The organism is Rhodococcus sp. IEGM 1305, assembly GCF_030058635.1.
In the GTDB taxonomy this organism is placed as follows: Bacteria; Actinomycetota; Actinomycetes; order Mycobacteriales; family Mycobacteriaceae; genus Rhodococcus_F; species Rhodococcus_F opacus_D.
In genome coordinates this window covers 57,416-114,019 of the sequence record NZ_JASHKX010000016.1, presented here as the reverse complement: position 1 = coordinate 114,019, position 56,604 = coordinate 57,416, and the positions used below count along the sequence as shown (strand labels likewise).

Annotated in this window: 58 protein-coding genes and 2 riboswitches (2 of these 60 only partly in view); of the genes, 20 read left to right on the top strand and 38 right to left on the bottom strand. The window is 68.8% G+C overall.

Annotation, left to right across the window (positions count from 1 at the left end):
• The 3 genes in view from QM693_RS21905 to QM693_RS21895 are tightly spaced (at most 12 nt apart) and all read right to left on the bottom strand, a layout consistent with a single transcriptional unit that may run on beyond the window.
• On the bottom strand, window positions 1–193 hold the 5' end (the start) of the coding sequence (locus QM693_RS21905; RefSeq protein WP_283353416.1) for a M20 family metallopeptidase. It extends 959 nt beyond the left edge of the window; the window shows 193 of its 1,152 coding nt (coding positions 1–193); it begins with the start codon at window positions 191–193; the stop codon falls past the left edge of the window.
• On the bottom strand, window positions 190–1,350 hold the full coding sequence (locus QM693_RS21900; protein WP_011598215.1) for a M20 family metallopeptidase: 1,161 nt from the start codon (window positions 1,348–1,350) through the stop codon (window positions 190–192). The genes QM693_RS21905 and QM693_RS21900 overlap by 4 nt, the downstream gene beginning before the upstream one ends.
• A 12-nt stretch (window positions 1,351–1,362) precedes the next feature.
• Complete coding sequence (locus tag QM693_RS21895) at window positions 1,363–2,061, bottom strand: enoyl-CoA hydratase/isomerase family protein (protein WP_280782707.1); 699 nt, start codon at window positions 2,059–2,061, stop codon at window positions 1,363–1,365.
• Window positions 2,062–2,081: 20 nt separating this feature from the next.
• Between QM693_RS21895 and QM693_RS21890 the strand changes: the two genes are divergently transcribed.
• Window positions 2,082–2,864, top strand: a complete 783-nt coding sequence (locus tag QM693_RS21890) for a purine-nucleoside phosphorylase (protein ID WP_283333039.1) — start codon at window positions 2,082–2,084, stop codon at window positions 2,862–2,864.
• Entirely contained in the window at window positions 2,861–4,450 is a 1,590-nt protein-coding gene (locus QM693_RS21885; protein ID WP_283353415.1) for a phospho-sugar mutase, read from the top strand. Before QM693_RS21890 ends, QM693_RS21885 begins: the two co-directional genes overlap by 4 nt.
• 8 nt (window positions 4,451–4,458) lie before the next feature.
• On the opposite strand, the gene upp is transcribed toward QM693_RS21885, so the two are convergent.
• The gene (upp, locus tag QM693_RS21880; protein WP_283333037.1) at window positions 4,459–5,082 is read right to left on the bottom strand and encodes a uracil phosphoribosyltransferase; all 624 of its coding nucleotides are present in this window, start codon (window positions 5,080–5,082) and stop codon (window positions 4,459–4,461) included.
• Between the two features lie 132 nt (window positions 5,083–5,214).
• On the opposite strand from upp, the gene QM693_RS21875 reads away from it, so the two are divergent.
• From QM693_RS21875 to QM693_RS21855, 5 genes are all read left to right on the top strand, one after another.
• Window positions 5,215–5,538 (top strand): type VII secretion target, encoded by a 324-nt coding sequence (locus QM693_RS21875; protein WP_283333036.1) that lies wholly within the window; start codon window positions 5,215–5,217, stop codon window positions 5,536–5,538.
• 2 nt (window positions 5,539–5,540) lie between these two features.
• Window positions 5,541–6,731, top strand: a complete 1,191-nt coding sequence (locus QM693_RS21870; RefSeq protein WP_283353414.1) for a C40 family peptidase — start codon at window positions 5,541–5,543, stop codon at window positions 6,729–6,731.
• Between the two features lie 8 nt (window positions 6,732–6,739).
• A complete protein-coding gene (locus QM693_RS21865; RefSeq protein ID WP_283353413.1) occupies window positions 6,740–7,084 on the top strand; it encodes a hypothetical protein in 345 nt (114 codons plus the stop codon).
• Window positions 7,081–7,386, top strand: a complete 306-nt coding sequence (locus QM693_RS21860) for a YbaB/EbfC family nucleoid-associated protein (RefSeq protein WP_105420508.1) — start codon at window positions 7,081–7,083, stop codon at window positions 7,384–7,386. Before QM693_RS21865 ends, QM693_RS21860 begins: the two co-directional genes overlap by 4 nt.
• A gap of 204 nt (window positions 7,387–7,590) precedes the next feature.
• On the top strand, window positions 7,591–8,835 hold the full coding sequence (locus tag QM693_RS21855; RefSeq protein WP_283333033.1) for a SatS C-terminal domain-containing protein: 1,245 nt from the start codon (window positions 7,591–7,593) through the stop codon (window positions 8,833–8,835).
• 19 nt (window positions 8,836–8,854) lie between these two features.
• Here QM693_RS21855 and QM693_RS21850 read toward each other — a convergent pair whose 3' ends face one another.
• Genes QM693_RS21850 through QM693_RS21840 form a run of 3 tightly spaced genes read right to left on the bottom strand, consistent with a single transcriptional unit; the run spans window position 8,855 to window position 11,642 of the window.
• Complete coding sequence (locus QM693_RS21850; RefSeq protein WP_280782702.1) at window positions 8,855–9,940, bottom strand: adenosine deaminase; 1,086 nt, start codon at window positions 9,938–9,940, stop codon at window positions 8,855–8,857.
• 9 nt (window positions 9,941–9,949) lie between these two features.
• The gene (locus tag QM693_RS21845) at window positions 9,950–11,245 is read right to left on the bottom strand and encodes a thymidine phosphorylase (protein WP_283333031.1); all 1,296 of its coding nucleotides are present in this window, start codon (window positions 11,243–11,245) and stop codon (window positions 9,950–9,952) included.
• The gene (locus tag QM693_RS21840) at window positions 11,238–11,642 is read right to left on the bottom strand and encodes a cytidine deaminase (protein ID WP_280782700.1); all 405 of its coding nucleotides are present in this window, start codon (window positions 11,640–11,642) and stop codon (window positions 11,238–11,240) included. The genes QM693_RS21845 and QM693_RS21840 overlap by 8 nt, the downstream gene beginning before the upstream one ends.
• A gap of 255 nt (window positions 11,643–11,897) precedes the next feature.
• Here QM693_RS21840 and sdhC point away from each other — a divergent pair, with 255 nt between their 5' ends.
• From sdhC to QM693_RS21810, 6 genes are all read left to right on the top strand, one after another.
• Entirely contained in the window at window positions 11,898–12,302 is a 405-nt protein-coding gene (gene sdhC, locus QM693_RS21835; protein WP_005239889.1) for a succinate dehydrogenase, cytochrome b556 subunit, read from the top strand.
• 1 nt (window position 12,303) lies between these two features.
• Window positions 12,304–12,747 carry a succinate dehydrogenase hydrophobic membrane anchor subunit gene (locus QM693_RS21830; protein ID WP_005239887.1) on the top strand — a complete coding sequence of 148 codons (444 nt, stop codon included), beginning with the start codon at window positions 12,304–12,306 and terminating at the stop codon, window positions 12,745–12,747.
• Window positions 12,748–12,762: 15 nt separating this feature from the next.
• Window positions 12,763–14,514 (top strand): succinate dehydrogenase flavoprotein subunit, encoded by a 1,752-nt coding sequence (gene sdhA / locus QM693_RS21825; protein ID WP_005256984.1) that lies wholly within the window; start codon window positions 12,763–12,765, stop codon window positions 14,512–14,514.
• Window positions 14,514–15,293, top strand: a complete 780-nt coding sequence (locus tag QM693_RS21820; RefSeq protein ID WP_141475391.1) for a succinate dehydrogenase iron-sulfur subunit — start codon at window positions 14,514–14,516, stop codon at window positions 15,291–15,293. The genes sdhA and QM693_RS21820 overlap by 1 nt, the downstream gene beginning before the upstream one ends.
• A gap of 155 nt (window positions 15,294–15,448) precedes the next feature.
• Complete coding sequence (locus tag QM693_RS21815; protein WP_283353412.1) at window positions 15,449–16,444, top strand: malate dehydrogenase; 996 nt, start codon at window positions 15,449–15,451, stop codon at window positions 16,442–16,444.
• A 118-nt stretch (window positions 16,445–16,562) separates the two neighbouring features.
• Window positions 16,563–17,843, top strand: coding sequence for a D-alanyl-D-alanine carboxypeptidase family protein (locus tag QM693_RS21810; RefSeq protein ID WP_283353411.1), 1,281 nt, complete (start codon window positions 16,563–16,565; stop codon window positions 17,841–17,843).
• Window positions 17,844–17,861: 18 nt separating this feature from the next.
• Here QM693_RS21810 and yhjD read toward each other — a convergent pair whose 3' ends face one another.
• From yhjD to QM693_RS21785, 5 genes are all read right to left on the bottom strand, one after another.
• The gene (gene yhjD / locus QM693_RS21805) at window positions 17,862–18,884 is read right to left on the bottom strand and encodes an inner membrane protein YhjD (RefSeq protein ID WP_283333060.1); all 1,023 of its coding nucleotides are present in this window, start codon (window positions 18,882–18,884) and stop codon (window positions 17,862–17,864) included.
• A 5-nt stretch (window positions 18,885–18,889) separates the two neighbouring features.
• On the bottom strand, window positions 18,890–19,924 hold the full coding sequence (gene trpS / locus QM693_RS21800) for a tryptophan--tRNA ligase (protein ID WP_011598206.1): 1,035 nt from the start codon (window positions 19,922–19,924) through the stop codon (window positions 18,890–18,892).
• Between the two features lie 52 nt (window positions 19,925–19,976).
• Window positions 19,977–20,783: an exodeoxyribonuclease III gene (locus QM693_RS21795; RefSeq protein WP_164062378.1), complete on the bottom strand. Its 807-nt coding sequence runs from the start codon at window positions 20,781–20,783 to the stop codon at window positions 19,977–19,979.
• A gap of 35 nt (window positions 20,784–20,818) precedes the next feature.
• The gene (locus QM693_RS21790) at window positions 20,819–22,042 is read right to left on the bottom strand and encodes an MFS transporter (RefSeq protein ID WP_280782696.1); all 1,224 of its coding nucleotides are present in this window, start codon (window positions 22,040–22,042) and stop codon (window positions 20,819–20,821) included.
• Between the two features lie 198 nt (window positions 22,043–22,240).
• Window positions 22,241–23,464, bottom strand: coding sequence for an NADP-dependent isocitrate dehydrogenase (locus QM693_RS21785; protein WP_280782695.1), 1,224 nt, complete (start codon window positions 23,462–23,464; stop codon window positions 22,241–22,243).
• A 273-nt stretch (window positions 23,465–23,737) separates the two neighbouring features.
• Window positions 23,738–23,858, top strand: a riboswitch (SAM riboswitch).
• A gap of 118 nt (window positions 23,859–23,976) precedes the next feature.
• Here QM693_RS21785 and QM693_RS21780 point away from each other — a divergent pair.
• Entirely contained in the window at window positions 23,977–25,260 is a 1,284-nt protein-coding gene (locus QM693_RS21780) for a bifunctional o-acetylhomoserine/o-acetylserine sulfhydrylase (protein WP_105420521.1), read from the top strand.
• Entirely contained in the window at window positions 25,257–26,381 is a 1,125-nt protein-coding gene (gene metX / locus QM693_RS21775) for a homoserine O-acetyltransferase MetX (protein WP_280782693.1), read from the top strand. Before QM693_RS21780 ends, metX begins: the two co-directional genes overlap by 4 nt.
• Before the next feature lie 31 nt (window positions 26,382–26,412).
• On the opposite strand, the gene QM693_RS21770 is transcribed toward metX, so the two are convergent.
• The 3 genes from QM693_RS21770 to QM693_RS21760 are packed head-to-tail and all read right to left on the bottom strand — an operon-like array spanning window position 26,413 to window position 28,198.
• Window positions 26,413–26,697 (bottom strand): DUF3017 domain-containing protein, encoded by a 285-nt coding sequence (locus QM693_RS21770; protein WP_005239865.1) that lies wholly within the window; start codon window positions 26,695–26,697, stop codon window positions 26,413–26,415.
• A gap of 1 nt (window position 26,698) precedes the next feature.
• A complete protein-coding gene (locus tag QM693_RS21765; protein WP_283353410.1) occupies window positions 26,699–27,559 on the bottom strand; it encodes a bifunctional methylenetetrahydrofolate dehydrogenase/methenyltetrahydrofolate cyclohydrolase in 861 nt (286 codons plus the stop codon).
• Window positions 27,560–27,592: 33 nt separating this feature from the next.
• Window positions 27,593–28,198 carry a pentapeptide repeat-containing protein gene (locus QM693_RS21760; protein ID WP_280782692.1) on the bottom strand — a complete coding sequence of 202 codons (606 nt, stop codon included), beginning with the start codon at window positions 28,196–28,198 and terminating at the stop codon, window positions 27,593–27,595.
• Between the two features lie 43 nt (window positions 28,199–28,241).
• On the opposite strand from QM693_RS21760, the gene QM693_RS21755 reads away from it, so the two are divergent.
• Window positions 28,242–28,709 (top strand): tRNA (cytidine(34)-2'-O)-methyltransferase, encoded by a 468-nt coding sequence (locus QM693_RS21755; protein WP_025432262.1) that lies wholly within the window; start codon window positions 28,242–28,244, stop codon window positions 28,707–28,709.
• Here the strand turns inward: QM693_RS21755 and QM693_RS21750 are convergent.
• A complete protein-coding gene (locus QM693_RS21750; RefSeq protein ID WP_283353409.1) occupies window positions 28,690–29,634 on the bottom strand; it encodes a LysR family transcriptional regulator in 945 nt (314 codons plus the stop codon). The two genes, QM693_RS21755 and QM693_RS21750, sit on opposite strands and share 20 nt — an antisense overlap.
• An 89-nt stretch (window positions 29,635–29,723) precedes the next feature.
• Between QM693_RS21750 and QM693_RS21745 the strand changes: the two genes are divergently transcribed.
• Window positions 29,724–30,773: a TDT family transporter gene (locus QM693_RS21745; RefSeq protein ID WP_283353408.1), complete on the top strand. Its 1,050-nt coding sequence runs from the start codon at window positions 29,724–29,726 to the stop codon at window positions 30,771–30,773.
• Window positions 30,774–30,794: 21 nt separating this feature from the next.
• Here QM693_RS21745 and QM693_RS21740 read toward each other — a convergent pair whose 3' ends face one another.
• The 7 genes from QM693_RS21740 to QM693_RS21710 all read right to left on the bottom strand — a co-directional run bounded on the left by QM693_RS21740 (window position 30,795) and on the right by QM693_RS21710 (window position 39,003).
• On the bottom strand, window positions 30,795–31,103 hold the full coding sequence (locus tag QM693_RS21740) for a rhodanese-like domain-containing protein (RefSeq protein ID WP_005257071.1): 309 nt from the start codon (window positions 31,101–31,103) through the stop codon (window positions 30,795–30,797).
• Window positions 31,100–31,993: a DUF4349 domain-containing protein gene (locus QM693_RS21735; RefSeq protein ID WP_280782689.1), complete on the bottom strand. Its 894-nt coding sequence runs from the start codon at window positions 31,991–31,993 to the stop codon at window positions 31,100–31,102. The genes QM693_RS21740 and QM693_RS21735 overlap by 4 nt, the downstream gene beginning before the upstream one ends.
• Before the next feature lie 23 nt (window positions 31,994–32,016).
• Window positions 32,017–35,271 (bottom strand): error-prone DNA polymerase, encoded by a 3,255-nt coding sequence (locus QM693_RS21730; protein WP_283353407.1) that lies wholly within the window; start codon window positions 35,269–35,271, stop codon window positions 32,017–32,019.
• 142 nt (window positions 35,272–35,413) lie between these two features.
• A complete protein-coding gene (locus QM693_RS21725) occupies window positions 35,414–36,157 on the bottom strand; it encodes a (2Fe-2S)-binding protein (RefSeq protein WP_283353406.1) in 744 nt (247 codons plus the stop codon).
• Complete coding sequence (locus QM693_RS21720) at window positions 36,150–36,926, bottom strand: ABC transporter ATP-binding protein (RefSeq protein WP_283333023.1); 777 nt, start codon at window positions 36,924–36,926, stop codon at window positions 36,150–36,152. The genes QM693_RS21725 and QM693_RS21720 overlap by 8 nt, the downstream gene beginning before the upstream one ends.
• Complete coding sequence (locus tag QM693_RS21715; RefSeq protein ID WP_105420542.1) at window positions 36,923–38,011, bottom strand: FecCD family ABC transporter permease; 1,089 nt, start codon at window positions 38,009–38,011, stop codon at window positions 36,923–36,925. The genes QM693_RS21720 and QM693_RS21715 overlap by 4 nt, the downstream gene beginning before the upstream one ends.
• Complete coding sequence (locus QM693_RS21710; RefSeq protein ID WP_283353405.1) at window positions 38,008–39,003, bottom strand: ABC transporter substrate-binding protein; 996 nt, start codon at window positions 39,001–39,003, stop codon at window positions 38,008–38,010. Before QM693_RS21710 ends, QM693_RS21715 begins: the two co-directional genes overlap by 4 nt.
• 95 nt (window positions 39,004–39,098) lie before the next feature.
• Window positions 39,099–39,230: riboswitch (cobalamin riboswitch) on the bottom strand.
• 102 nt (window positions 39,231–39,332) lie between these two features.
• Here QM693_RS21710 and QM693_RS21705 point away from each other — a divergent pair.
• Both QM693_RS21705 and QM693_RS21700 read left to right on the top strand, forming a co-directional pair.
• Window positions 39,333–41,453 (top strand): MMPL family transporter, encoded by a 2,121-nt coding sequence (locus QM693_RS21705; RefSeq protein WP_283333021.1) that lies wholly within the window; start codon window positions 39,333–39,335, stop codon window positions 41,451–41,453.
• Between the two features lie 32 nt (window positions 41,454–41,485).
• Window positions 41,486–43,480, top strand: coding sequence for an SDR family oxidoreductase (locus QM693_RS21700; protein ID WP_283353404.1), 1,995 nt, complete (start codon window positions 41,486–41,488; stop codon window positions 43,478–43,480).
• 5 nt (window positions 43,481–43,485) lie between these two features.
• Here QM693_RS21700 and QM693_RS21695 read toward each other — a convergent pair whose 3' ends face one another.
• The 9 genes from QM693_RS21695 to imuA' form a co-directional block, all read right to left on the bottom strand.
• Entirely contained in the window at window positions 43,486–44,364 is an 879-nt protein-coding gene (locus tag QM693_RS21695; protein ID WP_283353403.1) for a ferredoxin family protein, read from the bottom strand.
• Window positions 44,365–44,393: 29 nt separating this feature from the next.
• Window positions 44,394–44,972: a YdeI/OmpD-associated family protein gene (locus QM693_RS21690; protein WP_283353402.1), complete on the bottom strand. Its 579-nt coding sequence runs from the start codon at window positions 44,970–44,972 to the stop codon at window positions 44,394–44,396.
• A gap of 10 nt (window positions 44,973–44,982) precedes the next feature.
• Complete coding sequence (locus QM693_RS21685) at window positions 44,983–45,495, bottom strand: hypothetical protein (protein ID WP_283333017.1); 513 nt, start codon at window positions 45,493–45,495, stop codon at window positions 44,983–44,985.
• A 36-nt stretch (window positions 45,496–45,531) separates the two neighbouring features.
• The gene (locus QM693_RS21680) at window positions 45,532–46,506 is read right to left on the bottom strand and encodes a R2-like ligand-binding oxidase (protein WP_283353401.1); all 975 of its coding nucleotides are present in this window, start codon (window positions 46,504–46,506) and stop codon (window positions 45,532–45,534) included.
• Between the two features lie 151 nt (window positions 46,507–46,657).
• Complete coding sequence (locus QM693_RS21675) at window positions 46,658–47,443, bottom strand: alpha/beta fold hydrolase (RefSeq protein ID WP_283353400.1); 786 nt, start codon at window positions 47,441–47,443, stop codon at window positions 46,658–46,660.
• Window positions 47,444–47,471: 28 nt separating this feature from the next.
• Window positions 47,472–47,855: a VOC family protein gene (locus QM693_RS21670; RefSeq protein ID WP_280782678.1), complete on the bottom strand. Its 384-nt coding sequence runs from the start codon at window positions 47,853–47,855 to the stop codon at window positions 47,472–47,474.
• A 144-nt stretch (window positions 47,856–47,999) separates the two neighbouring features.
• Entirely contained in the window at window positions 48,000–48,602 is a 603-nt protein-coding gene (locus QM693_RS21665; protein WP_283353399.1) for a dihydrofolate reductase family protein, read from the bottom strand.
• On the bottom strand, window positions 48,595–50,148 hold the full coding sequence (locus tag QM693_RS21660; RefSeq protein ID WP_280782676.1) for a DNA polymerase Y family protein: 1,554 nt from the start codon (window positions 50,146–50,148) through the stop codon (window positions 48,595–48,597). Before QM693_RS21660 ends, QM693_RS21665 begins: the two co-directional genes overlap by 8 nt.
• Window positions 50,145–50,984, bottom strand: a complete 840-nt coding sequence (gene imuA', locus QM693_RS21655; protein WP_280782729.1) for a DnaE2-dependent mutagenesis accessory factor ImuA' — start codon at window positions 50,982–50,984, stop codon at window positions 50,145–50,147. The genes QM693_RS21660 and imuA' overlap by 4 nt, the downstream gene beginning before the upstream one ends.
• 211 nt (window positions 50,985–51,195) lie before the next feature.
• Between imuA' and QM693_RS21650 the strand changes: the two genes are divergently transcribed.
• Window positions 51,196–52,407 carry a serine/threonine-protein kinase gene (locus tag QM693_RS21650; protein WP_105420571.1) on the top strand — a complete coding sequence of 404 codons (1,212 nt, stop codon included), beginning with the start codon at window positions 51,196–51,198 and terminating at the stop codon, window positions 52,405–52,407.
• A 12-nt stretch (window positions 52,408–52,419) separates the two neighbouring features.
• On the opposite strand, the gene QM693_RS21645 is transcribed toward QM693_RS21650, so the two are convergent.
• The 6 genes from QM693_RS21645 to QM693_RS21620 form a co-directional block, all read right to left on the bottom strand.
• On the bottom strand, window positions 52,420–53,079 hold the full coding sequence (locus QM693_RS21645; protein WP_009479420.1) for a response regulator: 660 nt from the start codon (window positions 53,077–53,079) through the stop codon (window positions 52,420–52,422).
• Window positions 53,080–53,118: 39 nt separating this feature from the next.
• Window positions 53,119–53,562: an RDD family protein gene (locus QM693_RS21640; RefSeq protein ID WP_283353398.1), complete on the bottom strand. Its 444-nt coding sequence runs from the start codon at window positions 53,560–53,562 to the stop codon at window positions 53,119–53,121.
• Window positions 53,559–54,404 carry a WXG100-like domain-containing protein gene (locus QM693_RS21635; RefSeq protein WP_283353397.1) on the bottom strand — a complete coding sequence of 282 codons (846 nt, stop codon included), beginning with the start codon at window positions 54,402–54,404 and terminating at the stop codon, window positions 53,559–53,561. The genes QM693_RS21640 and QM693_RS21635 overlap by 4 nt, the downstream gene beginning before the upstream one ends.
• Window positions 54,404–54,718 (bottom strand): WXG100 family type VII secretion target, encoded by a 315-nt coding sequence (locus QM693_RS21630; RefSeq protein WP_283353396.1) that lies wholly within the window; start codon window positions 54,716–54,718, stop codon window positions 54,404–54,406. Before QM693_RS21630 ends, QM693_RS21635 begins: the two co-directional genes overlap by 1 nt.
• Entirely contained in the window at window positions 54,715–55,218 is a 504-nt protein-coding gene (locus tag QM693_RS21625) for a YbaB/EbfC family nucleoid-associated protein (RefSeq protein WP_283353395.1), read from the bottom strand. Before QM693_RS21625 ends, QM693_RS21630 begins: the two co-directional genes overlap by 4 nt.
• Before the next feature lie 134 nt (window positions 55,219–55,352).
• Window positions 55,353–56,604, bottom strand: partial view of a PspC domain-containing protein gene (locus QM693_RS21620; protein ID WP_411194601.1) — the 3' portion only. It continues 131 nt past the right edge of the window; only the last 1,252 of its 1,383 coding nucleotides appear in the window; the start codon falls outside the window, past its right edge — the gene reads right to left on this strand; the stop codon is at window positions 55,353–55,355.

Below are 56,604 nucleotides of genomic sequence, written 5' to 3'. Positions count from 1 at the left end.
CGAGATCACACGTGAGGCCCGTTCCGCCGGGCAGCAGGTCGGGCGACAGACCGGCCGCGGCCAGCCGGGTCGCCACGAATTCCGTCGTCGCGTATTCGTGTCGCGCGAGTTCGGGATTGGCGTGGATGTGTCGACGCCACTGAGAGAGTTCGTCGGTGTGAGCGAGAATCCATTTGTCGACTGCCGCGTTCACCGGCGATCAACTCCTTCCAACAACCGCACCCGCTGTGTGTCGTCCGTTGCCGCGCGAACTGCCGTGCGAGCCAGCGCAATCGCTCCGTCGATCACGGCGCGGTCGGCGGACTCGGTGATGCATGCCGCCGCGAACCGAGGCTGATGCGTCACCGCGCCGTCCGAATCGAGGCCGATGACCGGATGAATTCCGGGCAGGACGTTGGTGACGTTGCCCATGTCGGTGCTGCCCAGCGGACGGACGCCCTCCCACTCGAGCGGCAACGGTGTCCGTCCCATGTCGATGATCTGCTCCCGGTACGTCGCGACCAGCCACGGGTCCGGCGTCAGTTCCGTGTACGTCGGCGACACGGTGCGGATCTCGTGCGTGCACCCGGTGGCGAGGGCGCCCGCCGCGAAACACGCCTCCGCGCGTGTCGTCAGCTCGGACAGCGCCCACGCCGTCTCGGCGCGCAGGTAGTACAGCATCTCGGAGCGTGCGGGAACGATGTTGGGCGCGGTGCCGCCGTCGGAGACGATCCCGTGGATCTGCTGCCCCGGCGAGAGGTGTTGGCGCAGCAGGCCGATCCCGACCTGGGCGACGGTCGCGGCGTCGGCGGCGTTGCGCCCGAACTCCGGTGCGGCCGACGCGTGCGCTTCGCGGCCGGTGAACGTGACCGCGATGTCGGCCAGCGCGAGCGACGTCGCTCCGGTGATGTCGATCGGACCCGGATGCACCATCAGGGCGGCCGCGACATCGTCGAAGACGCCCTTCTCGAGCATGGCGATCTTTCCCCCGCCGCTCTCCTCCGCGGGCGTCCCGATGACCCGCACCGTGATCCCCAGCCGGTCGGCGACCGTGGCGAGCGCAACGCCGGCACCGACCGCGGACGCCGCGATGATGTTGTGCCCGCACGCGTGACCGATCTCCGGGAGCGCGTCGTACTCGGCGCAGATACCGATGACGAGGTCGCCGCTGCCGAACGTGGCGTCGAACGCCGTTGGCAGGTCCGCGATGCCCGACCGCACGTCGAACCCGCTGCGTTTGAGCAGTTCGGTGATCTTCGCGACGCTCCGGAACTCCTCGAACGCCAGTTCCGGTTCGCTGTGGATCGAATGGGACAGCGCGATCAGATCGGTCTCGATTGACCTGACCGCCGCCTCGACATCCGCATTCACGTGCTCATTCTCTCACCCGAAGCTGAAGTTGCTCTTGTCCGTCACCGTGGCGAGCGCGGCGAGGGCGTCGTGATGGATTCCGCGCTTGATCCCGGCGAGGTTGGCGCCGCGGGTGGCGGTGAGTGCGGCGGCCCGTGTCACGGCGGCCGCGAGGACGCCGTCGCCGTCCGCGATCTCGTCGACGATGCCCGCGGCGAGCGCGTCGGAGCCGCCGAAGCGGCGGCCCGTCGTCATCGCCTCGACCGCGGTCTGCTTGGGCAGACGGGTGTTCAGGAGCGCCGACATCCCCACGGTGAACGGCATGTTCAGCGACACCTCGGGGAGGCAGTAGAACCCGCGGTCGGCACGCATGACCCGGAAGTCGTGCGACGTGGCGAGCATCGCACCGGCACCGAAACTGTGCCCCTGAACGGCGGCGACGGTGGCCATCGGGAACGCGAGGAGGCGGCTGTAGATCGTGTGTACGCGGTCGAGATATTCGGGGAGCTTGTCCGTGTTCGCGAAGATCCACGTGGTGTCCAGGCCGTTCGTGAAGAACTTGCCCGTCGCGGTCGTGACCAGTGCGGCGGGACCCTCGTGGGCTTCCACCTCGTCCAGCGCGGCATGGGTGGCGTCGATCCAGTCCGGATGGAAGCGGTTCTCGTTGTCCGTCTCGCCCTCGTTGCCGAGGTACAGGATGAATACGTCGCCGTCGCGATCGAGATAGGGCATGAGTGGAAGACTATCGCCTCATGGGAACGCCAGACGCCGCGGCCGCCGCGCTCGCCGCGCACACGAACTGCGCCGAACACTCGATCGCCGTCGTCCTCGGATCGGGGTGGAATGCCGCCGCCGACCGGTTCGGCGAATCACTCTGCACCGTCCCGATGGCCGATCTACCGGGATTCACACCGCCGGCCGCCGCGGGTCACGCCGGGACGATCCGTTCCGTGGACGTGGGCGGCACACGGGTCCTCGTCCTCCTCGGCCGCACCCACGCCTACGAGGGCCATCCCCTGCCGTCCGTCGTCCACCCGGTACGCACGGCCATCGCCGCGGGAGCGACGACCGTCATCTTGACGAACGCCGCCGGGGGAATCCGCGAGGACTTCACCGTCGGCCAGCCCGTGCTGATCAGCGATCACCTCAACCTCACGGCCCGGTCACCTCTCGTGGGCGCGGAGTTCGTGGACCTCGTCGACGCGTACGACCCCGAACTGCGGGCCCTCGCCCGCGACATCGACGGGTCGCTGACCGAAGGCGTCTACGCCGGTCTGCCGGGTCCGCACTACGAGACCCCCGCCGAGATCCGCATGCTGCGGACGATCGGTGCGGACCTCGTCGGCATGTCCACCGTCCACGAAACGATCGCGGCGCGGGCGCTGGGCGCCCGCGTCCTCGGGATCTCGATGGTGACGAATCTCGCGGCCGGTATCACCGGCGAGCACCTGAACCACGAGGAGGTCCTCGCCGCGGGCCGGGCGTCCGCCGACCGCATGGGCGGTCTGCTGCGAGAACTGGTGGAACGCTTGTGAGCGATCCGATCGCGGACTGGATCGACGCCGATCCCGACCCCGAAACCCGGGCGGAACTCGCGAATCTCTGCGCCGACGAGCTCGCCGACCGGTTCGCCGCTCCGCTGAGTTTCGGGACCGCGGGTCTGCGCGGGCCGGTGCGGGCAGGCCCGAACGGCATGAATCTCGCCGTGGTGATCCGCACGACGGCCGGGCTGAGCGCGTGGCTGAAAGACCGGTGCCTGGGCGGCTCCACCGTCGTCGTCGGGCGCGACGCGCGGCACGGATCCGAGAAGTTCGCCGTCGCCGCCGCGGAAGTGCTGGCGGCCGCAGGATTCTCGGTCGTCCTCCTCCCCCGCCCGCTCCCCACGCCGATCGTCGCGTTCGCGGTCCGCCGACTCCGCGCCGCGGCCGGCGTGCAGATCACCGCCTCCCACAACCCCGCCGCCGACAACGGGTACAAGGTCTACCTCGACGGCGGCGCCCAGTTGATCTCGCCGTCCGACCGGGAGATCGAAGCATCGATCACCCGGGTCGGGCCCGCGAACCTCGTGCCGCGCACCCCGGTGACACCGGCGTCCGAGGAACTCCTCGACCGCTACGTCGACCGGGTCGCGTCCCTGCCGACGGGACGGTCGCGGACACTGCGTATCGCGCTTACCGCCATGCACGGCGTCGGCGGCGAGACCGCGGTCACCGCACTGAAATCCGCCGGATTCACCGACGTCCACAGCGTCGCCGCACAGTTCGACCCGGACCCGGACTTCCCGACCGTCCAGTTCCCCAATCCCGAGGAGCCGGGGGCCGCGGACGCCGTCCTGGCTCTCGCCGCGGAGGTCGGCGCCGACATCGCGCTGGCCCTCGACCCGGACGCCGACCGGTGCGCGGTCGGCGTGCGCGGGCCGGACGGGTGGCGGATGCTCCGCGGCGACGAGACGGGCGTCCTGCTCGGCGAGCACGTCCTCGCGTCCGCCCCGGCCGATTCGCTCGTCGCGACGACGATCGTCTCGTCCGCCCTCCTCGGAAAGCTTGCCGAGGCCCGCGGCGCCCGCTTTGCCCGCACCCTCACCGGTTTCAAGTGGCTCGTGCGGGCCGGCGAGGGTCTCGTGTACGCATACGAGGAAGCGATCGGTCACTGCGTCGACCCGGAGTCGGTGCGCGACAAGGACGGTATCTCCGCCGCGGTGGTGGCCGCCGACCTCGCCGCGACGCTGCGGGCAGAGGGGTCGACACTCCGCGACAGGCTGGACGACTACGCGCTCGAATTCGGATTGCACGCCGGAGACCAGGTGTCGCGACGTGTCACCGACCTCGCAGACATCACCGCGATGATGCGACGCCTGCGGTCGGAACTGCCTGCCGAACTGGCCGGCGAACCCGTCGAGGCCACGGATCTGGCGGAACTGCGGGGGCAGTCCCGCACCGACGCGGTCGTACTCGCGGGGTCCACTGTCCGGATGGTCGTGCGTCCCTCGGGTACCGAACCCAAGCTCAAGTGCTACCTGGAGGTCGTTGTCCCGGTGCCCGATCGATCGGCGCTACCCGCAGCCCGCGAGAGGGCCGCGACCCGGTTGAACCTGTTGCGCGAGTTCGCCGAAGCCCTGTAGCCGCGGCGTCAGCGCGGTCCGAACTGACGGTCCCCGGCGTCGCCGAGGCCGGGGACGATGAACGCGTCCTCGTTGAGCCCCTCGTCGACCGCGGCGGTGACGAGTCGCACGGGATGACCCGACGCCGAGAGGGCGGCAACACCTTCGGGCGCCGCGACGACGCACACGGCGGTGACGTCCGTGGCGCCGCGGGCGACGAGCAACTCGATCGTGTGCACCATCGAACCGCCGGTCGCGAGCATCGGGTCGAGAACGTACACCGGGATCCCGAACAGATCCGCGGGGAGCGACTCGAGGTACGGCACCGGCAGATGCGTCTCCTCGTCCCGGGCCATGCCGACGAAACCGACTCGCGCCTGCGGGATCAGGCTGCTGGCCTGCTCGACCATGCCCAGTCCGGCGCGCAGGACGGGAACGAGCAACGGCGGATGGGTGAGCCGCACCCCGTCGGTCGTGGCGATGGGCGTGACCACGTCGAACGTCTCGACCGGAGCCTCGCGCATCGCCTCGTACACCAACATGTGTGTCAGCCGTCGCAAGGCGGCCCGAAATGTGGCATTGTCGCTGCGCGCATCGCGCATCGCTGTCAGGAGGACCGCTGCGAGTGGGTGGTCGACGACGTGCGTGTTCATGTTCGAAGAATAAGGGGGCGCGGGGCGAGATTTCGCAGGAGAGCGATTCTCGGCGTATCGGGGGTGGAACCGATTCGGACTCACCTGCGTCCAATATGGTGACCGGTATCAAATCCGACTGGGGGGATGACGATGAACGACTTGAGGGCGGATACCGCGAGTATCGCCGAGTTCGCGGCCACGGCCGCGACCATGTCAGCGCAGATGCAGGCCGCAGGTCTCGGGGCCGCCGCCGCGGGGCCGCTCCTGCTCGGACCGGTCTTCGGGGTGATCGGCGGCGATTTCGTCGCCGCGTTCGCCACGGCGCACGCCGCGCACCTGGCTTCCATCGAGAAACTGTCCGGCGTGCTCGGCGGGATCAGCGCCACCGCCCTCGCGAACGCCGCCGCGTACGAGGGCACCGAGGCCGCCACCACGGCCGCGCTCGCCGCGAATGCGGTCGGGCTGGAGGCCTGACCGTGATCCCCATCGATCTCCTCACCCGCCCGATCCTCGATCTGCTCGGGGCGTTCGGCAGCGGCGTCCTTCCCGTCGGCGGACCGGCCGACGCCCTGCGCGCGTCCTCGGTCGCCATCGACGCCGTCCACGACACCGGGCGCACCGGCATCAGCTCCGTCTACGGCGACTGGCAGGGCAGGGGTGGCACGGGTGCGATCGTGAAGACCGAAGAGGCGCAGCGGGCGACGGTCGCGGTCTCCGATCGCGGCAACGACATGGCTGCCGTCGTCGCCGAGGCCTCCGAGATCGTCCGGGCCGGAATGGTCCAACTGGAGGAGATCCTGCAGTCGTTCATCTCCCTCGCGGTCGCGGCCGGACCCGCCCTGGCCACCCCGCCCGGTCAGGCGATGATCATCGCGGCGGCACTCGACCACCTCGGCAGGGCCACCGCGGTGGTCGCGAAGGTGCGGGCCGAACTCGGCGAGCAGACCGGCCGGATGGTCGCCCTCACACCGGCCGAAGACATCCCGGCCGCGCCCGCCGCCACCGCCCCCGCGAGCACGTCCGCGGCGAGCACGGTGCCCGCCTCCGCGGCCCCCGTCGCACCCGCGGGCTCCGACGCGGTGAGCCGCGCGGCCTCCGGGTTCGCGAGTTCCTCCGGCGCGTCACCGATGTCGGGCCTGACCAGCATCGCCGCTCCGGCCGCGCGCTCGTCGGGCGGACGCGGCTCGGGCGGATCCCGCGCGGATTCCCTCACCGGCAGGTCCGGAGATACCGGTCACGGGCCGTCCACCTCGGACTCCGCACGCGGCGGCGAGGGCGTGGAGGTGGTCCTGCCCGACGGCAGCACCGCCGTCGCCCCCAACAAGGAGGCGGCGGACGCCGTCCGCAACGCCCTGTCGCAGCAGGGCGTCCCGTATGTCTGGGGCGGGACGTCCCCCGGCGAGGGCCTCGACTGCAGCGGGCTGACGCAGTGGGCGTACGGCGAAGCGGGCGTGGGTCTTCCGCGTCTGGCGCAGGAGCAGAACGTCGGCACCGCGGTCGACCCGGGCGACCTCATGCCCGGCGACCTCGCCGTCTGGGACGGCCACGTGGCCATGGTGATCGGCAACGGCCAGCTCGTCGAGGCCGGTGATCCCGTGCAGGTCGGTCCGATCCGAACCAGCAACAGCGGCATGGGCTTCTACGGCTTCTACCGACCCACGGAATGACAGGAATCATGTTTTCCCCCACCCCACCCCCGGCCGGCACCACGGCCGCAGTGAGCAACCGCTCCGGCACCGTCTCGGTCCGGACCACCGAGCAGGGCCTGCCGCTCGAACTCCGCATCGATCCGCGCGAGCTTCGGTACGGCGGCCAGCGGCTCGCTGACGAGATCCTGACGCTCTGCAGGCGCTCGGCCATGGAGGCCGGGGCGCGGCGACGCGACGAACTCGCCCGCGACGGCATGCCCGCCGAGATCCTCGACCAGCTCGGTCTGCCCACCCGCACCGACGTCGCCGCCGCGCAGGCGATCGAGGACGAGGAAGAACCCACCCCGACGAGCTGGATGCGACCACTGTGAGCGAACACGATATGGATGCGATCGTCGGGCGGGCCACCGAACAGGTGAATCTGCTCGAGGAGGCCCTCGCCGGGCTGCAGGCGATCAAGGCGCGCGCGTCGAGCGAGTCCGATCAGGTCACCGCCGAGGTCGACGGGAACGGCACGCTGACCGGTCTCTGGATGGACGACTCCATCTCGACGCTCGACGCCCGAACACTCGCGACGATGATCACGAGCACCACGCAAGAGGCCGCCCGGCTCGCCACCGAACAACGCACCCGGGTCATGACGACGCTGCAGGACGGGTTCGGGAGGGTGTGACCGTCACATTGCCGATCCGGAACATGCACCCTCCTCGAACGACTCGACGCACAGCGAAAGTCACGGTAGGGCTCCGATACGCGCCGGTCGCCCCGTTCGGCCGACTCGGTCGCGGCTGCCGCGGCCCGGCGGCGACGGGCACCGGAAACGCTCCGCACACAGCCCGGGTATAACTTTGGCCGCGGGGTCGATAGGCTTCGCGCCATGGCTGGAGACATCGTCCCGATCGAACTCGGTCTCACCGACGGCGACCTCGTGACACTGTGGGCACCACGGTGGCGTGAGGGCGACGACGAGTGGGAAGCATTCCTTGGTCACGAGGAAGACCTGTACGGGTTCGAATCAGTGGCAGAACTCGCTGCCTTCATCCGCACGAACACCGACAACGATCTCGTCGAGCACCCCGCCTGGAGTGTGGTGTCCGGGCTGTCCGCCGCCGAACTCGAACCCGACGAGAACTTCTGCTTCGATCTGATCGGGGTGCCGGAGCTGGCGGCGAGTGACCCCGAGGCTCTCGTCGTGAGCGAACTCGAAGACACGCTCAACATGGTGCGCAACATCGGTGAGGTCTGCGAACTGGACGCGGTCACCAAATTCTTCAACGCGAACCCCATCCTCGGCGCGCTGCCCGCAGGCGCCAGCGCATTCGAGGGCCGCGAGGGCGAGGAGCTGTGGGCCCAGATCGGCACCGCCATCGCGAAGGGCTGGGATGACGTCCTCGACGCCGTCGACAACATCGTCGCCACCCCCGAGGTGGATGCCGAGGCGGTAGCCGTCGCCGAGGCCGAACTGGTGGCCGCCGATGAGAACACCGTCGACGTGGACGACGTGGCCGAAGAGGCGGAGGAAGACGAGGAGTTCGTCGCGCTCGACCTCGACACCGAGGACGAGGAGGAGGACGACTCGTTCTGGGGTGCGGTGGGTGTCGATCCCGTCAAGATCATCACGTCCGGGGAGACCTACTTCACGCTCCGCTGCTACCTCGACGACGACGCGCTCTTCCTCGGGCGTGACGGCGCGATCTTCGTCTTCACGTCCGAACGCGCGCTGGCCCGCTACCTCGCCGACAACCACGAGCACGCCCTCGCGCAGGTGAGCACGTACGAGGAGATCCAGGTGGCGGCCGTCGACGGATCGCTCGAGGTCGAGGTCACCGACGAGAACGTGTACGTCCTCCCCGGTCTCGCCGACGACCTGGCCGCCGGTCCGGAGTCCGTCGACGCGGACCAGCTCGACCTCGCCGTCGAATTGTTCACCGATGCAGCCGATTTCGCCGACGACGATTCGGTGGAGACCGCACTCGCGACGTCCGAGCCGCTGGGCTGGTACGTCTCGTTCGTCCTCAACCCGGATCCGACGCGGATGGCGCCCAGCGCACCGTTCGACGCCGAGGCGGAGGCGTGGCGGACGCTCGAGCGGGAGTTCGAGGCCCGCCTGCGGAAGGTCTGAGCGCCCGCCCTCGGGGCGCTCAGCCCACCAGCACGGCGAATCCCGGCTTGATCACCTCGTCGATCAGCTGCAACCGCTGATCGAACGGGATGAAGGCCGATTTCATGGCGTTGATGGTGTAGCGCTCGAGATCCGTCCAGCCGTAACCGAACGTCTCGACGAGGCGGAGCATCTCCTGGCTCATGCTGGTGTCGCTCATCAGCCGGTTGTCGGTGTTGACGGTCACCCGGAACCGCAGCCGGGCGAGCAGGTCGAACGGATGATTCTCGAGCGCGTCCACGGCCCCGGTCTGAACATTGGAACTGGGACACAGTTCCAGGGGAATCCTCTTGTCCCGCACATAGTTCGCGAGCGCGCCCAGCACCGGGACGCCGTCGTCGCCGATCGTGATGTCGTCGGTGATCCGGACCCCGTGCCCGAGGCGGTCCGTGCCACAGAACGCGATGGCCTCGTGGATGGACGGCAGACCGAACGCCTCACCCGCGTGAATGGTGAAGTGTGCATTGCTGCCCCGCATGTACTCGAAGGCGTCGAGGTGGCGGCTGGGCGGATTCCCGGCCTCGGCACCGGCGATGTCGAAGCCGACGACGCCGCGGTCCCGGAACCGGATCGCCAGTTCCGCGATCTCCCGGGACCGCGCCGCGTGCCGCATCGCGGTGAGCAGTACGCCGATCCGGATGTTCTGGCCGCGCACCTCCGCCGCCGACTCCCCTGCCTCGAATCCCAGCAGGACCTTTTCCACCACCTCGTCCAGGGTCAGCCCCTCCTCGAGGTGCTGCTCCGGGGCGAACCTGACCTCGGCGTAGACCACGCCGTCGTCGGCGAGGTCCTCGGCGCATTCACGGGCGACGCGTTCGAGCCCGACGGGTGTCTGCATGACCGCGACCGTGTGGGCGAACGTCTCGAGGTATCTCTCGAGCGAACCGCTGTCGGCGGCCTCCCGGAACCACGTAGCCAGCGCGGGCGCGGTGTCGGCGGGCAGCGCGTCGTAGCCGCAGTCGCGAGCGAGTTCGAGAACCGTCTCGGGCCGGAGACCTCCGTCGAGATGGTCGTGCAGCAACACCTTCGGCGCTCGGCGCAGGGCCGACAGATCCAGTGCGGTCATGCGTCGACGTTAGCGTGAGGGATCCTCTATCCGCTCGATGACGAGCGGCGTGGTCACCGACGGCGCGTCGGCCATGACGGTCCAGGCTTCGGAAAGTGCGGCTTTCGCCGCGGCGAACCGTTCGGGCGTGTCGGTGTGCAGCGTGACGAGCGGGGTGCCCACCGACACCGTCTCCCCCGGTTTCGCATGCAACTCGATGCCCGCCCCCGCCTGCACCGGCTCGCCCTGTCGCGCCCGACCGGCGCCGAGCCGCCATGCGGCGAGCCCGACCGCCATGGCGTCGAGACCGCACACCACCCCGTCCGACTCGGAGAGCAGCACCTCGGTGTGCCGGGCCGTCGGCAGCGGCGCGTCGGGGTCGCCGCCCTGGGCGGCGATCATCCTCCGCCAGCGGTCCATGGCGGACCCGTCGCGCAGTTTGTCGGCGGGGTCGACTCCGTCGATTCCGGCTGCCTTCAACATTTCTCGCGCGAGCTCGAGCGTCAGTTCCACGACGTCGGATGGGCCGCCTCCGGCGAGCACCTCCAGCGATTCCCGGACCTCGAGTGCGTTGCCCGCGGTGTGGCCGAGGGGCGCGTCCATCGCCGTGAGCAACGCCATCGTCCGCACTCCGGCGTCGTTCCCGAGGTCGACCATCGTCTGGGCGAGCTCCCGCGCGTCGTCGAGCTTCTTCATGAACGCGCCCGACCCGACCTTGACGTCGAGCACGAGCGCGCCGGTGCCCTCGGCGATCTTCTTGCTCATGATCGAGCTGGCGATCAGGGGGATCGATTCGACCGTCCCGGTGACGTCGCGGAGCGCGTACAACCGCCGGTCCGCCGGCGCCAGGTCTGCGCCGGCGGCGCAGACGACGGCTCCGACGGCGGGGTCGGACAGGATCTCGGCCATCTCGGAGGTGTCGAGGTCGGCGCGCCAGCCCGGGATCGACTCGAGCTTGTCGAGGGTTCCGCCGGTGTGACCGAGCCCGCGTCCCGACAGTTGCGGCACCGCGGCGCCGCATGCCGCGACCAGCGGTGCGAGCGGGAGCGTGATCTTGTCGCCCACACCACCCGTCGAGTGCTTGTCCACGGTGGGGCGGCCGAGGTGGGTGAAGTCGAGGCGTCGACCGGACGAGATCATCGCCGTGGTCCAGCGGCTCACCTCCTCGCGCGTCATCCCGCGGAAGTAGATCGCCATGGCCAGCGCCGACATCTGCTCGTCGGCCACGACCCCCCGGGTGAATGCCTCGACCACCCAGTCGATCTCTGCACCGGACAGTTCCCTGCCGTCGCGCTTGGCGGCGATGATCGACGAAGCGTCATGCATGGCTGATTCTCCCCTTCTCCTCCGGACCGAAAGCGTCCGGCAGCAGCTGTTCCAGTGGGCGCACGCCGGCCCGGTGGTCGACGAGCAGTCCGGGGCCGCCGTGCTCGAAGAGAATCTGCCGGCAGCGTCCGCACGGCATGAGTATGTCGCCACTCGCGTCACAGCAGGTGAAGGCGATTAATCGGCCGCCGCCGCCCGCAAATAAGTTACCGACCAGTACGCACTCGGCGCAGAGCCCCAAACCGTATGAGACATTTTCCACATTGCATCCGACGACGATTCGTCCATCGTCCACCAGTGCCGCCGCCCCCACCGCGAACCCGGAGTAGGGCGCATAGGCTTGGCCCATCACCTCATGCGCGTTGGCGCGCAACAGTTTCCAATCGATCTCGACCATGGTTCCCCATCCAATCACGTGGGCTGAATGGATGCAGAGATTCGCTCGGTACGGCCCGATCCGCATTGGAGAGGCAAACCTAACTTCATTTGAAAGGGCCGTACGAACCCCGACTCGAATTAGTTCCCCCGTTTCCGTTGGGTTTAGAGTTCAGAGAAGTCGGTTCAGGATCACGTCGGGTCCCCAGTTGTGGTATGTCCGCAACGCTGCGCAGACTCGACACGTCCACCAATGACGTTGGAGGCACAGCACTCGATGAGTACTACGACTGAAGCCGCTCCGGCCAAGGAGCGCACACGGTCGCTTTACCGGGGCGACCCCGGAATGTGGTCCTGGGTTTTGCACCGGATCACAGGCGTAATGACGTTCTTCTTCCTATTCGTGCACGTGCTGGATACCGCGCTGGTGCGCGTGAATCCCGACACGTACGACAGTGTCATCGAGACCTACAAGAACCCGATCGTCGGGCTCATGGAGCTCGCGCTCGTCGCCGCGGTGCTGTACCACGCACTGAACGGTGTCCGGGTGATGCTGGTGGACTTCTGGTCCAAGGGACCGCAGTACCAGCGCCTGATGCTCTGGGTAATCCTCGCGATCTGGTTCCTGGTGATGATCCCGGGCGCCGGCCGCATCTTCTACAACATGTTTGCGGGGCACTGACATGACGACAGAAGCCAAGAGTCTCGGCAAGACCTACGACCGTCCCGCCAGCCTGGACAACCCGCGCTCTCCGCGCCGGACCTCGAAGAACAACTTCGAGCTGTACGCCTGGCTGTTCATGCGGTTCTCCGGACTCGCACTGATCTTCCTCGTGCTCGGCCACCTCTTCATCATGCTGATGCTCGACGACGGTGTGCACCGCATCAACTTCGCGTTCGTCGCAGGCCGCTGGTCCAGCCCGTTCTGGCAGTTCTGGGACCTCACCATGCTGTGGCTTGCCCAGCTGCACGGCGGAAACGGACTCCGCACGGTCATCGCGGACTACTCCCGCAAGGACTCCACGCGCTTCTGGCTGACCACGATCCTCGTTCTCTCGATGATCCTGATCATGGGCCTCGGCACGTACGTCATCTTCACCTTCGACCCCAATATCTCAGCGAGCTAGGGGAGCACAGACTTCATGCAGGAACACCGTTATGACGTGGTCATCGTCGGCGCCGGCGGCGCCGGCATGCGCGCAGCGATCGAGGCCGGTCCCCGCGCCCGCACCGCGGTACTGACCAAGCTCTACCCCACCCGCAGCCATACCGGCGCGGCCCAGGGCGGCATGTGTGCCGCGCTGGCGAACGTGGAGGAAGACAACTGGGAGTGGCACACCTTCGACACGGTCAAGGGCGGCGACTACCTCGCCGACCAGGACGCCGTCGAGATCATGGCCAAGGAGGCCATCGACGCGGTGCTCGACCTCGAGAAGATGGGTCTGCCGTTCAACCGCACGCCCGAGGGCAAGATCGACCAGCGTCGTTTCGGTGGTCACACCCGCGATCACGGTAAGGCCCCCGTGCGCCGCGCATGTTATGCCGCGGACCGCACCGGCCACATGATCCTGCAGACGCTCTACCAGAACTGCGTCAAGCACGACGTCGAGTTCTTCAACGAGTTCTACGCCCTCGACATCGCGATCACCGAGACGGAGAACGGCCCGGTCGCCACCGGCGTCATCGCCTACGAGCTGGCCACCGGCGAGATCCACGTCTTCCACGCGAAGTCCATCGTGTTCGCCACCGGCGGCTCGGGACGCATGTACAAGACGACGTCCAACGCGCACACCCTCACCGGTGACGGCATGGGCATCATCTTCCGCAAGGGCCTTCCGCTGGAGGACATGGAGTTCCACCAGTTCCACCCCACAGGCCTGGCGGGGCTCGGCATCCTCATCTCCGAGGCCGTGCGCGGTGAGGGCGGCATCCTCCGTAACGCCGACGGCGAACGGTTCATGGAGCGCTACGCCCCCACCATCAAGGACCTCGCACCCCGCGACATCGTTGCGCGGTCGATGGTCCTCGAGGTCCTCGAGGGACGCGGCGCGGGACCGAACAAGGATTACGTCTACATCGACGTGACCCACATCCCCGAGGAAGTCCTCGACGAGAAGCTCCCCGACATCATGGAGTTCTCCCGCACCTACCTCGGTGTGGACCCGGTCAAGGAACCGGTGCCGGTGTACCCCACCTGCCACTACGTCATGGGCGGCATCCCCACCCGGATCAACGGTGAGGTCCTGCGCAACAACGACGAGATCGTCCAGGGCCTGTACGCCGCCGGCGAGTGCGCCTGCGTCTCCGTCCACGGCGCGAACCGTCTCGGCACCAACTCGCTGCTCGACATCAACGTCTTCGGACGCCGCGCCGGCATCGCCGCCGCCGAGCACGCCAACAACAGCGAGTTCGTCGACATGCCCGAGGCGCCCGAGAAGATGGTCGACGACTGGATGGCCACCATCCTGTCGGACCACGGTCACGAGCGTGTCGCGGACATCCGCAGCGAGCTGCAGCAGTCCATGGACAACAACGCCTCGGTGTTCCGTACCGAAGAGCGCCTCACCCAGGCGCTCAAGGACGTGCGCGCCCTCAAGGAGCGCTACAACCACATCACGGTGCAGGACAAGGGCAAGCGCTACAACAGCGACCTGCTCGAGGCCGTCGAGCTCGGCTTCCTCCTCGAGATGGCGGAGGTCACCGTCGTCGGCGCGCTGAACCGCAAGGAGTCGCGCGGCGGCCACGCCCGTGAGGACTACCCGGACCGCAACGACGCCGAGTACATGAAGCACACGATGGCATACAAGGAGGGCGACGGCTTGCTCTCCGACATCCGTCTCGACTACAAGCCGGTAGTCCAGACCCGTTACGAGCCGATGGAGCGTAAGTACTGATGAGCGCACCTGCAGTCGACAAGAGCGAGAACAAGGCGGATCTCCCTCCCGTTCCCGAGGGCGCCGTCATGGTCACCCTCAAGATCGCGCGGATGAACCCGGAGTCCGGCGAGGGCCAGCACTGGGACAGCTTCCAGGTTCCGGCTCTGCCGACGGACCGCATGCTGAACCTGCTCCTGTACGTGAAGGGCTACCTCGACGGCACCCTCACGTTCCGTCGCAGTTGCGCCCACGGCGTGTGCGGTTCGGACGCGATGCGGATCAACGGCGTCAACCGTCTGGCCTGCAAGCTCCTCATGAAGGACATGCTGCCCAAGGACGGCAAGCCGGTCACGATCACCGTCGAGCCCATCAAGGGCCTGCCGGTGGAGAAGGACCTCGTCGTCGACATGGAGCCCTTCTTCGACGCGTTCCGCGCCGTGAAGCCGTTCCTCATCACCACCGGCAACGAGCCCACCCGTGAGCGCATCCAGTCGCAGCACGACCGGGCACGTTTCGACGACACCACCAAGTGCATCCTGTGTGCCTGCTGCACCACGTCGTGCCCGGTGTACTGGAGCGACGGCAGCTACTTCGGTCCGGCCGCCATCGTCAACGCTCACCGCTTCATCTTCGACAGCCGTGACGAGGGTGCGTCGGAGCGTCTCGACATCCTCAACGACAAGGACGGCGTCTGGCGTTGCCGGACCACGTTCAACTGCACCGACGCGTGCCCCCGTGGCATCCAGGTGACGAAGGCGATCCAGGAAGTCAAGCGCGCGCTGCTGTTCGCACGCTGACCCCAGGTCTGCCGAGCACGTTCCAGGGCGCCCCCGACCGCACCGGTCGGGGGCGCCCTGCGTCGTGTCCAACCTCACTGTCCGAGCGGTCCCACGGTGACATCTCCGCGCTACTGTCGAGAACAGATGCTCCCGACGGACAGTGAGGTTCACCCATGGCGCAGTCGCCCACTCCCGCAGTGGTCACGGTCACCGGAGCGGCAGGCAGCATCGGCTACGCGGCGCTGTTCCGGATCGCCGCGGGCGAGATGCTCGGGCCGGACATCCCGATCCGGCTGCGGCTCTTGGAGATTCCGTCGGCAGTGTCCGCCGCCGAGGGCACCGCGATGGAGCTCGACGACAGCGCCTTCCCTCTGCTCCGCGACATCGAGGTCCACGACGACCCGAAGCGGGGCTTCGACGGCACCGACGTGGCGCTCCTCATCGGATCGCGTCCCCGGTCCAAGGGCATGGAGCGTGGCGACCTCCTGGCCGCGAACGGGCAGATCTTCACCGTGCAGGGTCGCGCGCTCAACCAGGTTGCCGCGGACGGAGTCCGGGTGCTGGTCGTGGGCAACCCGGCGAACACCAACGCGCTGGTCGCCGCGAACAACGCCCCCGACATCCCGGCGGAGCGGTTCACGGCGTTGACCCGGCTCGACCACAACCGCGCGATCGCCCAGCTGGCACGGCACTCGGGCGCCGCGGTGAAGGACATCAGCCGCGTCGCGATCTGGGGCAACCACTCCAGCACCCAGTACCCCGACATCTTCCATGCGAGGGTCGGTGAGCGGTCCGGTGCCGAGTTCGCCGCCGACCGCGAATGGCTCACCCGCGACTTCATTCCCACGGTCGCGAACCGTGGCAGTGCGATCATCGAGGCTCGCGGCGCATCCTCCGCGGCCTCCGCCGCCAACGCCGCGATCGATCACGTCCACGACTGGGTGCTCGGCACCCCCGACCACGATTGGACGTCCGTGGCGCTGCCCTCCACCGGCGCCTACGGCGTGCCGGAGGGACTGGTGAGCTCGTTCCCGGTTCGCTCGGTCGACGGGTCGTGGCAGATCGTGGACGGGCTGCAGATCGACGACTTCTCGCGGAAGCGGATCGACGCGTCGGTCGCGGAACTCGAATCCGAACGCGACGCCGTCCGGGGCATGGGTTTCATCTGATCCGACGTTCGTCTTCCGGAACGGTCGCGTGGACGTCACGAAATCGTGTCGACACGTGTCCGTTTTCGGAAGTCGACCGGTCGTCGCATACGCTGCCTCTTCGATGATGTGGCGTCGAGTGTGTACCGCGGTCGTGTCCGGAACCCTGCTGGCCGGACTCTCGGTGAGTGCTGCCGGGGCGATTCCGCCCGCGGCGCCCTCCTCCCCCACCTCCACACCGTTCGCCACCCCGAACACCGACAACTGCCCCAACCGGTCGGCCCCCGCGCCTGCGATCGACCTGTCGGAGGTACCCCAGCCGGGTGATCCGACACCGAGCGCCGTATCGGTGCCCGAAGAGCCGGTGGGCGGACCGAAGCTGGCCGAGTGCGGGGTGATCCTTCCCGACGAGGCGCCGGCGCTGCCCGCCGACATCGCGGCGTCCGGCTGGGTGGTCGCGGACATCGACACCGGAGCCGTGCTCGCGGCGAAGGACCCGCACGGCCGCTACCGGCCCGCGAGCACCATCAAGATGCTGCTGGCTCTCGTGGCGCTGGGCGAACTGGATCTCGACAAGACCGTGACCGCCACCGCGGAGGACGCCGCGGTGGAGGGCAGCGCCGTCGGGATCGGCAAGAACGGTCAGTACACGAACCGGCAGCTGATGCAGGGCCTGGTGATGGCCTCGGGGAACGACGCCGCCCACCTCCTCGCCCGGCAACTCGGCGGCGACGCCGCCACGGTCGACAAGATGAACCACCTCGCCGACACCCTCGGCGCGCACGACACGAGGACCGCGACCCCGTCGGGGCTCGACGGCCCCGGCATGAGCAGCTCCCCATTCGACCTCGCGCTCATCTTCCACACCGCGATGAAGAACCCGACGTTCGCGGAGCTGATCTCCACCGAGACGGTGCAGTTCCCGGGTTTCCCGAAGGATCCGGCGATTCCGGACGATCAGGACCGGCCGCCGTTCGCACTGGCCAACGACAATCAGCTGCTCTACAACTACGACGGCGCACTGGGCGGCAAGACCGGGTTCACCGACGACGCCCGCCACACCTATGTCGGCGGCGCCGATCACGACGGTCGCCGCCTGATGGTGACGTTGATGGGCGCCGAAGCCCAGCCGATCCGGCCGTGGGAGCAGGCGGCACGACTGCTGGATTACGGTTTCGCCCTCGACCGCGACGCCCAGGTGGGATCCCTCGAGGACCTGCATCCGGCCGACACCGGTTCCGCCGCGGTACTTGCCGCACCGCCGCAACAGGATTCGGCCGCCGCGACGAGTTCCGTCGTCGCGTCGGGTTCCGACCACCCCGACAACACACTCGCCCTGCGGGCAGGTGTCGGGATCGTGGGGGCGGCCGTCGTCCTCATGCTGGTGCTCTGCGCGCGTCGGCTGTTCCGCAGGCGCTGACGAAAACCGGCGCCCGGCTCAGCGCTTGCTGCGGGTCAACAGTCCGGACAACCCGAGCGCCGCGGCGGCGCCCACACCCACCAGGGCGAGTCCTCCACGCACACCCGGCCCCTCGTGCACCTCGATCCGGGGGTTGATGACGGCCGGATCCGGCGGCGGCACAAAGGCGAGCGCGAGGCTGGCGCGGGTGGTCGCGGCCCACGCCGTCGAGAAGAGCAGCATCCGGCACGTCAGGTAGATGAACACGAGCAGACCGATGATCGGACCGAACGCCACACCGGCGGGACCCGCGGTGACCGCCGAGAGGTAGATGGCACCGACCTGCTTGAAGATCTCGAACACCACGGCCGCGAGCAGCGCCGCCTTGAGCGCACTGCGGAACGTGACGGGTTCGCGGGGCAGTCGGGCGATCACCCAGGCGAACACCGCCCACGTCGCGAGAAGCGACACCACGGTCGACAGTGCGCGCAACCCGGCGTCGATCCCGGGAACGTCGTCGAGGTTCAGCACCTCGACCACCGTTCGGGCCACGGGACCGCTACTCAGCGCGGAGGATCCGAGGGAGACCACCATCGCCAGACCCAGCCCGAGCAGCGCGGCCGCGTCGCCCAGCTTGGTACGCACGAATCCCTTCGACTCGCGCTGGCTCTCCCACATCGCCGTCAGCGCGTCGCGCAGGTTCGCCATCCACCCGAGTCCCGCGTACGCGGCACCGAGCAGACCGAGAACACCCACGCTGGCACGGGACGCGATCGCCGAATCGATGACCGTGTTGAGCGTGTCACCCAGACTTCCGGGAACGTTCTTGGTGATGCTGTCCTGCAGCTCCTGCAGCAACTCCGGCTGCCCGGCGAGGACGAAACCCGCGATGGCGAACGCGACCATCAGGATCGGAATCAGTGCGAGCACACTGAAATACGTGATCCCCGCCGCGTAGTAGTCGCCCTTCTGCTGCTGGTACCGCTCTGCGGCCCGCATCAGATGGTCGAACCAGGGGCGCGCTGCCCGCTGCCTGTCGAGAAAACTCGGTTCGTCAGCCACAGTGCTCATCCCTTCGGTGTCAGAAACCCAACCTTCTCGTACACGGCCGCCAGAGTCTGCGACGACACCTCGCGGGCGCGGTGAGCACCGGCAGCGATGATCCGATCGAGTTCTGCCTCGTCCGAGAGGTACCCTTCCACCTTCGCTTTCAACGGTGTCACGAACTCGGCCAGGACATCTGCCGTATCGGTTTTCAGGTCGCCGTACCCCTTGCCCTCGTACCCGGCCACCAACGTCTCGACCGGAGTCCCGGACAGCGCGGACTGGATGGTGAGCAGGTTGCTCACACCGGGCTTGGCCTGCGGGTCGTAGCGAATCTCCCGCTCGTTGTCGGTGACCGCGGACTTGATCTTCTTCGCCGACACCTTGGGGTCGTCGAGAAGGTTGATCAGTCCGGCGGGGCTCGGACCGGACTTGCTCATCTTCGACGTCGGATCCTGCAGGTCGTAGATCTTGGCGGTGCCCTTGATGATCTGGGCCTCGGGAATGACGAACGCCTTCCCGAACCGGGTGTTGAACCGCTGGGCGAGATCGCGGGACAGTTCGAGATGCTGACGCTGGTCCTCGCCGACGGGGACCCGCTGCGGCCGGTAGAGCAGGATGTCGGCAGCCATCAGCACCGGATACGTGAACAGGCCGACGCTCGCGTTCTCACTGCCCTGTTTGGCCGACTTGTCCTTGAACTGCGTCATCCGGCTCGCTTCACCGAAACCGGTGATGCAGTTCAGGACCCACGCCAGCTGCGCGTGCTCGGGCACCTGGCTCTGCACGAACAGCGTGGCGCGGTCGGGGTCGATTCCGAGCGCCAGCAGCTGCGCCGCCGCGATCTTCGTGCGACGGCGCAGCTCCTTCGGGTCCTGCGCCACCGTGATCGCGTGGAGGTCGGGGATGAAGTAGAACGCGTCGAAGTCGTCCTGCAGAGGCACCCACTGCTGCAGAGCACCCAGGAAGTTGCCGAGGTGGAACGAGTCGGCGGTGGGCTGGATGCCGGAGAGCACCCGCGGTTTCGCGGTGGGTTTCTGAGCTGCAGGGGTCGACATGAGTACTGATCTTTTCACGTGCGCCGTGACGACACGAATCAGATACCGGCCGTCACCGGTACTGGACGGTGACCGGCGCGTGATCGGACCACCGCTGGTCGTAGGTTTCGGCGCGCTCGACGACGGCCTGCTTGGCCCGCTCAGCCAGTTCCCGGGTGGCGATCTGGTAGTCGATGCGCCAGCCGGAGTCGTTGTCGAACGCCTTCCCGCGGTACGACCACCAGGAGTACGGCCCGGCGACGTCGGGATTGAGCTGCCGGACCACGTCGGTCCAGTGCGCGTCCTCGGCGAACAGGGCGCCGAGCCACTCCCGCTCGTTCGGGAGGAAACCGGAGTTCTTCTTGTTGGTCTTCCAGTTCTTCAGGTCGAGTTCGGTGTGGGCGATGTTCCAGTCGCCGCAGACCACGACGTGCCTGCCTGCCGCGACGGCAGCCGCTGCGGTGTCGGTGAGGTACCGGGCGAAGGAGTCCATGAATCGCTCCTTCTCCTCCTGCCGCGGTGTCTGGGCCTCCCCGGAGGGCAGGTACAGGCTCGCGACGGTCAGGTCGTCGAAGTCGGCCTCGAGGTAGCGGCCCGCGGTCGCGAACTCGTCGTCACCGTGGCCGACGCGGAAGGCGTCGGCAGGTTTCCGGGACAGGATCGCGACGCCGTTGCGTCCCTTCGAAGACGGCTCCGCGGACACCAGGTTCCATCCACCCTCCAGAGCGGGCGCGAGCGTCTCGGCGAGCTGCTCGTCGGACGCCCGCGTCTCCTGCAGACACACGACGTCGGCCTCTGTGCGCTCGATCCACTCGGTGAGCCCCTTGCGGGCGGCGGCGCGAACGCCGTTGACATTGACGGTGGTGATGATATGTGGCACGGCAAGCACCGTAGCGGACGCGTACGACAGCGCGGCTACCGAGACGAACGGGCGCTGCGGCGTTCCATCGCGACCGCCACGGTGAGGACCACGAGACCCGCCACGGCCAGCAGCGCACCGACCGCGGCGGGCGCCGTGTAGCCGTAGCCGGCCGCGATCACGACACCACCGATCCACGCCCCGAACGCGTTCGCGATGTTGAGGGCCGCGTGGTTGAGCGAGGCGGCGAGGGTCTGGGCGTCCGCGGCGACGTCCATCAGCCGGGTCTGCAACCCGGGAACCATCGACGCACCCGCCGCACCGACGAAGAACACCAGCAGCAGCGCCGTGTACGGGTTGTGGGAGGCGATCACGAAGACGCCGAGCAACACCCCGAGCGCCGTCATCGATACGAACAGGCCGGGAATCAGCGCCCGGTCGGCGAGTCGGCCGCCGATCAGATTGCCCGCGACCATGCCCAGCCCGTAGATCATCAGGGCCAGCGGCACCAGCGACCGCGACAGGCCGGCGACGTCGGTGAGCGTCGTGCTGATGTACGTGTAGACGGCGAACATGCCACCGAACCCGACCATGCCGATGATCAGCGTCATCCACACCTGCGCGCGGCGCAGGGCACCGAGTTCGGTGAGGGGATTCGACATCCGCATGGCGGCGAGCGCGGGTACCCACGACCAGATCGCGCCCAGTGTCACCACACCGATCACGGCCACGAGCGCGAAGGCGCTGCGCCAGCCGAGCGTCTGGCCCAGCCACGACGCGACGGGAACGCCGACGACGTTGGCCACCGACAGTCCCATCATCACGAGAGCGACCGCCCTGGCTCGCTGGCCGCGGTCCGCGAGGTGCGCCGCCACGAGGGCCGCGACACCGAAGTAGGCGCCGTGCGGCAGGCCCGCCACGAACCGCGCGGCCATCAGCACGCCGTAGTTCGGCGCGAACACCGTGGCGGCGTTGCCGATCGTGAACGCCGCCATCAACGCGATCAGCAGCGTCTTACGGGGCACCCGCGCGGTCAACGCCGCGATGAGTGGCGCGCCGACGACCACACCCAGCGCATACGCCGAGATGACGTGCCCGGCCGTCGGCTCGGTGATCCCGAGACTCGACGCCATCTCGGGCAGTAGCCCCATCGCCACGAACTCGGTGGTCCCGATCCCGAAGCCACCGAGCGCGAGCGCGATCATGGCGAGCTTGCGGACGGACGGATGTTGGGCGATGACACCGAGGTGCTCCGGGCGGACGGGGGTGGAAGTGCTCACAGAAGGACTTTCGACTAGGCGGGGAGACGGCTACGCGGCGCACGGCGCCTCGTTGCGCAACGACCCACATCGAAATTCTCTTCCCCGGATTCCGCTTTTCGCGCCGCGAGCGACCGTGAGATGACTCACCCGGCCCGGAAACGCCGAACGGGACGCCCCGTGAGGGGACGTCCCGCTCGTAACGCTGTGGCTCGGTGCCTACTGCTCGGCGATGGCCTTCTGGAGGTTGATGTCCAGCGCACCGAGGAACTCCTCGGTGGTCAGGTAGCCCTGGTCGCCGCCGACCAGCATCGCGAGGTCCTTGGTCATCTGGCCACCCTCGACGGTCTTGATGACCACGTCTTCGAGCTTCTGGGCGAAGCCGATGACGTCGGGGGTGTTGTCCAGCTTGCCGCGGTGCTCGAGTCCACGGGTCCACGCGAAGATCGACGCGATGGGGTTGGTGGACGTCGGCTTGCCCTGCTGGTGCTGACGGAAGTGACGCGTCACGGTGCCGTGTGCGGCCTCGGCCTCACACGTCTTTCCGTCCGGGGTCAGCAGCACGGAGGTCATGAGGCCGAGCGATCCGAAGCCCTGCGCGACGGTGTCGGACTGGACGTCGCCGTCGTAGTTCTTGCAGGCCCAGACGTAGCCGCCCTCCCACTTGAGCGCCGACGCGACCATGTCGTCGATGAGACGGTGCTCGTAGGTGAGTCCTGCCGCGTCGAACTCCGACTTGAACTCGGTCTCGTAGACGTGCTGGAAGATGTCCTTGAACGCGCCGTCGTACGCCTTGAGGATGGTGTTCTTGGTCGACAGGTACACCGGGTAGTTCTGCTGCAGGCCGTAGTTGAGCGAGGCGCGCGCGAAGTCCTCGATGGACTTGGTGAAGTTGTACTGACCCTGGACGACGCCGCCGCCCTCGGGGAAGTTCACCAGCTCGTGCTCGATCGGCTCGCTGCCGTCCTCGGGCGTGTAGGTGATCATCACCTTGCCGGGACCGGGGACCTTGAAGTCGGTGGCGCGGTACTGGTCGCCGAAGGCGTGACGGCCGATGATGATCGGCTTGGTCCAGCCCGGAACCAGTCGCGGAACGTTGGAGATGATGATCGGCGCGCGGAAGATCGTCCCACCGAGGATGTTGCGGATGGTGCCGTTGGGCGACCGCCACATCTTCTTGAGACCGAACTCCTCGACGCGTGCCTCGTCCGGGGTGATGGTCGCGCACTTGACGCCGACGCCGTGCTTCTTGATGGCGTTGGCCGCGTCGACGGTCACCTGGTCGTCGGTCTCGTCCCGGTGTTCGATGCCGAGGTCGTAGTACTCGAGATTCACATCCAGGTAAGGATGGATCAGTTTGTCTTTGATGAACTGCCAGATAATGCGTGTCATCTCGTCGCCGTCGAGTTCGACGACGGTGCCCTCAACCTTGATTTTGGACATGGGTGCTTCGCGTCCTCCTAGGAAGTTTCCCTGGTTACACGGTTGCGGTCGCACTTTGTGAGTGGGTCCGCGAACGGTTCGCTTTTCAAACGTAGACGGTCAAGGCGGCCGCTGGGAGACCGCACGTAAACAAGACAAGCGTACTGCTATGCGCCACGCTCGCAACACGTGGGGCACGGAGGTCGTCCCTACTCGCGGGTAACTTTTCCCTGCTAGTGGCCCTGATCGGTGCCGTTTCCGGTCGTTCCACCCCAGCCGCTAAGATTCACTCCAGGTCATGAGTGCCAGCAACGAGCCCCGGCTAGCTGGCCGGCAACCCTCCACCGCGGTGGGGTGCCCCGGGTGATGACCTGGTTCCCTGATTCATACAACAGTCGGGTGACAAGCGCGGGTCCGACATCGGAGGTTCATGATGTGTTGTTGTTGTCGTAGATAGAGCACCAGACAAGCCCTGTGCGCGAAAGAACCAGCAACTCCGTCGCGCCTCGTCAGACCACTGGAGTAGACAGCACATGACCGAGAACTGGTCGTTCGAGACCAAGCAGATCCACGCCGGGCAGACGTCCGACGCGACCACCAAGGCGCGGGCGCTGCCGATCTACCAGACCACCTCGTACACGTTCGACAGCACCGATCACGCTGCCGCGCTGTTCGGTCTGGCCGAGCCGGGCAACATCTACACCCGCATCATGAACCCCACCCAGGACGCGGTCGAGCAGCGCATCGCCGCCCTCGAAGGCGGCGTCGCCGCCCTGCTGCTGTCCTCCGGACAGGCCGCCGAGACGATCGCGATCCTGAACCTCGCCGAGGCGGGCGACCACATCGTCTCCAGCCCGCGGCTGTACGGCGGCACCTACAACCTCTTCCACTACACGCTGCCCAAGCTCGGCATCGAGGTCTCGTTCGTCGAGGACCCCGACGACCTCGAGCAGTGGAAGGACGCGATCCGGGACAACACGAAGGCGTTCTACGGCGAGACCATCTCCAACCCCCGCAACGACGTCCTCGACCTGCCGGGCATCTCCGGGATCGCCCATCAGCACGGGCTCCCGCTGATCGTCGACAACACGGTGGCCACCCCCTACCTGATCCGCCCCCTCGAGCACGGTGCGGACATCGTGGTGCACTCCGCCACCAAGTACCTCGGTGGCCACGGCACGGCGATCGCCGGTGTCATCGTCGACGGCGGCACGTTCGACTGGACCCAGGGCCGCCACGGCAACTTCACCACCCCGGACCCGAGCTACCACGGCGTCGTCTACTCCGAACTCGGACCGCCTGCCTTCGCCCTCAAGGCGCGCGTGCAGCTGCTCCGCGACCTCGGCTCGGCGATCTCCCCGTTCAACGCGTTCCTCATCGCCCAGGGTCTCGAGACGCTGAGCCTTCGCATGGAACGGCACGTGTCCAACGCGACCGCCGTCGCCCAGTACCTGGAGGCGCGGCCGGAGGTCGTGTCCGTCGGATACGCCGGGCTTCCGTCGTCGCCCTGGCACGACCGGGCGAAGCAGATCGCGCCGCGGGGTGCGGGCGCGATCGTGACGTTCGAACTCGCCGGCGGCATCGACGCGGGCAAGAAGTTCGTCAACGCGCTCACCCTGCACAGTCACGTCGCGAACATCGGCGACGTCCGCTCGCTGGTGATCCATCCGGCGTCCACCACACACTCCCAGCTGACCCCCGAGGAGCAGGCCGCCAGCGGCGTCACCCCCGGACTGGTCCGCCTGGCTGTAGGCATCGAAGGGATCGACGACATCATCGCCGATATCGAGACCGGACTCACGGCGGCGGCATCTTGACCGTGAGCGCTGTACAGAACCTGCCCGTGGCGGACGGACGTCTCGGCACCATCGACATCGGATCGCTCGAGCTCGAGAGCGGAACAGTGATCCCGTCGGTGTCCCTCGCCGTGCAGCGATGGGGTGAGTTGTCCCCGAACCGGGACAACGTGGTGCTCGTCGAGCACGCCCTCACCGGCGACTCGCACGTCACCGGACCCGTCACCGACGAACACCCCTCCCCCGGCTGGTGGACCGGGATGGTCGGTCCGGGTGCGCCGATCGACACCGACGAATGGTGCGTCATCGCGACCAACGTCCTCGGTGGCTGCCGCGGCACCACCGGTCCCGGTTCGATCGCCGAGGACGGGCGCCCGTGGGGCAGCCGTTTCCCGGAGATCTCCATCCGCGACCAGATCGCGGCCGAGAAGAAGTTCACCGACCTGCTGGGCATCGACAAGCTGGCGTCCGTCGTCGGCGGTTCGATGGGCGGAATGCGCGCGCTCGAGTGGGCCGTCACCTACCCGGACCAGGTGGCGTCCGCGCTCGTTCTCGCGGTCGGCGCCCGCGCGACCGCCGACCAGATCGGCACACAGACCACCCAGATCGCGGCCATCACCAGCGACCCCGACTGGCAGGGCGGCGACTATCACGACACCGGCCGGATCCCCCGGGCCGGGCTGCGCATCGCCCGCCGGATCGCGCACCTGACCTACCGCAGCGAGGCCGAACTCGACTCCCGGTTCGCGAACTCGCCGCAGGACGGCGAGGACCCGTGGCGCGGCGGCCGGTACGCCGTCGAGAGCTACCTCCAGCACCAGGCCGACAAGCTGGTCGGCAGGTTCGACCCGAGCACATACGTGCTGCTGTCCGAGGCCATGAACCGGCACGACGTGGGCCGCGGTCGCGGTGGCATCGCCGCGGCGCTGGGGACGATCACCGCACCCGTCATCGTGGGCGGCGTCGACTCCGACCGCCTGTACCCGATCCGCCTGCAGGAGGATCTGGCCAACGACATCCCCACCTGCGACGGTCTGCGGGTCCTCAACTCACGGGACGGCCACGACGGGTTCCTCACCGAGGCCGCCGCCGTCGCGAAACTGCTCTCCGAGACGATGCAACTGGCCCGCGCGGGGCGCTGACCCCCGTGCGGGACGACACCCGCTCGGACCGCTAGTCGGTTCCGAGCGGGTCGATCGACACGGCCAGCCACACGATTGCGCCCCCGACGGCCACCAGCGCACCCACGTCGAAAGGCTTGCTGCGCACCGCGAGCAGTCCGACGCGCTCCGACGGCATCATCAACCGGAATACCGCCGCGAGCAGCGTGGCGACGCCGAACACGAACGCGCCTCGTCGCCACCGATCCGCGAGCACGAACACGACGGCCACGACGATGACGACCAGGACTGCGAGCATCGGCAGATTCTTCTTCGCGAACTGCCCCCAGTCGGCCATCTCAGCCGAGAGACGCTGCGACACGCTCGGCCCGCTCCACGACGTTGGTCAGCAGGAAGGCACGGGTGAGCGGCCCGACGCCACCGGGGTTCGGGGACAGGAAGCCGGCGACCTCGGCGACATCCGCCGCCACGTCGCCGCGCAGTCCGTCCGCGGTGCGGCTCACACCCACGTCGAGCACCGCGGCACCGGGCTTGACCATGTCGGCCGTGACCAGACCGGGAACGCCCGCCGCCGCGATCACGATGTCGGCGCGGCGGACCTCCGCTCCGAGGTCTCGCGTACGGGTGTGGCAGAGGGTGACGGTGGCGTTCTCGCTGCGCCGGGTGAACAGCAGACCGATCGGGCGGCCCACGGTGACACCGCGACCGACGACGACGACGTGTGCCCCCTCGATCGGCACCTCGTACCGGCGCAGCAGGTGCAGGATTCCGCGCGGCGTGCACGGCAGCGGCGCTTCCTTGCCCAGCACCAGCCGGCCCAGGTTGACCGGGTGCAGGCCGTCGGCGTCCTTGTCGGGGTCGATGCGCTCGAGGGCGGCGTTCTCGTCGAGCTGCTTCGACAGCGGGAGCTGCACGATGTAGCCGGTGCAGTCCGGGTTGGCGTTGAGCTCGTCGATGGTGGCGTCGAGCTTCTCCTGCGTGATGTCGCCGGGCAGGTCGCGGCGGATCGAGGTGATCCCGACCTTCGCGCAGTCGTTGTGCTTCCCGCGCACGTAGGCGGCCGACCCCGGGTCGTCCCCCACCAGAACGGTGCCGAGACCGGGCGTGATGCCCTTGTCCTTCAGGGCGCTCACCCGCACCTTCAGGTCTTCGAAAATCTCGTCGCGGGTCGCCTTGCCATCGAGGATCGTTGCAGTCACGTGCCCCATTCTCTCAGGTTCGCCATACACGCGTCAGGTCGGTTCCACCACGAGCCCGTTGGCGGTCGCGTACGCGATGGCCTGGGTGAGTTCGATCTGCGCCTTGTCCAGCGAGACCGCCGTCCACAGGTTCGCGTCGACGTGGGCCCCGCGCAGGTCCGCGCCGTCGAATTTCGCGCCGCCGGTGCGGGCGCCGAACAGATCCGCCGACCGGAGCACGGCGCGCCGGAGGTCCGTGCGGACGAGGTTGGCTTCCCGGAACCGGCAGTCCGTGAAATCGAGTCCGCGCAGGTCGGCACCGCCGAGCGACGCGAGCGTGAAATCGCATTCGTCGAAGACCATCGGGCGCAGCCGGCAGTTGTCGAACTCCGACCCGAGGAAGCTACAGTTGCGGAACTCGCTGTGCCACAGCGTTGTTCTGGTGAACGAGCACGAGCGGAACGCCGTCTGCACATGATGTGACTCGGCGAGGTCGGCGCCCGTGAAATCGCAGTCGGTGAAGATCACCGACTCGGTGCGGAGTTCACTCAGGTCGGCGTCGCGGAAGTTGCATTTCGTGTAGTGCCGCCGCTGCCAGTTCTGCGCGGGGAGTCGTGCGTCGCCGTAGTCCTCACCCACCACCTCTTCTACCGGATCCATGCGTCCATCATGCCGCCTCGCGGTGTGCCCCTAAGCTGTGCGGGTGTTCCGAGTGATGTTCCACGAACCCCGAATCCCACCCAACACCGGCAACGCCATCCGCATGGTGGCAGGCACCGGGTGCGAACTGCACCTCGTGGGTCCACTCGGATTCGACCTGTCCGAGCCGAAACTCAAACGTGCCGGACTCGACTACCACGACCTGGCGTCGGTGACCGTGCACGAGAACCTGGAGGCGGCCTGGGCTGCGCTGGAGCCTGCGCGGGTGTACGCCTTCACCGCGCACGCCACCGTGTCGTACGCCGACATCGCCTACCAGCCCGGCGACGTTCTGCTGTTCGGTCCCGAACCCACCGGACTGTCGGAGGAGGTGCTGGCCGATCCCCACGTGACGGAGCGGCTCCGGATCCCCATGCTGCCCGGCCGCCGGTCGCTGAACCTGTCGAACGCCGCCGCCCTCGTCACGTACGAGGCGTGGCGCCAGCACGGATTCAGCGGGGCTGCGCTGTAGCTCCGACGACTGCGGCCCCGACACCCGCGGCCGCGCCGGCACCGAGCGCGATGTCGAGGAAGTCGCGCGCCGCACCCTGAACGCCGCGCACCGGGTCCCAGACGGCGGAGAGCCGCCGCGGAAGCGTCAACCCCTCCACCTGAACGGAGGCGAGGCGGCCATCCGTCAAGTCGGCGGCCACCGCCAGCGAGGACAGCACCGCCGGAGCGTTACCCGCCACGACCGCTGCCTTCACCGCCGTGCACGACGTCAGCTCCAGCAACGGCGGAACGCACTGCGGCACCGCGTTCTCCAGGGTGGTGCGCGTCCCGGAACCGGACTCACGCTGGATCATCGGCGTCGCGGCGAGTTCGGACACGGGAATCGGTGACCGGCGGACCCATTCGTGCTCCGGCGGCACCACGACCACCAGGTGGTCGCGGCCGATCTCCCGTACCTGCAGTCCAGCCGGAATGTCCGGGCCCTCGACGAACCCGAGATCCGCGTCACCGGACAGCACCCGGGCGGTCACCTCGGACGAGTTGAGCAGCCGCACGTTGGTGACCACGTTCGGGTACTTGCGCCGCATCGCGACGGTCCACCCGGGAACCAGGTACTCGGCGATCGTCATGCTGGCCGCCACCGTCAGCCCGGCCTGCCGTTCGCCGCGCAGCGCCGCGACCCCCGACGCCAGTTCCTCGGCCGTGGCGAGGATGTGACTCGCCCATTCGAGGATGAGCGCGCCTTCCGACGTGGGCCGCACACCGCTGGCACCGCGGCTGAACACCTTGATGCCGAACTGACGCTCGGCCGACCGCACCCGGGCGCTGACCGCCTGCTGGCTGAGCCCGTGTTCACGCCCCGCCGCCCCCATGCTGCCGAGCCGCTCGACGGACAGCAGGACGTCGAGGGCACTGAGTTCGGGTACTCGGGGAGACAGCGGCACAACCCAAGGCTAGTCCCACAAACGCGATTTGTGGGTATTCAACGACAAGCCTTCTACCGGCCACGACGATGCGTCGGCAAGCTCTAGGTATGACCCCGAATTGGTTCGCAGCAGTGATGGGCACCGGCATCGTCGCAGTCGTCGCCGCGGCATTTCCGGCAGGCGGTCCGGTGGCCCGGACGGTCGCCGAGATCTTCTGGCTGATCGCCGCGACGCTGCTCGTGGTGCTGACGACCGCACTGGTGCGGCACTGGATCCGTCACCGCGACGACGCACTCGCGGACGCCCGCAGCCACACGATGTTCCCGTTCTACGGCGCCGTGTCGATGGCGGTGCTGACGGTCGGGGCCGGCACCGGATCCGCTGGCCGCGCACTTCTCGGTGGTGTCGCTGTCGCCGCGTCGGCCACCCTGTGGACGATCGGGACCGTCATCGGGCTCGTCACCTACGTGGTGATGGCGCGCCGACTGGCCCGGCCTCACCAGGTGACTCCGGTGCCGTCCTGGCTCATGCCCGTCGTGCCGCCGATGGTGTCGGCCGCCACCGGTGCCGCGCTGGTCCAGCGCCTCCCGGAAGGCGCGGCCCAGATCGCGATGCTCGCGCTCTGCTACACGCTGTTCGCGCTGGCGCTGAGCGCCGCATTGACCGTCGCCGTCGTCGTCGGACGCCATCTGCTGAGCAACGGGCTCCCCGACACCCCGCTCGTGCCCACCCTGTGGATTCCGCTCGGCGTGATCGGCCAGTCGGTGGCGGCGATCAATCTGCTCGGCGGGGCATCCGGCCACGCCTGGCTCCACGCGGTGGGCGTGGTCTACGGGACCACCATTGGCGCACTCGGCGTCCTCGCCCTCGTGACGCTGGTCACGGTGACCGCCAAGGCCTTTCGCCGCGGGCTGGGGTTCACGCCCGGCTGGTGGAGTTTCACGTTCCCCGTCGGCACCTGCGCGCTGGGTGCGAACTCGCTCGGCGTCGCACTGGACTCGGTGGTGATCGTCGGCGTCGGCGTGACCCTGTGGTGCGCGCTGGTCCTGATCTGGAGCACCGTTGCGGTCCGCACACTGAGGCACGCCGCCGGGCAACGGGGTGGGCGCGTGGTCCGCGAGGACCCCGCGGCCCACGCCCTCAGCGCGGTCCGCTGACCGGAATGGTGCCCCGGGGTGTCACGCGCCCGACTCGACGGGGCGTCCGGACTGCATCCACGCGGACGTCCCGCCCGCGACCGACACGGCGTTGATCCCCCGCGCGTTCAGGTACTCCGCCGCCTGCAGGCTCCGGCCGCCCACCCCGCAGATCACGTAGACGACCTCGGCTTCCGGGATCTCGTCCACGCGCGCGACGAACTCACTGAGCGGAATCAGCGTCACACCCGGCACCCGTGCCTGGGCGTACTCGTCGGCCTCGCGCACATCGATGACGGGGGCACCGGACGCCAACGCGCCGTCCAGGGCATTCAGGTCGACTTCGATCATTGCGTCTTCGCCTCTTCTCGTTCCGGCGCCGGGCCCGGCGGTGGGCCGGCCGGCCTGTTGTACATCCGGCGCAGACGGTACGCGCCGTACACGACCAGTGCGATGACGGCCACGAAACCGAACCAGGGAATCAGCGCCCCCACGACCACGGCACCGCCCTTGATCGCAGACAGCAGGGCGTGCCAGCCCGCGACGAGCCCTTCCCAGAAGTTGTCCGGACCGGGACTGGGCTGCTCGGCATCCGTGGTGGTGACGTCGATCATGAGCGTCGCCAGTGCCACCTGGTCGCTCAGCGACCGCTTCTGGGCGGTGAGGCTGTCCAGTTCGCCCTGACGCTCCGACAACGCCCTCTCGGCCTCGATCAGATCCGCGGTGTTCGCCGCCGACGTGATGAGCCCCTGCAGCCGGGTGACGGACGCCGTCAACGCGCCTATCCGGGCGTCGAGATCCTGCGACTGCATCGTCACGTCGCTCTTCGTGACGCTGACGCTGGTGACCTTGCCCAGTTCCCGCAGATCGTCCAACGTCCGGGTGAGCGAGTCGGCGGGCACCCGGATGGTCAGGGAACTGCTCGCATCCTGGTCGTCGGAGCCCGGCTGTTCGGTGAGCTGGTCGACGCGTCCGCCCAGATCGTCGACCTTGTCCACGATCTGCCTGCCGACCGCCACCGGGTCGTCCGCCGTGAGCGCGACCTGACCGGTGATGATCTCCTGGCGGTCGGTGGGCGCCTGGTCCTTCGCGGGTTGCTGTACTGCGCCACCGATTTCCATCTGGCTCGAGTCCCCGGGTGTCGGGGCGGGCGACGGTTGGGAGGAATCGCTGCCGGAACCACCACACCCCGCGAGCGCCAGCGAAGCCACGACGATCGCCGACAAGACGTATCTCCTCATGTCCGAATGCTAGCGGTGCCGGCTCACCTGAAGTCCCTGGATTTGGCGGACACCCGCAAATCCATCAGCTGCAGCCGATCCGCCACCACCGTCACCGCCCCCTCCGCGTTCTGCACCTTGCCGCGGACCAGCAATGCGGGCGCCGTGTTGGCGAGCTTGCGGTACTTCGCCCACAACCCCACCGAACACACCACGTTGACCATCCCGGTCTCGTCCTCGAGGTTGATGAACGTGACCCCCGCGGCCGTCGCCGGGCGCTGCCGGTGGGTAACCGCCCCACCCACCAGAACCCGGTCGCCGTCGGGGACATCGAGCAGGTGCGCCGCTGGGATCACCCCCAGCGCGTCGAGTTTCGGGCGCAGGAACTGGGTGGGGTACGTGTCCGGTGACACCCCGGTGGCCCACACGTCCGCCGCGGCCAGTTCGAGATCGCTCATCCCCGGCAGGGTCGGCGCGCGGGTGGATGCCCCGATCCCCGGCAGCCGGTCGCGGCGCTCCCCCGCCGCGGCGCCCGCCGCCCACAACGCCTCCCGGCGGGACAACCCGAAACTGTCGAGAGCACCTGCGGTAGCCAGCGATTCGGCTTGCGCCGTGCTCAGTTCCACCCGGCCGGTGAGGTCGAGGAACGACGTGTACGGACCTCCGTCGCCGCGGGATTCGACGATCCGCTCGGCCAGCGCGGTCCCGATGTGCCGCACCTCCCCGAGCCCGAGACGCACCTCCGTTCCGCCCGCCTCGACGGTGGCGTGCGCGAGACTCGCATTGATGTCCGCGCCGTGCACCGGCACCCCGTGCCTGCGGGCGTCGGCCACCAGCGACTGCGGCGAGTAGAAGCCCATCGGCTGCGCCCGCAGCAGACCGGCGCAGAACGCCGCCGGGTGATGGAGCTTGAACCACGACGAATAGAAGACCAGGGCGGCGAAACTCTGCGAATGGCTTTCGGGGAAACCGAAATTCGCGAAGGCGTACAGCTTCTCGTAGATCCGGTCGGCCACGTCGTCACCGATCCCGTGCATCTCCCGCATGCCCTGGTAGAGCCGCCCCCTCAACCGTTCCATCTTCTCGGGCGACCGCTTGGAACCCATGGCCCGGCGGAGCTGGTCGGCCTCGGCCGGGCTGAAACCCGCCACGTCGACCGCCATCTGCATCAACTGCTCCTGGAACAGCGGCACACCCAGCGTCCGCTTCAGTGCCTTCTCCAGGGACGGGTGGTCGTAGGTCACCGGTTCGAGCTTGTTGCGGCGGCGGATATACGGGTGCACCGATCCGCCCTGGATCGGACCGGGACGGATGAGCGCCACCTCCACCACCAGGTCGTAGAAGTTCCGTGGTTTCAGCCTCGGCAGGGTGGCCATCTGGGCCCGTGACTCCACCTGGAAGACCCCCACCGAGTCCGCCCGCTGCAACATCTCGTAGACGGCTTCCTCCGAGAGGTCCAGCTGCGCCAGATCCACCTCGATCCCCTTGTGCTCGGCCACGAGGTCGATCATGTAGTGCAGCGCGGAGAGCATGCCGAGACCCAGCATGTCGAACTTCACCAGACCCACCGCCGCGCAATCGTCCTTGTCCCACTGCAGAACGCTGCGGTTCTCCATGCGCGCCCACTCCACCGGGCACACGTCGGCGATCGGCCGGTCGCAGATCACCATGCCGCCCGAGTGGATGCCGAGGTGCCGCGGAAACCCCTCGATCTGAGCGGCCAGCTCGAGGACGGCGGGCGGAATGTCGGTGCCGACCTCCTTCCCGATGCCGCCCCAGCGACTGACCTGTTTGCTCCACGCGTCCTGCTGCCCCTGCGAGAAACCCAGCGCCCGGGCCATGTCCCGCACCGAGGACTTGCCGCGGTACGTGATGACGTTCGCCACCTGCGCCGCGTACTGGCGTCCGTACTTGGCGTAGACGTGCTGGATGGCCTCCTCCCGCCGATCGGATTCGATGTCGACGTCGATGTCCGGCGGGCCGTCGCGTTCGGGCGAGAGGAAACGTTCGAACAGCAGCTTGTTGCGGACGGGATCCACGTTGGTGATGCCGATGGCGTAACAGACGGCGGAGTTGGCCGCCGAACCCCTTCCCTGGCAGAGAATGTCGTTGTTCTTGCAGAACGACACGATGTCGTGGACCACCAGGAAGTAGCCCGGGAAGTTCAGCCCGGTGATGATGTCCAGTTCGTGCTCGATCTGCCGGTAGGCCTCCGGCCGGGCCGCAGGCGCACCGTAACGTCGGCGGGCTCCGTCCATCGTGAGCTGACGCAGCCAGCTCGCCTCGGTGTGCCCGTCGGGCACGTCGAACGGTGGCAGTTGCGGCGCGATGAGCCGCAGGTCGAACGCACACTCCAGGCCGAGGTCCGCGGCACCGCGGACGGCTTCCGGGTACGCGGCGAAGAGGTGCGCCATCTCCTCACCGGACCGCAGGTGCGCTCCCCCGGCGGGCGCCAGGTGCCCGGCCGCGTCGTCGAGGCTCTGCCGGGCCCGGACGGCGGCCATCGCCATGGCCAGTCTCCGGCGCGGCGGTCCCGCGAAGTGCGCCGCCGTGGACGCGATCACCCGAAGGCCGTGCTGCTGTGCGAGTTCGGCGAGGTCGGCGTTGCGCTCACCGTCCTCCGCGATGCCGTGATGGGTGAGTTCCACCGTGACCCGGTCGGCCCCGAACCGGTCGATCAGCTCCCGCAGCCGGGCGGCCGCGGCGTCCGGGCCACCGTCGGCCAGCGCCTGACGCACATGCCCCTTCCGGCACCCGGTCAGGATCTGCCAGTGCCCCCCGGCCGCGTCGGTGAGACGGTCGAGGTCGTAGCGCAGCTTGCCCTTCTCCCCGCCCGCGAGATGCGCCGCCGCGATTTCCCGGGAGAGCCGCCGGTAACCCTCCTGACCTCGCGCCAGTACCAGCAGATGCGCGTCGTCCAACGTCAGTTCGGACCCGAACACGGTGCGCATGTTCAGTTCCTTCGCCGCCTCCGCGAACCGGACCACACCGTAGAACCCGTCGTGGTCGGTGAGTGCGATGGCCTCGAGACCGAGCCGAACGGCCTCCTCCACCAACTCTTCCGGCGGGGAGGCGCCGTCGAGGAAACTGAACGCCGAATGCGCGTGGAGTTCGGCGTACGGAACGGTGGAGCCGGTGCGCTCCTGCGGGCCCGCCCGGTACTCCCCCCGCTTGCGCGACCACGCGGGGCTGTCGCCGCCGTCGCCCGGGTACAGCGACTCCGGGCTGACCCTCCCCGGCCTGCCCGACAGGACGCGCTCCATCTCGGACCACGTCGGCGGACCGTTTCCCCAACCCATCTGGCACACCTCTTCATGTCGCGCACGTGCCGTGCCGAAACCATGGAAGATGCCGCTGGGGAAGACGCATCATTCGAACGGGAGTTCGAACGCCTTCAGTCTGCCATCACACCCGCGGACCGGTCAACGCAGGCACCCGGACTCACGTCACGAGCGCGGCCAGACCTTTCAGACGGTCCTCGGCCGGCCTCCTCGGGCAGCTCACACACTTGCCCGACCCGGGGGTCTCGTAGATCAGGCAACACGACGCCCGCTGCGTGAACCGGCGTGACAGTGCCCCGGCCCGGATGTCGACGAACCGCGGGTCCGGCATCACCACACCGACGCGGCGGAGTGCGTCCACCAGCCCCCGGGCGAAGATGCTGCCGCGTGCGCGATCGCCGCACGCCGTTCCCGCGTCGAGTGCCCGGTTGGCGATCGAATCCGTCGTGATCGCCCACATCGCCGCCTGCCGCACCCCGGACGCCGCGGTGAGAGCGTCGATGATCGGCGTCAGCGCCGTGGCCATCTCGGACGCCAGCTCGGACAGCCCCTCGGTGACCGGCAGTGCCGACGACGCGGTCAGGCCGCCGAGATACCCGTCGTCCCGCAGGAATGCCACGGCGTCGACGAGCCGCGGCCGGGCGGCGACCCCCGTGACGAGCGCGGTCGCGATCGGAATCCCGGTCAGGGTCGAGCTGGCCGAGTACCACCACAGGGTGCCGTTGACCCGGGGATCGTCGCTGCCCCACCGCCTCGCCGTGTCCGCGACGCGGTCTGCGAGCCAGCCGGGATCGGTCAGGCGCACGGCCGGGAACGAGGAGGCGCCGGGTTGCCCGATCTGGTCGGCGATCATCGGGACGCGGCGGGCGGTCAGCTCGTACGCACGCCGCAGTTGCTCATCCATCGGCCAACCCCAGGATCTCCATCGACAGCCGCGGCGTCGACCGCACGACGGCGCGGATGCCGAACACCCCGCCGAGCACGGCGTCGTCCAGCACGTCGGCGGGCGGACCGGTGCTGATCACCCGTCCATCGTGCATCACGGCCAGCGTGTCGCAGAACTCGACGGCCAGCCGGAGGTCGTGCATGGTCACGACGATCGCCAGACCGTCGCACGCGAGGTCACGCAGCAGGTTCATCACCGTCAGCTGATGCCGCAGGTCGAGGTGGTTGGTGGGTTCGTCGAGCAGCAGGACCCTCGGCTGCTGCGCGAGCGCCCGGGCGATCGACACCCGTTGACGCTCCCCGCCCGACAGCGCCTGGACGTCGCGATTCGCGAGTTCGGCCAGCCCGACCTGACGTATGCACGTCTCGACGATCTCACTGTCGGCGCCGGTCGCCCGTTCGAACCAGCCCCGGTGCGGGATACGTCCGAGCGAAACGGATTCGCGCACGGTCAGTCCCGCGGACACCCGCGGCTCCTGGGTGCTCGCCCCGATCGTGCGGGCCAGTTCCCGCCGGCCCAGATCGGCGGTGTCCGTTCCGTCGACGGCGACGGCGCCCCCGGTCGGGGTGAGCGCGCGGTAGCAGCAGCGCAGCGCGGTGGTCTTGCCGGAACCGTTGGGCCCGACCAACGCCAGCACCTCACCGGGACGCACGGAGAAGTCGATGCCGTGCAGCACTTCCCGCGACCCGAGTTCGGCGCGGACACGTTGCAGGCTCAGCGCGGTCACTGTTCGGCCCTCCGATACTGCCGGTAGAGCATCCACACGAAGATCGGCGCTCCCACGAGCGCGGTGACGACGCCCACCGGGACCTCGATGCTGTGCGCGACCGACCGCGCGGCCGTGTCCGCCGCGACCATCGCGATCGCGCCGAGGAATGCGGCGACGGGCAGCAGCCTGACCGCCCGGGCGCCCACGACGTACCCGGCCAGGTGCGGCACCAGCAGACCGATGAAGCCGATGCCGCCTGCGACGGACACGGCGGCCCCGGCCAGCATCGACACACCGAGCAACTGCACGACGCGGAAGCGTCGCACGTTCATGCCGAGGGCGGCGGCGCCGTCGTCTCCCGCCTGCAGCAGGTCGATGCGGCTCGCGCTCAGCATCATCGCGGCCCCGACCGTCGCGAGTGCCACGGCCGGGAAGATCGCCGTCGACCAGCGCGAGTCGCCGAACCCGCCTGCCAGCCAGTGCATCACCGAACTCAGTTGATGCTCGTCCGCGACGACCAGGATCGAGAACGTGATGAGAGCCGAGAACACCTGCGCCGACGCGACGCCCACGAGGATGACGGCCGTCGGCTGCGGATACCGTCCGCCGATCGCCAGCGACAGGAACAGCGGCACCATCGCGCCCAGGAATGCCGCGACGGGAACGGTGAACGCGCCGAGCGCTCCCACCCCGAGCCCGAGCACCGTCACCACCACCACGCCGAAACCGGCACCCGAGGACACGCCGAGCAGATAGGGATCGGCCAGCGGATTGCGGGTCACCGCCTGCGCCACGGCGCCTGCGAGGGCGAGCGCCGCACCGACGGCCGCCGCGGTCAGCGCCCGCGGCAGCCGGGAGTCGAGGACGATCGACTCCCGCGCCTGTGACCACCAGGACTCGAATGCGCCGGGGGCCACGCGGTGCGCGACGATCGCCCAGACGTCGCCGACCGGGATGCGCACGGAACCGAACGACACCGCGAGGCCGACGACGAACAGGGTTGTCAGCGCGAGCAGCACCGTCAGGCCCGCGAAACCGAGGCGTGCGCGGGCCGGGTGTGGTGCCTGCGCCGGTGGTGCCGCACGTTCTGCGGTGACGGTCATCGCGCGCCGACGTCGTCCGGATGAAGTGCCCGCGCGATCGTCTCCACCGACCGCACCAGGCGCGGGCTCTCGAAGAAGTCGTCGAGCGGCACCACCACGAAGCGGCCGGCCTTCACGGCGGGTGTCGTCGACATGATCGGGTGCGACTTCAGGAAGTCGATCTTCGCCTGCGCACTCGTCGTGCCGTAGTCGAGGACGACGATCGCCTCCGGGGCGCGTTCACCGATGATCTCCCAGGTGGACTTCGAATACGGCTTCTCCCCTTCGGCGAAGAGGTTGGCCGCACCCGCGTGGTCCGCGATGAGCTGGCCGACTCCCACACCACCGATCGTCAGCGGGACGTCCTCGCCGGAATCGTAGAAGAACGTCGGAACCGGGGCGGCGCCCGCGATCTCGTCGCGCACGGCCTGCAACCCGGACGTCACCCGGTCGGTGATCGCCCGCGCCCGGTCGGGGTCTCCGAGGATCTCGCCGAGCTGCTGGTAGTCGCTGCGCAGCAGACCGATGTCCGGGAAGCCCTGCCCGCAGTACTCGGAGAACAGGAAGGTGGGAATGCCCTGGTCGCCGAGGGATTCGCGCGACCGCCCCTCCTTCTCGTCGAACGCGCTCCGCATTCCGCCGACCACCAGGTCGGGGTCGAGGTCGAGGATCTGCTCCCGGGTCGGGTATTCCTTCGCGAGTTTCGGGATCTTCGCGAAGGCGTCCGCGAACTCGGGCAGCGGGGTCGCGTCGCCGTACCCTGTGCCGACGATGCGGTCGCCGGCCCCCATCTCGATCAGCACCTCGGTGACGTGATCGTTCATGCTGACGATGCGCTGGGGCGGGGCGTCGAACGTCTCCGTTCGATCGCAGTTGGTGACGGACACCGGCTCGGCGAAGGATTCTGCGGAAGCGGTCTGCCCCACGGACTCCCCGCGCGAACACCCGGCGACCACCAGCGCGGCCACCGCGAGCGTGACCAGACCGGTACTTCTGAACAACTGACCGTGCATGTAAACCTCATTGCGGCTCAGAGCCACGAATGAGAAGTCAGCAGACGCCCGGTGCGGCGCCTGCAGGACTCCGCTTCGTAGACCACGACGAAAAGGATGTCGCACACCCCACGCCGGGTAATCGGGCTCGCCACCGAAATGATCTGGTGGCCTACCGTTGCGGGTCAGCGCCGGATTCGGACCGGCTTCCCCCGTGCGTGTGGCTGCAAGTGCGATGCCGAGTATGCACGATTTGCCGGGAGCCGCGTCACACCCCCGCCGGTGACACCCCGATCCGCACTACAGTCGGCAGTCGCAGCTGCCCGCCCCAGACACGCCGGAGATGACGCATGACACGTTGGGCCTCGACCGTTGTTTCACGCAAATGGTGGGTCCTGAGCCTCGCCGTCGTCGCCGTTCTGGTGAGCGGCGTGTGGGGCACCGGTGTCTTCGCGAAACTCAGCTCGGGCGGGTTCACCGATCCCGGTAGCGAATCCGCCGAAGTGGCCCGGATCGTCCAGGACAACCTGGGTCCGCAGACGCCGGACATCATCGCCATCTACACGGCACCCGAGGGGAAGACCCTGGACGACATCGGCCCCGAGGTCACCGCGAGTCTCGACCGGTTCGCCGCCGAGGTGCCGACGTACTCGGTGACGTCGTACTGGACCGCGGACGCGGCGAGAAAGCAGCTGATGGTGTCGGAGGACGGCACCAAGGCGTCGGCCGCGATCACCGTCGATCCCGACGCCGGGATCACCGCCGCCACGTTCGACGACCTGTTGCCGAAGCTCGAGGTGGAGGGCATCGACACCGAGTTCGCGGGCAATTCGGTGGTGGGTGTGGCGTTCAACAACCGGCTGCAACAGGACCTGGTGCTGGCCGAGGCGATCGCGCTCCCGATCACTCTCGTGTTGCTGGTCTTCATCTTCGGCGGTCTGGTGGCCGCGGCCGTTCCGGTGTTCGTCGGGCTGCTCTCGATCTTCAGCGCCCTGGCCACCCTGCGCCTGCTGACCCTGTTCACCGACGTCAGTTCGTTCGCGATCAACGTGGCGTCCCTGCTCGGCCTGGGGCTCGCGATCGACTACGGCCTGTTCGTCGTCGGACGTTTCCGCGAGGAACTGGAGTCCGGCGCCGACGTCGCGGAGGCGACCCGGCGCACCGTCCTGACCGCGGGCCGCACCGTGCTGTTCTCCGGTCTGCTTCTCGTGTGCGCGTTCTCGGGCATGCTCGTGTTTCCGCAGGACGTGATCAAGTCGCTCGGGTTCGGTGCGATGGCCGCGGTCGCGAGCGCGGCGCTGCTGTCGCTCACCGCAGTCCCGGCGCTGCTCGCGATCCTGGGTCATCGCATCAACGCACTGACCTGGCGCAAGGATGCGGCGCAGCGCGGGGAGGTTCGCGCCCGCAAGTTCTGGGGCTCCGTCGTCACCTGGGTGATGCGGCGGCCGGTCGCCATCGCGGTCGGCATCGTCGCGGGGTTGATGGTCCTCGCCTCGCCCCTGCTCAGCGCATCACTCGGCGAGGTCACGTACACGGCGCTCCCGGAGAACGACTCCGCCCGGATCGCCACCGACACTCTCACCACCGAATTTCCCACCACCGGAAACGGCGCCACCCTCATTCTCCGGGGCACCGACGGCACGGCCCCGACCGCCGCCGACGGCGCCGCGGTCGCCCAGGCCGCCGGCCGGGTGGAGGGCATCGGGGCGGCCACCGTCGTCGCGTCCGGCAACGAGCTGGTCGCGGTCCAGGCCGTCTACTCCGAGGGCGTCACCACCGACGACCAGAGCGCCTCAGTGGACGGACTCCGTGCCATCACGCCACCCGAGGGAACCGAACTCCTCGTCGGCGGCGGTCAGGCGACCGTCGACGACGGGAACGCGGCGATCGTGCACTGGATGCCGGTGATGATCGCGATCATGGTGGGTTCGACGCTCGTGCTGCTGTTCCTGGCGTTCGGCTCGGTGGTGCTGCCGATCAAGGCGGTCGCGATGGCGGGGCTGAGCCTCGCCGCCACGTTCGGTGTGCTCACGTGGATCTTCGAGCTGGGCCACGGCGCGAGTCTGCTCGGGGTCAGTCCGGCACCGCTCGAGGCGACGTTCGTGGTCCTCATCCTCGCCGTGGTCTTCGGCCTGTCGACCGACTACGAGGTGTTCCTGATGTCACGCATGGTCGAGGCGCACGAGGCAGGCGCGACCACGGAGGAGGCGGTGCGCTTCGGCACCGAGCGCACGGGCCGCATCGTGACGGCCGCGGCGCTGCTGCTCGTGGTGGTGACCGGAGCGTTCACCATCTCCGGTCTGTCGATCATGCGGTTCCTCGGTGTGGGGATGATCGTCGCACTCATCGTCGACGCGACGGTGGTCCGCATGCTCCTCGTTCCGTCCCTCGTGAAGCTGATGGGCGAGGCCAACTGGTGGGCTCCGGCCTGGATGAAGAAGGTGCACGCCAAGGTGGGTCTGGGCCACTAGTGCATTATCTTACTTTGGAGTAAGTTCGGGTCATGTCCACCTACCTCGTCACCGGCGGAACCGGCTTCCTGGGTCGGCACGTGCTGCCCCTGATCCTCGACCGCGATGCATCAGCCGAGATCCACGTCCTCGTCCGGCGCGCGTCCGTCGCGCGCTGGGAGGCGCTCGTCGACGGCATGCCGGGCGGCGAACGCGTGCATCCGCTGATCGGCGACCTGACGGAGCCCGGCCTCGGACTCACCTCGGCGCCGGCGGCCGACCACGTCCTGCATCTCGGCGCGATCTACGACCTCACGGCGGGCGACGAACAGGCCACCACGAACGTCGACGGCACCCGCTCGGTGATCGCGCTGGCCCGGGAACTGGATGCGACGCTGCACCACGTCTCGTCCATCGCCGTCGCGGGGGACCACGAAGGTCCGTTCAGGGAAACCGATTTCGATCTCGGGCAGGGGTTCCCCACCCCGTATCACCGCACCAAGTTCGAGGCGGAGAAGTTGGTCCGGGAAGCCGACGGCCTGCGGTGGCGAATCTACCGCCCCTCCGCGGTGGTCGGCAGTTCGGTCACCGGCGAGATGGACAAGATCGACGGCCCGTACTACCTCTTCCCCGCCATCGCGGCGCTCGCGAAACTCCCCGCGGCCCTGCCCGTGGCCGTCCCCCGGATCGGCTCGACCAACGTCGTCCCCGTCGACTACGTGGCCGCGGCCATCGTGGAGTTGATGTCGGCACCGGGACGGGACGGCCAGACGTTCCATCTCGTCAATCCGCGCCCCCAGCCGGTCCGCGAGATCTACGCCGCGCTCGCCAAGGCCGCCGGTGCACCGCATCCCGCGGCCGGACTCCCCGGCGGACTCGTCCGCCCCTTCCTCACTCCCACCCCCCACTCGGCCCTCGACACGGGCCGCAAGGTGGTGCTCGGCGCTCTCGGCATCCCGCCCGTGCTCGTCGAGAACATGACGCTGCCCACGGTGTTCGTGAACGAGGACACCCGGGAGGCGCTGCGCGGCACAGGCATCGACGTCCCCCGGTTCGCGTCGTACGCCGACAGGCTGTGGTCGTACTGGCGTGAGAACCTCGACCCGGATCGAGCGCGCAGGCCCCACCCGGCCGGACCGCTCGTGGGCAGGCACGTGGTGATCACCGGGGCGTCGTCCGGAATCGGCCGGAGTTCCGCGATCGCGACGGCCCGCAAGGGCGCGAAGGTCATTCTCCTCGCCCGGCGCACCGAGGAACTCGACGCCGTGGTGGCCGAGATCCGTGCGGCGGGCGGCGACGCCTACGGGTACCCCTGCGACATCACCGACGAGGAGTCGGTCGAGCACACCGCCAAAGCCGTTCTTGCCGAGCACGATCACGTCGACATGCTCGTCAACAACGCCGGCCGGTCGATCCGGCGGGGCCTCTACCACTCCACGGACCGGCTCCACGATTTCGAGCGGACCATGGCCGTCAACTACTTCGGCGCGGTTCGGCTCGTCCTCGCCTTCCTCCCGCAGATGCGCGAGCGGCGGTTCGGGCACATCGTCAACATCAGCAGCGCCGGGGTCCAGGGCGCGACGCCGCGGTTCGCCGCCTACGTCGCCAGCAAGTCGGCCCTCGACGGCTTCACCGATGTCGCGGCGTCCGAAACCCTCTCGGACGGAATCACGTTCACCACCATCCACATGCCACTCGTCGAGACGCCGATGATCGCGCCCACCGGCCGGTACAACGTCGGACCGATCACCTCCCCGGAGAAGGCGGCGGCAATGGTCGTCCGGGCGCTGATCGAACGCCCCAAGCGCATCGACGTCCCGACCGGCACGCTCGGGGAACTCGGCCACGTCTTCGCACCCGCCGTCAAGGATCGCGTGATGCACCAGATGTATCGCATGTTCCCCGATTCCCCGGCGGCGAAGGGGCAGAGCACGGACGACGCGGCGCCGGCTCCTCAGCACACGCCGGAACCTAGGCACCACCCGTCGTCGGTCCTCGGCCGCGCCGCCCGGAAGGTCGGAAGGCTGGTGCCCGGCACCCACTGGTGACCGAGTCAGGGGGTGAGGGCGCGGACTCCGGTGGCGACAACAGGTCGCACCGGCTTCGGCGCCGCCCCGCAACTCGCCGGCCGGGGCGGCAGCTCCCACTCCTCCAGGTCGACCACCCAGCGGCGCCCGTCGCGATGCGCGACAACCGAGTTCGCGTCCACCGTGAGCTCGTCCGCGGCCGCGTCCACGAGATCGCGGACGGCGAGTTCCGCCACCTGCCCCGGTGCGTCCCAGCAACTGCGGCCGCGCAGCCCGGTCGGGTACACCTCGCCCCGGGCGGCGGCGCGGACCGCGTCGACACTCTCCTGCGTCGACAACCGGCCGTAGGTGTACCCCGTCGGCAGCAGGATCAGCGAAGGCGCGAACCGGTGCCCACCCGTGTGCGAGCACTCCCACACCGCGTCGCCGAACTCCGCGGCCAGGCCGGCCGCGGCCGGCCGTCCGAGGACGGCGCAGCACTGATCCCTCTTCCCGTGCGCGCACACCAGCACGACCGGGTCCGTCACCGGTGTGCCCAGACCGGGTGCGGTCCCCGCGATCAGCCCGAGGTCCAGGTCGAGCAGGTCTTCCGGGAAGCCGATCTCGAGCCGCTCGCACCACGACCGCGCGGGATGCGACTGCGCCAGCAGCACCGTCCGCCGATCCGGGGCCGCGGTGCTGCGGCCCGGCCGGCGGATGAACATGACCCGCACCCCGGCCGCGTCGGCGCGGGCGTCCAGCTCACGGGCCAGGTCCGGTCCGAGCGCGGTGCCGTCGAGTACGTCCCGGCCCCACGCGCCGGGGAACTCCAGGCACACCCAGCCCGTGACATGCGCAGCGGTGCCCGCGAGGGGTTCGTCGGTCGCGGACAGAGCAGAGCAGGTGGCGGTGATCGTGTCAGGCACGATGCCATTGTGTCAGTCGGGAAAATCGGTCAGTCATGGAACTTCCTGCGCTCCGACAACTGCTGGACGAACTTCTCGATGCGGCGCGCACGCGTCTCCGGGCGCATGGCGTCCTGCAGGCGGAAGTAGACGGCGTACCGGTTGTGGCTGTCGAGTGTCGCGTAGAAGGCCTCGGCCTCGGGATTCTGCGCGAGGGCGTCCAGGAAGTCCTGCGGTATCTCCGCCGCCTTCTGTCCCGCGTACGCGCGGTCCCAGCGACCGTCCGCCCTGGCCCGCTCCACCTCCGCCGCGCCCGCAGGCTCGAGGAGACCTGCCTCGGCGAGTTTCTCCGCGAACTCCCGGTTCCGCTTCGACCACGGACTTCGCGACGAGCGCGGGGTGAACCGCTGCACGAAGAAGTCGTCGTCGACGCGGCGGACCTGGCTGTCGATCCAGCCGTAGCACAGCGCGACCTGGAGAGCCTGGTCGTAGTTGATCGACGAATGCGCCGACCCCTTCTTGGCCATCTTCAGCCAGATGCCCGGTGAGGAGTCGTAATGAGCGCCGAGCCATTCCCGGAACTCGGCCGGTCCGGAGAAGTACTCGACGCTGAGCTCGGCAGCACACATGTGCCCGAATCTAGCGGGAGAACAGCTGTCCCGCCCAGACCCGGACGAATCCCTGGGACAGATATCCGAGCGTCCCGAGCGCCAGCACCCATTTGGTGACGCTGACCGCACTGGTGGTGCGCACGGTCGCGTCGGTGATGTGCTCGCGATGGGACAGCAGATACAGCCCGACGACGTTCTCGGCGTAGTCGCCTGCCGCGGAGATCACCGGGGCCGCCGCCAGCGCTTTCTGCGTTCTCGCCGAGAGTGGTGTCAGTTCCGCCAGACGTCGTGCGCCCGTGCGCAACGCGACCGCGTAGATCAGGGGATGGACGAAGTCCGGGTAGTAGTGGCTGCGGTAGCGCGCCCTGTCTGCAGCGGACATTGCGTCGAGGATCGCCGTGTAGGACCGGGCGGACCGGGCGGTCTGGATGTCGGCGAGCCGGGGTGCCACCGGGCCGAGTAGCCGGACGATGTTCGCCTGCGAGATCACGAATGCTGCAGACCAGCCGAGGAGTCTGCGGTCGAGTGCGGTGAGCGCCATGAGCCGATCCTGCCATCTGTCACCGCGGCGCGTGCCTCAGCCGGCGGCCTCGGACATCGCCTTGGCGTCCTCCTCGCCGAACTTCTCCTCGAGGGCCTCGGGTGAATAGTCCAGATCGATCTCCTCGACCGGGCGTCCCCGCGCCGACTCGATCGCCCCCAGCCGGCGCTGCGCCCGGTCCGCGGCGTACGCGATGAACTCCTGGTCGTCGAGCCCGTACGGCTGGACCTCGAATTGCTTGTTGACCCAGTCGATCATGCCCAGTGCCATCGGCATCAGCTCCGCCATCCGCTCCTGGACGACACCCCAGTTGCTGTCGTCGGCGGCGACGTGCCTGCGACAGGTGAACGTTCCCCACGCCATGTGGCGTCGTTCGTCGTCGCCGATCCTGCGGACGAGCTCCTGCATGCCCGGCAGGATCCCGCGCGTCGTGCACACCTTCTGCCAGGCGTAGTACCCGGTGAGCGCGAGACTGCCCTCGATGACGTGGTTGTAGGTGACGCTGGCCCGCACCTGATTGGCCGGGCTGGGATCAGTCTCGAGCACCTTCAGCGATCCCGGCAGCTCCTCGTAGAACAACTGCCGGTAGTACGGGTTCTCGGCGACGAAGGGATGCAGGTCGTGTGTCAGGCCCACCGCGTCCATCCACAGCCGGAACACCTGGGTGTGCTTGGCCTCCTCGAAACAGAACTGCGTCAGATACATTTCGTCCCCGAAGCGCCCCTCGGCGGCCATCGCCTTCATGAACGGCTGGATGTCCTCGGTGACCGCTTCCTCACCGGCGATGAACTGTGCGACCAGATACGTGGAGTTGCGCTGCTGCTCCGAGTTCAGCCCCTCCCAGTCCTCCGCGTCCCGGCTGAAGTCGAGGTCCGTGGGATTCCAGAACTTGGCGTTGCCCTTCGTGAACAGCCGCAACGGGAACGCGTCCCAGTTGAGGCCCCCGGCGCGGAGCGAGCTGAACCCTTGCCTGCCGGGCGCATAGGGGCGTCCAGGCGTGAGTGTCGACATCGTTGACCTTCTTCCGGACGTGCGGAAGACGTCGTCGGACGCCCCGCTGTTTCGGGGCGCTCGTCTGACAACCGGCCCGTTCCGAGCCCCCGCTTCGGTTCCCACGCTAGTCCTGTCGAAGCCGTTGCGGTTTACATTTTCGGACTTTTTGTCAGCTCGTCTCGGGCTGCATCAAGAACGGCAGCACCGCCGCCGCGAAGTCGTCGTAACGGTCGCGGTGAATGCTGTGCCCGCTACTGAACACCACCACCCGGCAGTTCGGTATCGCCGCCACCGCGGACTCGAGCCTGCGCGGATCCACCATTCCGCCCGGACCGCCCCGCAGGATGAGCGTGTCGGCCTCGATGTCCGGCAATCTGTCCCACCACAACGGATCCGGGCGGCGGAACTGCTCGAGCGCCGAGCCCGTCATCGATCGGTCGAACGCGAACGCGGCCCGCGGATGCCGGATCAGGCTCGTCGTCGCGTGCCACAGTTCCGGCAGCGACGGCAGCCGATTCGCGAAAACCTGTTCCGGATCACCGGGACGCAACGGGAGCGGTGCCTCCTCGATCACCAGCCGGCGAACCAGCCCGGGTCTGGCCTGGGCCGCGAGCGATGCGGCATGACCACCGAGCGAATGCCCGACGAGATCCACCCGCGTCAGCCCGAGGTTGTCGCACACCTCCACCACGTCGGCACCGAACTCCTCGAACAGATACGACGCGGCGCGGGCACTGCGACCGTGCCCCCGCAGATCCACGACGAGGACGCGGCGCCCGCGGGCGACGAGTGCGCGGGCAAAGCGGTCCCAGGTGCCGCCGTCACCGCCCATCCCGTGCACCAGAACCACCGGCACGGGATGGACGCCCGACGACCCCGGCACCGAGGACTCGCCACTGTCCCGGTAGGCGATCTCGATACCGGCGCGCGTCGGGGTAGTCCTGCTCGTCTCCACGAGAATCCAGACTAGCGACCGCCGCGGACTACCCGCCCGACCCGTACGGGCGGGTGATGATCTCCAGATAGTGGCCGGACGGGTCGAGGAAGTAGACGCCCCGCCCGCCGTCGTTGGTGTTGATGGTGCCCGGCAGCGTCTGCCGCGGATCCGCCCAGTGCTCGAGCCCCCACTCGACGATCAGACCGTAGATCCGGTCGAAGTCGTCCTCGCCGACGAGGAACGCATAGTGCTGCGGCGGGAATTCGACCGGCGGTTCCGCGAAGTCGAGAGACACCCCGTTGTCGAGGGCGACCGCCAGGAAATGGCCGGCAGGCACGGCGTCCGGCAGTCCGAACAACGTGGTGAAGAATGTCGCCGACTCCTGCTTGTTCTTGGCGGCGACGATAGTGTGGTTGAAAGAAATGGTCACAGTCGACCCTTTCGAGGTATGCCACGACCCGACGATGCGGCCGTGGCCGGCCTCCATGCCTGACGCTGTCCGCCACCGGCACGCGACCCTCTGCACAGCAAAGCATTTCGAACGGTCGGTTCGCAAGGTAGGTCGCCGGGCGGGTTACGCCGCCCGCCCCACCCGATAACGCAACGTGACGACCCCGGAGTCGTACCCCTTCGACTCCAGCAACGTCAGCGCATGCATCCCGGTGCCCTCGTCGAGGAGCCTGCGGCCGTGCCCCAGCAGGATCGGCACCACGTGCAACTGGATTTCGTCGACCCGCTCGGCGGCGAGCAGTGCCCGTGCGAGGGTGATGCTCCCCCAGACGATCATGTCGCCACCGGGCTCCTGCCGGAGTTGCTGCACCCGTTCGACGGCGTCGCCCGGCCACAGCTGCGCCGGCTCCCGATCCCCCCACGGGGCACTGTCCAGCGTCGAGGAGAACACGAGCTTCGGGATCGAGTTGACGATCTCGGCCACGACCTCACCCTGCGCCTGTTCGGTGGGCCAATAGTCCGAGAACATCTGATACGTCTTGCGCCCGAGCAGGGCGAGGTCCGTGTCGGCGAGCAGACGGAGGTTGTACCGGTCCACCTCACCGTAGTCCGGCACCGCATCGAAGAAGTCCAGCTCGCCGGACCGCCCGGCGACGAACCCGTCGAGGCTCGTCAATTCCTGGACGACGACCCTGCGGTGCGGTGTGTCCCGCTCCGTGTCACTCATAGATTCCCTCCACCGACCAGCGGCCTGCCGTGCAGATCACCAGCAGCGCCCGCGACTCTTCCAGCAGCACCTGGGCCCGGGCCGCCGTCCGGGCGGCCGGAGGGTCCCACCACCGCTCGTCCACCGGCCACGGTCCGGCCCATCCACACACCGCCCACTCTCGGCTCCCCCACCGCAACCGCGCGGGAGGCGCGCTGAACACCCCCCGTTCCGTGACCGTCACAGCCATACCCCGCTCGTCCGACATCCACACCTCCGGATACGCGGTCAGCACCGCGGCAGGCGCCGGTTCCGGCAACGTGCCCGGCCACGGCTCCGACGGATCGTTGCGCGGAATCAGCTCGTCACCCAACGGCAGCAACGTGATGCGCTCCGCCGGGCCCCGCCCACCGCTGAGGACCCCCACCTGCACGGCTTCCCCGCCGAGCAGTCCCTGCACGCGCACCAGAGCCCGCCGGGCCCGCTCGTCCTGGTCGCCGACTCCACCCCACAGCCCCAGCTGCAGGGCGCCGGCGGCCACCACTTCCACCGGTTCGAGCCGCAGGACGGCGATACCGGCGGTGGGCCGCTTCTCACTGCGCCCGGTCAGCCACCCGTCCAGCTGCCACCGCACCCGGTCCGCCGTCGCCTCCGGCGTCAACGGTTCCGCACATCTCCAGATCCGGGACAGTTGCTCACCGTTGCCGGTGCTCGCCGAGATCGACAGCCGGGTGCAGGCCACCGCGGCGTCCGACAGTGTGCGATGAAGCTTCTCCGCCAGCGCACGACCCGCGAAGGCGGCGGCGTCGACCCGTTCGATGACGGGATCGCATCGTTCCTCGACCTCCAGGTCGGGAGGCAGCGACCGCCCCGACGGGGGACGCTCCGGCTCACCCCGCGCGGCCCGGTGGGCCAGCACCGCATCGGTTCCGAACCGCGAAGCCACATCACCCGCCGACAGCGCGGCGAAACTGCCGATCGTGCGCAACCCGAGCCGGTGCAGCAGATCGACCAGCTCACCGCGGTGGGGTGCCGCGAGGCTCGGCTCGGCGGCCAGTTCCCGCATCGGGAGCGGCGCCAGGAAGTCCGCCCCCTCACCGGGTGGCACGAGAGTTGCTCTGCGCGCGGCGATCACGGCCGTGGACAGCTGATCGGCGATGCCGACCTGGCACTCCACCCCCACCGCCGACACCTGGTCCACCAACCGTTCCGCGGCGGCTTCCTCCGAACCGAAGTACCGGGCGACACCGCGAGCGGACAGCACCACCAGACCGGGTCGCAGCACCTCGACACCGGGCGCCACCGCGTCGACGGCCGAGGCGACCGGCTCGAACAGCCGCGCGTCGCGGTCGGGATCGGCGGTCACCACGTGCAACCGGGGGCACCGGGCCTGGGACTCGCGGCGGCGCAGGCCTCTGCGCACCCCGTCCGCGCGGGCCGGTGCCGAGCAGGCGATCACCCGATTACCCGACGTCACCGCCACCGGATGAGTCGGCGGGAGGTCCGCGGCAGCAGCCGCCGCGACCGCGGGCCAGTCGGGGCACCACAACGCCAGCACCCGGCTCACAGACCCACCACCTCCACCGGCCCCGGGAAGGGGGCGGCCTCGAGGGGCGCCACCGGTTCCGGTGCACTCACCCATTCCACCCGGCCCTGCGCCGACCGCACGTCCAATCGGGTGGTGCGCGGCTGGAACGACCGTCCCCGGGCGCACACCGCCAGACTGAGGGAACGCAACCGCCCGCATCCCCGGTCCTGAGATCCGTTGCCCAGTCCGGCGTAACCGTGCACCCGGGCTTCCAGCCGCATCTCCGCGCCGTCCCAGTGTCCGTCCGTGACGACCAGGGTCGCCCCCTTGCTCCGGGCCCGGGCCACCACCGCGCGCGCCCGGGACGGCGCCACCGACGCCCCACCCAGTCCGAGCACCACCAGATCCATTCCGTCCAGGAGCACCGCGGCGATCTCCACCGGATCGGCGCCCGGATCGGGGATCAGGGCCAGCCGTTCCAGCTGCGCCCCCATCTCGACCGCTGCCAGCACCCCGAGCCGGGGATGTCCGATCACCGCGACGTGTCCGCCGCCCGCGGTCACGGACGCGACCAAACCCAGCAGGAGCGAGGTGGCACCCGACACCGACACCACCGAACCGCGCACCAGCCCGCCTCGGGGAAGGAGTTCGGCCAGTGCAGCCGGAACCGGAAGCACCCCGGCAGCATGGGAATCGGGCGCTGCGGACGTGCCCGTCGTGGGGAACGCACTCTCCACCGGGGCGCGGCTCGCCACCGATTCACCGCGCGCGGGGACAGCGGCCATCCGTCGTCGGAGGTAGTCCAGACGCTCCTGCCGGGACAGCCCGGACAACTCGGGAGACCCCGGCACCGGAAACCCCGGCTCGCCGGCCACTTCAGCCAACTCGACACCCCTGACACTCGGCACCAACAGCGGTCGGCAACCACGGGGAAGACGCGGCTCGAACAGACGCTTTGTTCGAACGTATTTTCGAACTCATTTCAAGTAAAGCCGGTCGGTGGAGGCCCGTCAAGTGGACCCCGAACGGCCAGGTCAGGACCGTCGCGCATCCCGTGTCCGCGCAATCCTCTAACCTGAACGCGTGATGGAGCAGGAGCAGAGCGAAAGGGGCATCGGACCCGAATACCTGGTGGCCGGAAGGTACCGCCTGCGGTCCAAACTGGGCGGCGGTGGAATGGGCGCGGTCTGGCTCGCACGGGACACCCTGCTGCACCGCGACGTCGCCATCAAACAGGTCACCACAACGGCCGGACTCGACCCCGACGAGGCCCGCCGGGTCCGCGAACGCACCATGCGGGAAGGGCGCAACGCCGCCAAACTCGCCCACAGCCATTCCATCGCGATGTACGACGTCGCGCTCGAGGCAGGCGAGCCCTGGCTGGTCATGGAGTACCTGCCGTCCCGCAGCCTCGCCCAGGCGATGAACATCGCCGACACACTGCCCCCGCTCGAGGTCGCCCAGATCGGCGCGCAAGTGGCCGACGCGCTCACCGCCGCCCACGCCGCCGGGATCGTGCACCGGGACATCAAGCCGGGCAACATCCTCGTCGCCGACCGCGGCCGCGAACTCGGCACCGTCAAGATCAGCGACTTCGGCATCGCCCGCGCCAAGGGCGACTCCGCCGACACCACGAACGGGGTCATCACCGGCACACCCGCGTACTTCTCCCCCGAGGTCGCCCGCGGCCAGGATCCCACCGAGGCCAGCGACGTCTTCTCGCTCGGTTCCACGCTGTACACCGTCGTCGAGGGCCAGCCGCCATTCGGGATCGACTCCGATTCCATCGCACTCCTGCACCGGGTCGCGAAGGCCGAGATCTACCGTCCCAGTAAGGCCGGACCGCTCACCGACACGCTGCTGCACCTGCTCGAGCCCGACCCGGCGCGTCGTCCGACGATGGCCGAGGCACGCGACGCCCTGGCCCGGGTGGCCATGGCAGGCGACGGGAACGTCGCGCACCTCGTCGGTTCGCCCGTCTATTCCGCAGACGGCACCATCCCGGCGTGGGCACACCGTTCGACGCCGCTGCCCGACTCACGCCGGCGCAGCAAGCTGGTGAGTTCCACCCAAGCCGGTCTGCCCGCCGTGCCTCAGAGCACACCGCTCAAGAACGTGCCGCGTCCGCTCGGCCGATTGCAGTGGCCGCCGCGCCCGACGAAACCCGCTCCCGGTTCGCCGGCCCCGACCGTCCGCGATCAGGTGGTGGCGTGGGCGCCGATCGCCATGGGTGTCATGGTCGCGATCCTGATCCTGGCCGTGCTCGTGGCCGTGATCGTCCTCCTCGCCCAGCCCTGATACCCCGGGAGGTCAGTCGATCCGCCGGCGGTGCGCCCACCTCGTGAGCGCATTCCGGTTGGACTGCTGCGTCTTCCGCAGCACGTTCGACGCATGCGTTTCGACCGTCTTCACCGAGATCACCAGTTCCTCGGCGATCTCGCGGTACGTGTACCCCCGCGCGAGCAGCCGCAGCACTTCCAGCTCCCGCGGCGTCAGCGAATCCAGCTCCGGATCCAGCTGCGGCTCAGGAGCATTGGAACGCCCGGTGAAGGAGTCCAGCACGAATCCCGCGAGCCTCGGGCTGAACACGGCGTCACCGCCTGCGACCCGGCGCACGCCGTCGGCCAGTTCCGCGCCCGAGATCGTCTTGGTGACGTACCCGCGTGCCCCGGCGCGGATCACGGCGATCACATCCTCGGCGGCGTCGGACACGCTCAGTGCCAGGCACACCGGACCCGACTCGATGCCCCGCAGCACAGCGACACCGCCCCCGTCGGGCATGTGGACGTCGAGCAGCACGACGTGCGGTGAGGTGGCGTTGATCCCGGCCACCGCCTCCGCGACACCGCCCGCCTCGCCCACCACCTCCATGTCCGCTTCCCTGCCGAGCTCGGCGCGGACACCGGAACGGAAAACGGCATGATCATCGACGAGAAAGACACGGTACGGGGGTGTTTCAGGCAAAGTCACTGCAGCTGTTCCTCGCGTGGGCGGTAGTGTCACCCCACTCTAGAGCGTGTCGAATGATTCGCTCTGTCGCCGCACCACCGCCGGCATCCCGTCTTCCCCGTCGGTGGCGGTATCCGATTGGAGAGCCGCTCCGGCACTGCGGAACCAGGCCTTCACCAGATATCCGAAGCTCGGCCACGTTCCGTCCTCCGGCCGCACGACGCAGAGACCCGTCATCCACTTGCCGAACGTCGCATGGAATCGCGCCTGAATCGCGGTCCGGTGGACGAACGAGAACACGAGCCACGCCGGTATCACCGCGAACCCCGCCGTTCCCTCCGCCGCGTTCGGCGGCACCGACTGTCCGGCCGTCTGCACGACGTAGACGACGACTCCGACCACGGCCCCGACGAGTGCGTGCAACACGAGGTCCAGCACCAGGGCGACACCACGCCGGAGGTGGCCGGCGGGCCGGACCCGCTGCCGGCGGTCGACCACGTTCACGGCAGACGCCCGTCGATCTCGTCGCGGGCACGCCGGACGTCGTCATCGAGTCCGGTCCGGTCCAGCACCTCGTCGACGACGGCGCCGCTGAATCTCGGTGTGCCGACCGTCTCCTCCTGCACATAGGAGCCGAGCATGCCCCCGAACCGAGAACGAGGGTCGGTGAACTTCAGCCCGAACGCGCCGTTGACCGCCCCCTTCACGCCTCCCTGAACCGCACCCTTGCCGCCCGCCTCTGCAACATTGCCCCAATCCATGCTGTCGCGCCGACCCACGTGTATCTCGTACTCCTGAAACGCAGCCTCGAGAACCGCCTGGGTTCCGGCGCCGGCCGCTGCACCCGTCGCCGCACGGGTGAGTATCGAGGTGATCAGCTGCCGGATGATCATCCGGACGGTAACCTGTGTGGCCGCTTCCGCTGCGAACGCGGCCGGGCTCGCCGCACCGAACGTCATCGCGCTGGCCACCGCTACCGCGACGAGTTCGGCCGCCAGCGCCACCAGGGCCGCGATGATCGACAGTTTCGCGACCCGGATGTCGTCGGCCGACCAGTCGAGGATGTCGCCGAGTTCGTGAAGCAACCCCGACAACTCGCGTAGCGCCCCGTCCCCACCGATCCGCACCCAGTGCTGCGCCATCGAGGTGTCGACGTCACCACTGACCCCGGACATGGCCGACCGCATCGCAGCGTCGGCCTCCTCGATGATGTCGTCGAGCGAGGCACCGGCGTCCTTCCACCCCTGCCCGAGCCGCTCCATCGCCGTTTCGTCCGCGTCGGGCCAGTCCGCCCCGACGACCTTCTCCGCCAGCCACCGGACACTGCCCGGAACCTCGATGCCCATCAGAACAGCCCGGCGAGGCTGGATGTGGTGCCGCGGTCGGTGTCGTCGAACGAGTCGGCGGTGCTCCTGAGCCTGGATCCGAGCGCGGCCAGCGCCCCGACGGCGAACCCCAACGACTGTCCGGCCGCGTCCGCGGACGGCAGATACCCGCTCGCGAACGTCGTCCCGGTCCCGTCGCCGCCCCAGCATTCCCCCTCGGCCTCGAGGGTCGAGTGCAGTGTGGCGGCGACCTCTGCCATCCGCTGCGACAGGGCGTCGAATCGGGGTGCGACGCTACGCAAATGCATCGGGTCCACCCACAGCTGCGCGCTCACTGCCACCCGTCCCGTAGGACCGGCCGATTCCACCGCGCGTCGTCGGGATCATCGAGGTCCGGTTCCCGCTCGGCCGGGACGCCACCGACGTCGGGCTCGAGGCGCGGGAGGAAGTCCCGAAGACTCGGAGCACCGGGAACGAGGTCCGGCAGATCCGGCAGGGTCTCGGTCGCGGCCACGATCGATCCCATGAGGCGCATAGACTCGGTGTGCGCGGCCTCGCCCGCACGCCGGGCGGCTTCGGTCATCGCACGTCCCAGCGACTCGGGGGTGGACCGCCGGAACGCGTCCGGTGCGAGGCGCACGTCCACCACGCCGCCCACCGAGTTCACCACCACCTGCACCAGTCCGTCGGTGGACGCCCCACTCATCCGCAGCTGCGCCACCTGCTGCTGAGCGGCATGCAGTTCCTGCGTCTGCCGGTCGAGCGTGGCCAGCATCGAGTCGATCTGATCCTGCAACTCGTGCTCGCGCACGCGCAGACCCTCACGGTCGAACATGAAATCCCCCCTTGACATCTCGCGTCCCACCCCGCCGCAGCACGGTGCGACCACACGACCCCCACAGTCGTGTCGCCGGCGAACATTACCCCCTCACCGGGACAGCCTGCGAGCAGACATGGCGAAAGTGGTGCTCACGCACCCTGACTGAACGGCACGTCCTCGACGCCGGCAGTGTCCGTGTCCTCGGCGGCGCCCGCTGTCGCCCACGTCCGGCCGTTCCGCGGCATGTGGATTCGCACCTCGGTGCCCTTGCCGGGTGCGGACCGCACGTCGACGTGCCCGCCGCGCCGCTCGATCCGTCCACGGATCGACTTCGCCAGGCCCTGACGGTCCGGGAACACCTCGTCGACGTCGAATCCGACGCCGCGGTCCCGGACGAACACACTGACCTGTTCGCGCTCGGCTTCGGCGAACAGGTTGATGTCCGTCTCCCCGGAATGCTTGGCCGCGTTGACCAGAGCCTCCCGCGTCGCACCGAGCACCGCCGTGAAACTCTCCTTCGACAGACCCTCGCCCGTGCCCTCGACGTCGAGCGCCACATCGCCGACCGTCACCGGCCGCACCGTGACGCCGTGATGGTCCTCCACCTCGCCTGCGATGATGCGCAACGCCTCCGCGAGGCTCGAATGGTCGGTGTCTCCCCCACCGAACAACCACTTCCGCAGTTCTCGTTCCTGCCCCCGGGCCAGCCGCGCGACCTCCTGCGGATCGTCGGCCTGCTTCTGGATCAGCGCCAGGGTCTGCAGGACGGAGTCGTGCAGGTGTGACGCGATCTCCTCACGCTCGTCGTTGCGGATCCTGGCGGCACGCTCCGCGCCCAGCGCGCGCCACAGTCGCAACCACAGGGGCACGGTCAGCAGCCCGGCGCCGACGAGGGTGACCACCACGGCCAGCAACGACGAACGCAGCGCAGCCAAGTCGACCTGCGCGAGGATCACCACACCGAGACCCGACACGATCAACGTCACGCCACCGAGGACCCGCGCCCAGGTGAGGACGGTGGGACGCTGCGGCAGCCCGATGACGGTGCGCGGACCTTCCGAATCGAATTCGCGCCACACCAGAGCCGCGCCGACCGCCACCACGATGATCGGCGCGATCACCGAACCGACCCGGCCACTGAACAACCACGACAACGCGGACGCACCGGCAAGGCCGATCGCGATCAGTCCGTACGCTCTCCGCCGCTCGGAGGCACTGGGCTTCTCGGTGTCGGAACCTGCGGCCGTGAAGATCCACAACAGTCCGTAGCCGACGATGCCGGCGCCGGCGAGCGCGGCGAGACACGCGAACGCGACCCGCACCTTCATCACGTCGACGCCCAGCTGATCGGCGATACCACCCGCGACGCCGCCGACGATGCGACCACCGGTCCGGCGTTCG

Excerpts from the sequence above, each read along its gene's own strand:
- QM693_RS21895 (WP_280782707.1), bottom strand. The coding sequence starts at position 2,061 with ATGCCCTATCTCGATCGCGACGGCGACGTATTCATCCTGTACCTCGGC.
- QM693_RS21890 (WP_283333039.1), top strand. The coding sequence starts at position 2,082 with ATGGGAACGCCAGACGCCGCGGCCGCCGCGCTCGCCGCGCACACGAAC.
- upp (WP_283333037.1), bottom strand. The coding sequence starts at position 5,082 with ATGAACACGCACGTCGTCGACCACCCACTCGCAGCGGTCCTCCTGACA.
- QM693_RS21875 (WP_283333036.1), top strand. The coding sequence starts at position 5,215 with ATGAACGACTTGAGGGCGGATACCGCGAGTATCGCCGAGTTCGCGGCC.
- QM693_RS21865 (WP_283353413.1), top strand. The coding sequence starts at position 6,740 with ATGTTTTCCCCCACCCCACCCCCGGCCGGCACCACGGCCGCAGTGAGC.
- QM693_RS21855 (WP_283333033.1), top strand. The coding sequence starts at position 7,591 with ATGGCTGGAGACATCGTCCCGATCGAACTCGGTCTCACCGACGGCGAC.
- QM693_RS21850 (WP_280782702.1), bottom strand. The coding sequence starts at position 9,940 with ATGACCGCACTGGATCTGTCGGCCCTGCGCCGAGCGCCGAAGGTGTTG.
- QM693_RS21845 (WP_283333031.1), bottom strand. The coding sequence starts at position 11,245 with ATGCATGACGCTTCGTCGATCATCGCCGCCAAGCGCGACGGCAGGGAA.
- QM693_RS21840 (WP_280782700.1), bottom strand. The coding sequence starts at position 11,642 with ATGGTCGAGATCGATTGGAAACTGTTGCGCGCCAACGCGCATGAGGTG.
- sdhC (WP_005239889.1), top strand. The coding sequence starts at position 11,898 with ATGAGTACTACGACTGAAGCCGCTCCGGCCAAGGAGCGCACACGGTCG.
- QM693_RS21830 (WP_005239887.1), top strand. The coding sequence starts at position 12,304 with ATGACGACAGAAGCCAAGAGTCTCGGCAAGACCTACGACCGTCCCGCC.
- sdhA (WP_005256984.1), top strand. The coding sequence starts at position 12,763 with ATGCAGGAACACCGTTATGACGTGGTCATCGTCGGCGCCGGCGGCGCC.
- QM693_RS21820 (WP_141475391.1), top strand. The coding sequence starts at position 14,514 with ATGAGCGCACCTGCAGTCGACAAGAGCGAGAACAAGGCGGATCTCCCT.
- QM693_RS21815 (WP_283353412.1), top strand. The coding sequence starts at position 15,449 with ATGGCGCAGTCGCCCACTCCCGCAGTGGTCACGGTCACCGGAGCGGCA.
- trpS (WP_011598206.1), bottom strand. The coding sequence starts at position 19,924 with ATGTCGACCCCTGCAGCTCAGAAACCCACCGCGAAACCGCGGGTGCTC.
- QM693_RS21785 (WP_280782695.1), bottom strand. The coding sequence starts at position 23,464 with ATGTCCAAAATCAAGGTTGAGGGCACCGTCGTCGAACTCGACGGCGAC.
- QM693_RS21780 (WP_105420521.1), top strand. The coding sequence starts at position 23,977 with ATGACCGAGAACTGGTCGTTCGAGACCAAGCAGATCCACGCCGGGCAG.
- QM693_RS21770 (WP_005239865.1), bottom strand. The coding sequence starts at position 26,697 with ATGGCCGACTGGGGGCAGTTCGCGAAGAAGAATCTGCCGATGCTCGCA.
- QM693_RS21760 (WP_280782692.1), bottom strand. The coding sequence starts at position 28,198 with ATGGATCCGGTAGAAGAGGTGGTGGGTGAGGACTACGGCGACGCACGA.
- QM693_RS21745 (WP_283353408.1), top strand. The coding sequence starts at position 29,724 with ATGACCCCGAATTGGTTCGCAGCAGTGATGGGCACCGGCATCGTCGCA.
- QM693_RS21740 (WP_005257071.1), bottom strand. The coding sequence starts at position 31,103 with ATGATCGAAGTCGACCTGAATGCCCTGGACGGCGCGTTGGCGTCCGGT.
- QM693_RS21735 (WP_280782689.1), bottom strand. The coding sequence starts at position 31,993 with ATGAGGAGATACGTCTTGTCGGCGATCGTCGTGGCTTCGCTGGCGCTC.
- QM693_RS21730 (WP_283353407.1), bottom strand. The coding sequence starts at position 35,271 with ATGGGTTGGGGAAACGGTCCGCCGACGTGGTCCGAGATGGAGCGCGTC.
- QM693_RS21725 (WP_283353406.1), bottom strand. The coding sequence starts at position 36,157 with ATGGATGAGCAACTGCGGCGTGCGTACGAGCTGACCGCCCGCCGCGTC.
- QM693_RS21715 (WP_105420542.1), bottom strand. The coding sequence starts at position 38,011 with ATGACCGTCACCGCAGAACGTGCGGCACCACCGGCGCAGGCACCACAC.
- QM693_RS21710 (WP_283353405.1), bottom strand. The coding sequence starts at position 39,003 with ATGCACGGTCAGTTGTTCAGAAGTACCGGTCTGGTCACGCTCGCGGTG.
- QM693_RS21705 (WP_283333021.1), top strand. The coding sequence starts at position 39,333 with ATGACACGTTGGGCCTCGACCGTTGTTTCACGCAAATGGTGGGTCCTG.
- QM693_RS21700 (WP_283353404.1), top strand. The coding sequence starts at position 41,486 with ATGTCCACCTACCTCGTCACCGGCGGAACCGGCTTCCTGGGTCGGCAC.
- QM693_RS21690 (WP_283353402.1), bottom strand. The coding sequence starts at position 44,972 with ATGTGTGCTGCCGAGCTCAGCGTCGAGTACTTCTCCGGACCGGCCGAG.
- QM693_RS21685 (WP_283333017.1), bottom strand. The coding sequence starts at position 45,495 with ATGGCGCTCACCGCACTCGACCGCAGACTCCTCGGCTGGTCTGCAGCA.
- QM693_RS21680 (WP_283353401.1), bottom strand. The coding sequence starts at position 46,506 with ATGTCGACACTCACGCCTGGACGCCCCTATGCGCCCGGCAGGCAAGGG.
- QM693_RS21665 (WP_283353399.1), bottom strand. The coding sequence starts at position 48,602 with ATGAGTGACACGGAGCGGGACACACCGCACCGCAGGGTCGTCGTCCAG.
- QM693_RS21650 (WP_105420571.1), top strand. The coding sequence starts at position 51,196 with ATGGAGCAGGAGCAGAGCGAAAGGGGCATCGGACCCGAATACCTGGTG.
- QM693_RS21635 (WP_283353397.1), bottom strand. The coding sequence starts at position 54,404 with ATGGGCATCGAGGTTCCGGGCAGTGTCCGGTGGCTGGCGGAGAAGGTC.
- QM693_RS21625 (WP_283353395.1), bottom strand. The coding sequence starts at position 55,218 with ATGTTCGACCGTGAGGGTCTGCGCGTGCGCGAGCACGAGTTGCAGGAT.